Origin of the sequence: Lysobacter dokdonensis DS-58 (genome assembly GCF_000770795.1) — a bacterium.
Taxonomy (GTDB): Bacteria; Pseudomonadota; Gammaproteobacteria; order Xanthomonadales; family Xanthomonadaceae; genus Noviluteimonas; species Noviluteimonas dokdonensis.
Genome location: NZ_JRKJ01000021.1, coordinates 55,262 through 110,544, shown reverse-complemented (window position 1 = coordinate 110,544; position 55,283 = coordinate 55,262). Strand labels below are relative to the sequence as shown.

58 protein-coding genes and 2 pseudogenes (2 of these 60 running past the window's edge) are annotated in these 55,283 nt (G+C 66.5%); 20 read left to right on the top strand and 40 right to left on the bottom strand.

Translation table 11 applies throughout. The features are described from left to right. Positions 1-1,013 carry the 5' portion of a bifunctional UDP-N-acetylglucosamine diphosphorylase/glucosamine-1-phosphate N-acetyltransferase GlmU gene (gene glmU, locus LF41_RS13290; RefSeq protein WP_036170529.1) on the bottom strand. It extends 358 nt beyond the left edge of the window, so the window shows 1,013 of its 1,371 coding nt (coding positions 1-1,013); the start codon lies at positions 1,011-1,013; its stop codon lies off the left edge, out of view. A gap of 118 nt (positions 1,014-1,131) precedes the next feature. On the opposite strand from glmU, the gene LF41_RS13285 reads away from it, so the two are divergent. After that, positions 1,132-1,515, top strand: coding sequence for a GtrA family protein (locus LF41_RS13285; RefSeq protein ID WP_036170528.1), 384 nt, complete (start codon positions 1,132-1,134; stop codon positions 1,513-1,515). Here the strand turns inward: LF41_RS13285 and LF41_RS13280 are convergent, their stop codons facing one another. The 16 genes and pseudogenes from LF41_RS13280 to LF41_RS13210 form a co-directional block, all read right to left on the bottom strand. Next, on the bottom strand, positions 1,516-2,022 hold the full coding sequence (locus LF41_RS13280) for a colicin immunity domain-containing protein (protein WP_036170527.1): 507 nt from the start codon (positions 2,020-2,022) through the stop codon (positions 1,516-1,518). Between the two features lie 200 nt (positions 2,023-2,222). After that, entirely contained in the window at positions 2,223-2,657 is a 435-nt protein-coding gene (locus LF41_RS16795) for a hypothetical protein (protein WP_152600022.1), read from the bottom strand. Further along, positions 2,654-5,851: an RHS repeat-associated core domain-containing protein gene (locus tag LF41_RS13275; protein WP_052116434.1), complete on the bottom strand. Its 3,198-nt coding sequence runs from the start codon at positions 5,849-5,851 to the stop codon at positions 2,654-2,656. Before LF41_RS13275 ends, LF41_RS16795 begins: the two co-directional genes overlap by 4 nt. 2 nt (positions 5,852-5,853) lie before the next feature. After that, a complete protein-coding gene (locus LF41_RS13270; RefSeq protein WP_152600021.1) occupies positions 5,854-7,626 on the bottom strand; it encodes a hypothetical protein in 1,773 nt (590 codons plus the stop codon). 254 nt (positions 7,627-7,880) lie between these two features. After that, complete coding sequence (locus tag LF41_RS13265; protein WP_036170523.1) at positions 7,881-8,306, bottom strand: F0F1 ATP synthase subunit epsilon; 426 nt, start codon at positions 8,304-8,306, stop codon at positions 7,881-7,883. 12 nt (positions 8,307-8,318) lie between these two features. Then, positions 8,319-9,722, bottom strand: coding sequence for a F0F1 ATP synthase subunit beta (gene atpD / locus LF41_RS13260; RefSeq protein WP_036170521.1), 1,404 nt, complete (start codon positions 9,720-9,722; stop codon positions 8,319-8,321). A gap of 50 nt (positions 9,723-9,772) precedes the next feature. Beyond that, positions 9,773-10,636 carry a F0F1 ATP synthase subunit gamma gene (gene atpG, locus LF41_RS13255; protein ID WP_036170519.1) on the bottom strand — a complete coding sequence of 288 codons (864 nt, stop codon included), beginning with the start codon at positions 10,634-10,636 and terminating at the stop codon, positions 9,773-9,775. A 13-nt stretch (positions 10,637-10,649) separates the two neighbouring features. Beyond that, complete coding sequence (gene atpA / locus LF41_RS13250; RefSeq protein WP_036170518.1) at positions 10,650-12,200, bottom strand: F0F1 ATP synthase subunit alpha; 1,551 nt, start codon at positions 12,198-12,200, stop codon at positions 10,650-10,652. A gap of 48 nt (positions 12,201-12,248) precedes the next feature. After that, a complete protein-coding gene (locus LF41_RS13245; RefSeq protein ID WP_036170515.1) occupies positions 12,249-12,785 on the bottom strand; it encodes a F0F1 ATP synthase subunit delta in 537 nt (178 codons plus the stop codon). A 10-nt stretch (positions 12,786-12,795) separates the two neighbouring features. Beyond that, positions 12,796-13,266: a F0F1 ATP synthase subunit B gene (locus LF41_RS13240; protein WP_036170514.1), complete on the bottom strand. Its 471-nt coding sequence runs from the start codon at positions 13,264-13,266 to the stop codon at positions 12,796-12,798. Between the two features lie 93 nt (positions 13,267-13,359). Then, entirely contained in the window at positions 13,360-13,635 is a 276-nt protein-coding gene (gene atpE / locus LF41_RS13235) for a F0F1 ATP synthase subunit C (RefSeq protein WP_036170512.1), read from the bottom strand. A gap of 78 nt (positions 13,636-13,713) precedes the next feature. Next, a complete protein-coding gene (gene atpB / locus LF41_RS13230) occupies positions 13,714-14,541 on the bottom strand; it encodes a F0F1 ATP synthase subunit A (RefSeq protein WP_036170510.1) in 828 nt (275 codons plus the stop codon). Positions 14,542-14,551: 10 nt separating this feature from the next. Then, complete coding sequence (locus tag LF41_RS13225) at positions 14,552-14,920, bottom strand: ATP synthase subunit I (RefSeq protein ID WP_036170508.1); 369 nt, start codon at positions 14,918-14,920, stop codon at positions 14,552-14,554. Positions 14,921-15,206: 286 nt separating this feature from the next. After that, positions 15,207-17,021 (bottom strand): dihydrolipoyl dehydrogenase, encoded by a 1,815-nt coding sequence (gene lpdA / locus LF41_RS13220; protein WP_036170506.1) that lies wholly within the window; start codon positions 17,019-17,021, stop codon positions 15,207-15,209. Positions 17,022-17,033: 12 nt separating this feature from the next. Then, a pseudogene (locus LF41_RS13215) lies at positions 17,034-18,569 on the bottom strand (dihydrolipoyllysine-residue acetyltransferase); the annotation flags it as partial. 39 nt (positions 18,570-18,608) lie between these two features. Then, positions 18,609-19,364 carry a DUF2884 family protein gene (locus tag LF41_RS13210; protein WP_161786967.1) on the bottom strand — a complete coding sequence of 252 codons (756 nt, stop codon included), beginning with the start codon at positions 19,362-19,364 and terminating at the stop codon, positions 18,609-18,611. A gap of 185 nt (positions 19,365-19,549) precedes the next feature. Between LF41_RS13210 and LF41_RS13205 the strand changes: the two genes are divergently transcribed. Both LF41_RS13205 and LF41_RS13200 read left to right on the top strand, forming a co-directional pair. After that, positions 19,550-19,816 carry a hypothetical protein gene (locus tag LF41_RS13205; RefSeq protein WP_036170504.1) on the top strand — a complete coding sequence of 89 codons (267 nt, stop codon included), beginning with the start codon at positions 19,550-19,552 and terminating at the stop codon, positions 19,814-19,816. Between the two features lie 169 nt (positions 19,817-19,985). Beyond that, the gene (locus LF41_RS13200; RefSeq protein ID WP_036170503.1) at positions 19,986-20,633 is read left to right on the top strand and encodes an OmpW/AlkL family protein; all 648 of its coding nucleotides are present in this window, start codon (positions 19,986-19,988) and stop codon (positions 20,631-20,633) included. A 51-nt stretch (positions 20,634-20,684) separates the two neighbouring features. Here the strand turns inward: LF41_RS13200 and LF41_RS13195 are convergent, their stop codons facing one another. After that, the gene (locus tag LF41_RS13195) at positions 20,685-21,581 is read right to left on the bottom strand and encodes a DMT family transporter (protein ID WP_052116432.1); all 897 of its coding nucleotides are present in this window, start codon (positions 21,579-21,581) and stop codon (positions 20,685-20,687) included. A gap of 77 nt (positions 21,582-21,658) precedes the next feature. On the opposite strand from LF41_RS13195, the gene LF41_RS13190 reads away from it, so the two are divergent. Both LF41_RS13190 and LF41_RS13185 read left to right on the top strand, forming a co-directional pair. After that, entirely contained in the window at positions 21,659-22,402 is a 744-nt protein-coding gene (locus tag LF41_RS13190; protein WP_036170501.1) for a DNA-formamidopyrimidine glycosylase family protein, read from the top strand. Positions 22,403-22,411: 9 nt separating this feature from the next. After that, positions 22,412-22,954 (top strand): DUF1415 domain-containing protein, encoded by a 543-nt coding sequence (locus LF41_RS13185; protein ID WP_036170499.1) that lies wholly within the window; start codon positions 22,412-22,414, stop codon positions 22,952-22,954. On the opposite strand, the gene LF41_RS13180 is transcribed toward LF41_RS13185, so the two are convergent. Genes LF41_RS13180 through LF41_RS13165 form a run of 4 tightly spaced genes read right to left on the bottom strand, consistent with a single transcriptional unit; the run spans position 22,916 to position 25,787 of the window. Then, a complete protein-coding gene (locus LF41_RS13180) occupies positions 22,916-23,638 on the bottom strand; it encodes a pseudouridine synthase (protein ID WP_036170497.1) in 723 nt (240 codons plus the stop codon). The genes LF41_RS13185 and LF41_RS13180 overlap by 39 nt on opposite strands. Beyond that, positions 23,635-24,675, bottom strand: coding sequence for a class I SAM-dependent methyltransferase (locus tag LF41_RS13175; protein WP_036170495.1), 1,041 nt, complete (start codon positions 24,673-24,675; stop codon positions 23,635-23,637). Before LF41_RS13175 ends, LF41_RS13180 begins: the two co-directional genes overlap by 4 nt. Positions 24,676-24,684: 9 nt before the next feature. Then, positions 24,685-25,155: a hypothetical protein gene (locus LF41_RS13170; protein WP_036170494.1), complete on the bottom strand. Its 471-nt coding sequence runs from the start codon at positions 25,153-25,155 to the stop codon at positions 24,685-24,687. Further along, positions 25,152-25,787, bottom strand: coding sequence for an RNA polymerase sigma factor (locus LF41_RS13165; protein WP_084073637.1), 636 nt, complete (start codon positions 25,785-25,787; stop codon positions 25,152-25,154). Before LF41_RS13165 ends, LF41_RS13170 begins: the two co-directional genes overlap by 4 nt. Positions 25,788-25,936: 149 nt before the next feature. On the opposite strand from LF41_RS13165, the gene LF41_RS13160 reads away from it, so the two are divergent. Beyond that, positions 25,937-26,272, top strand: coding sequence for a DUF6249 domain-containing protein (locus tag LF41_RS13160; protein WP_036170897.1), 336 nt, complete (start codon positions 25,937-25,939; stop codon positions 26,270-26,272). A gap of 91 nt (positions 26,273-26,363) precedes the next feature. Continuing rightward, a complete protein-coding gene (locus LF41_RS13155; protein WP_036170492.1) occupies positions 26,364-26,624 on the top strand; it encodes a hypothetical protein in 261 nt (86 codons plus the stop codon). Between the two features lie 24 nt (positions 26,625-26,648). Here the strand turns inward: LF41_RS13155 and LF41_RS13150 are convergent, their stop codons facing one another. Next, positions 26,649-27,968, bottom strand: coding sequence for a PQQ-dependent sugar dehydrogenase (locus tag LF41_RS13150; protein ID WP_052116431.1), 1,320 nt, complete (start codon positions 27,966-27,968; stop codon positions 26,649-26,651). 129 nt (positions 27,969-28,097) lie between these two features. Here LF41_RS13150 and LF41_RS13145 point away from each other — a divergent pair, with 129 nt between their 5' ends. Beyond that, complete coding sequence (locus tag LF41_RS13145; RefSeq protein WP_036170490.1) at positions 28,098-29,321, top strand: RtcB family protein; 1,224 nt, start codon at positions 28,098-28,100, stop codon at positions 29,319-29,321. Positions 29,322-29,324: 3 nt separating this feature from the next. Here the strand turns inward: LF41_RS13145 and LF41_RS16790 are convergent, their stop codons facing one another. From LF41_RS16790 to LF41_RS13115, 7 genes are all read right to left on the bottom strand, one after another. Beyond that, positions 29,325-30,584 (bottom strand): TonB-dependent receptor, encoded by a 1,260-nt coding sequence (locus tag LF41_RS16790; protein ID WP_052116430.1) that lies wholly within the window; start codon positions 30,582-30,584, stop codon positions 29,325-29,327. Positions 30,585-30,734: 150 nt separating this feature from the next. Next, complete coding sequence (locus LF41_RS16785; RefSeq protein WP_052116429.1) at positions 30,735-31,400, bottom strand: TonB-dependent receptor plug domain-containing protein; 666 nt, start codon at positions 31,398-31,400, stop codon at positions 30,735-30,737. 38 nt (positions 31,401-31,438) lie between these two features. Further along, positions 31,439-32,644 (bottom strand): EAL domain-containing protein, encoded by a 1,206-nt coding sequence (locus LF41_RS13135; RefSeq protein ID WP_036170488.1) that lies wholly within the window; start codon positions 32,642-32,644, stop codon positions 31,439-31,441. A gap of 86 nt (positions 32,645-32,730) precedes the next feature. Further along, positions 32,731-33,033 carry a carboxypeptidase-like regulatory domain-containing protein gene (locus LF41_RS13130; protein ID WP_036170486.1) on the bottom strand — a complete coding sequence of 101 codons (303 nt, stop codon included), beginning with the start codon at positions 33,031-33,033 and terminating at the stop codon, positions 32,731-32,733. 93 nt (positions 33,034-33,126) lie between these two features. Beyond that, positions 33,127-33,417: a carboxypeptidase-like regulatory domain-containing protein gene (locus LF41_RS13125; RefSeq protein ID WP_036170484.1), complete on the bottom strand. Its 291-nt coding sequence runs from the start codon at positions 33,415-33,417 to the stop codon at positions 33,127-33,129. A 75-nt stretch (positions 33,418-33,492) separates the two neighbouring features. Then, a complete protein-coding gene (locus LF41_RS13120; protein WP_036170482.1) occupies positions 33,493-34,305 on the bottom strand; it encodes an NRDE family protein in 813 nt (270 codons plus the stop codon). Beyond that, entirely contained in the window at positions 34,305-36,194 is a 1,890-nt protein-coding gene (locus LF41_RS13115; protein ID WP_084073634.1) for an ABCB family ABC transporter ATP-binding protein/permease, read from the bottom strand. Before LF41_RS13115 ends, LF41_RS13120 begins: the two co-directional genes overlap by 1 nt. 75 nt (positions 36,195-36,269) lie before the next feature. Here LF41_RS13115 and LF41_RS13110 point away from each other — a divergent pair, with 75 nt between their 5' ends. From LF41_RS13110 to LF41_RS17145, 5 genes and pseudogenes are all read left to right on the top strand, one after another. Next, positions 36,270-36,554, top strand: a complete 285-nt coding sequence (locus LF41_RS13110; protein WP_036170480.1) for a DUF4031 domain-containing protein — start codon at positions 36,270-36,272, stop codon at positions 36,552-36,554. A gap of 36 nt (positions 36,555-36,590) precedes the next feature. Next, a complete protein-coding gene (locus LF41_RS13105) occupies positions 36,591-36,854 on the top strand; it encodes a DUF3297 family protein (RefSeq protein WP_036170478.1) in 264 nt (87 codons plus the stop codon). Between the two features lie 87 nt (positions 36,855-36,941). Next, positions 36,942-38,054 (top strand): annotated as a pseudogene (locus LF41_RS13100) (PilT/PilU family type 4a pilus ATPase); the annotation flags it as partial. A gap of 207 nt (positions 38,055-38,261) precedes the next feature. Next, entirely contained in the window at positions 38,262-38,636 is a 375-nt protein-coding gene (locus tag LF41_RS13095) for a YciI family protein (protein WP_036170469.1), read from the top strand. A 10-nt stretch (positions 38,637-38,646) separates the two neighbouring features. Further along, on the top strand, positions 38,647-38,994 hold the full coding sequence (locus tag LF41_RS17145) for a hypothetical protein (RefSeq protein WP_052116428.1): 348 nt from the start codon (positions 38,647-38,649) through the stop codon (positions 38,992-38,994). Here the strand turns inward: LF41_RS17145 and LF41_RS13085 are convergent. From LF41_RS13085 to LF41_RS13070, 4 genes are all read right to left on the bottom strand, one after another. Continuing rightward, a complete protein-coding gene (locus LF41_RS13085) occupies positions 38,984-39,745 on the bottom strand; it encodes an ABC transporter permease (RefSeq protein WP_036170468.1) in 762 nt (253 codons plus the stop codon). The two genes, LF41_RS17145 and LF41_RS13085, sit on opposite strands and share 11 nt — an antisense overlap. Further along, on the bottom strand, positions 39,742-40,677 hold the full coding sequence (locus tag LF41_RS13080) for an ABC transporter ATP-binding protein (protein WP_036170885.1): 936 nt from the start codon (positions 40,675-40,677) through the stop codon (positions 39,742-39,744). Before LF41_RS13080 ends, LF41_RS13085 begins: the two co-directional genes overlap by 4 nt. Before the next feature lie 300 nt (positions 40,678-40,977). Then, positions 40,978-42,057, bottom strand: coding sequence for a sensor domain-containing diguanylate cyclase (locus LF41_RS16275; RefSeq protein ID WP_161786966.1), 1,080 nt, complete (start codon positions 42,055-42,057; stop codon positions 40,978-40,980). Positions 42,058-42,144: 87 nt separating this feature from the next. Continuing rightward, on the bottom strand, positions 42,145-42,588 hold the full coding sequence (locus LF41_RS13070) for a PepSY domain-containing protein (protein ID WP_036170467.1): 444 nt from the start codon (positions 42,586-42,588) through the stop codon (positions 42,145-42,147). Between the two features lie 123 nt (positions 42,589-42,711). Here LF41_RS13070 and LF41_RS13065 point away from each other — a divergent pair, with 123 nt between their 5' ends. After that, positions 42,712-43,410, top strand: coding sequence for a glycosyltransferase (locus LF41_RS13065; protein ID WP_036170466.1), 699 nt, complete (start codon positions 42,712-42,714; stop codon positions 43,408-43,410). Positions 43,411-43,414: 4 nt separating this feature from the next. Here the strand turns inward: LF41_RS13065 and LF41_RS13060 are convergent, their stop codons facing one another. Further along, positions 43,415-43,882, bottom strand: a complete 468-nt coding sequence (locus LF41_RS13060; RefSeq protein WP_036170465.1) for an EF-hand domain-containing protein — start codon at positions 43,880-43,882, stop codon at positions 43,415-43,417. Positions 43,883-44,017: 135 nt separating this feature from the next. Between LF41_RS13060 and LF41_RS13055 the strand changes: the two genes are divergently transcribed. Continuing rightward, positions 44,018-44,551 carry a DUF3016 domain-containing protein gene (locus tag LF41_RS13055; protein WP_036170464.1) on the top strand — a complete coding sequence of 178 codons (534 nt, stop codon included), beginning with the start codon at positions 44,018-44,020 and terminating at the stop codon, positions 44,549-44,551. A 4-nt stretch (positions 44,552-44,555) separates the two neighbouring features. On the opposite strand, the gene LF41_RS13050 is transcribed toward LF41_RS13055, so the two are convergent. Together LF41_RS13050 and LF41_RS13045 are read right to left on the bottom strand one after the other, a co-directional pair. Next, positions 44,556-46,475, bottom strand: a complete 1,920-nt coding sequence (locus LF41_RS13050; RefSeq protein ID WP_052116426.1) for a PAS domain-containing hybrid sensor histidine kinase/response regulator — start codon at positions 46,473-46,475, stop codon at positions 44,556-44,558. 166 nt (positions 46,476-46,641) lie between these two features. Beyond that, a complete protein-coding gene (locus LF41_RS13045; protein ID WP_161786965.1) occupies positions 46,642-47,214 on the bottom strand; it encodes an EF-hand domain-containing protein in 573 nt (190 codons plus the stop codon). A gap of 183 nt (positions 47,215-47,397) precedes the next feature. Here LF41_RS13045 and LF41_RS13040 point away from each other — a divergent pair, with 183 nt between their 5' ends. From LF41_RS13040 to pdeM, 5 genes are read left to right on the top strand one after another with little or no spacing between them, the layout of a single operon-like run. Continuing rightward, complete coding sequence (locus LF41_RS13040) at positions 47,398-48,162, top strand: hypothetical protein (protein ID WP_036170460.1); 765 nt, start codon at positions 47,398-47,400, stop codon at positions 48,160-48,162. Beyond that, on the top strand, positions 48,155-49,147 hold the full coding sequence (locus LF41_RS13035) for a ligase-associated DNA damage response exonuclease (protein ID WP_036170458.1): 993 nt from the start codon (positions 48,155-48,157) through the stop codon (positions 49,145-49,147). The genes LF41_RS13040 and LF41_RS13035 overlap by 8 nt, the downstream gene beginning before the upstream one ends. After that, entirely contained in the window at positions 49,147-50,751 is a 1,605-nt protein-coding gene (locus tag LF41_RS13030) for an ATP-dependent DNA ligase (protein ID WP_036170457.1), read from the top strand. Before LF41_RS13035 ends, LF41_RS13030 begins: the two co-directional genes overlap by 1 nt. Next, positions 50,748-53,195, top strand: a complete 2,448-nt coding sequence (locus tag LF41_RS13025; protein ID WP_036170455.1) for a ligase-associated DNA damage response DEXH box helicase — start codon at positions 50,748-50,750, stop codon at positions 53,193-53,195. Before LF41_RS13030 ends, LF41_RS13025 begins: the two co-directional genes overlap by 4 nt. Beyond that, positions 53,188-53,826: a ligase-associated DNA damage response endonuclease PdeM gene (gene pdeM / locus LF41_RS13020; RefSeq protein ID WP_036170453.1), complete on the top strand. Its 639-nt coding sequence runs from the start codon at positions 53,188-53,190 to the stop codon at positions 53,824-53,826. The genes LF41_RS13025 and pdeM overlap by 8 nt, the downstream gene beginning before the upstream one ends. Before the next feature lie 2 nt (positions 53,827-53,828). On the opposite strand, the gene LF41_RS13015 is transcribed toward pdeM, so the two are convergent. The 3 genes in view from LF41_RS13015 to LF41_RS13005 are tightly spaced (at most 47 nt apart) and all read right to left on the bottom strand, a layout consistent with a single transcriptional unit that may run on beyond the window. Further along, positions 53,829-54,155, bottom strand: a complete 327-nt coding sequence (locus LF41_RS13015) for a PilZ domain-containing protein (protein ID WP_036170451.1) — start codon at positions 54,153-54,155, stop codon at positions 53,829-53,831. Between the two features lie 39 nt (positions 54,156-54,194). After that, the gene (locus LF41_RS17140; RefSeq protein ID WP_052116425.1) at positions 54,195-54,884 is read right to left on the bottom strand and encodes a PIN domain-containing protein; all 690 of its coding nucleotides are present in this window, start codon (positions 54,882-54,884) and stop codon (positions 54,195-54,197) included. A gap of 47 nt (positions 54,885-54,931) precedes the next feature. Further along, positions 54,932-55,283, bottom strand: the final stretch of a protein-coding gene (locus tag LF41_RS13005) for an aminopeptidase (protein ID WP_036170449.1). It continues 920 nt past the right edge of the window; the window shows 352 of its 1,272 coding nt (coding positions 921-1,272); the start codon falls outside the window, past its right edge — the gene reads right to left on this strand; the stop codon is at positions 54,932-54,934.

Here is a 55,283-nt window from a genome sequence, read left to right as displayed (position 1 = left end):
GCGAGCACGGTGCCCGGGCGCAGGCGCGCGAACGGGCCGATCATGACCGCGCCTTCGGTGGTCGCGCCTTCGAGATCGCAATGCGCGCGCACTTCGGTGCCCGCTGCGAGCGAGACGTCCTTCAATCGACAGAACGGCCCGATGCGGACGCCGTCGCCGAGCACGACGGTGCCTTCGAACACGACATTCACGTCGACCTCGACATCGCGCCCGACTGTCACGTCGCCGCGGATGTCCACGCGCGCCGGGTCGGCGAAACGCACGCCTTCGACACACAGCGCGCGCGCCGTGCGCAACTGGAATGCGCGTTCGAGCTGCGCGAGCTGCCACGGATCGTTGGCGCCCTCGGTTTCCAGCGGATCGGCGGCGATGACGATTTCCGCGGCGCTGAATTCGGAGGCGGCTTCGCGGAAGACGTCGGTGAGGTAATACTCACCCTGCGCGTTGTCGTTGGACACGCGCACCAGCCAGCGCTTCAACGCGGTGGATTCCACCGCGATCACGCCGGTGTTGACCAGGCGGATCTGGCGCTCATCGTCGGTCGCGTCCTTGTGTTCGACGATGGAGGCCACGCGGCCTTCGGCGTCGCGCAGGATGCGGCCGTAGCCGGTGGGATCGGGCAATTCGGCGGCCAGCACGGCCAGGCGGCCCGGCGCATCGAGCAAGCGGCGCAACGTCTGCGCCGTGATCAACGGGACGTCGCCGTACAGCACCAGCACCTGCGCGCCATCAGGCACGTTGGGCATCGCCTGCTGCACCGCGTGCGCGGTGCCGAGCTGTTGCGCCTGCTCTGCCCACTGCAGGTCGGGCTGACCGGCGAAGGCCTGCTGCACGCGCTCGCCACCGTGGCCGTAGACGACGTGGATGCCTTCGGGCGACAACGCCCGCGCCGCGTCGATCACCTGCCCGAGCATCGGCTTGCCCGCAATGCGGTGCAGGACCTTGGGCAAGGTGGAACGCATGCGCTTGCCTTCGCCGGCGGCGAGGATGACGACGTGCAGGGGTGCGGGCATCGGGGTCCGATCCGGGGAACAATGACGACGGATTCTAGCGGCGGCCGCTGCTAGGATGCGTTGCCCTTTCCTTCACGGGTCCACGGATGACGCACGACAGCCTTGCAGGGACCGCCGCATGACGCTCGGCCGCCACGCCCGCGGATACCTGATCATCGGCATCGTGCAATGGCTGGTGGACTGGGGCGTCATGGTCCTCCTGAGCCACTGGGGGATGGTGATCGAACTGGCCAACGTCCTCGGCCGCGTGGCCGGCGCAATGCTCGGCTACTGGCTCAATGGCAAGCTCACCTTCCGCGGCGACGACACGGTGGTCGGCCGCAAGCAACTCACCCGCTTCATCCTGATGTGGCTGTGCACCACCTTCGTCAGCACGTGGAGCATGGGCGCGATCGACGATCACTTGGGGTTGAAGTGGGCTTGGTTGGCGAAGCCTGCGGTGGAAGGCGTGCTTGGGGTGACCGGGTTCTTCTTGTCACGGCATTGGGTTTACAAGAAGTAATCAGGCCCGTTGCGGGGCATTTTCCAACGCGCACAGATCGCCCAGGGCTACTGCCACGTTGCGCCGAAGCTCCGCCTCGTCGATGAGAATTTCCGGCTTCTCTGCGCGGAGCTGCACATCGGTGGTGTAACAGTCCGCGTCGCAGAAAACGCGGTTCAGAATCTCGTATTCCATGGCGGAAAACTTGCTGTCATCGGCCTTGAATGTCTGCAGGTAACTGGCTTGGAACTGGTTCGCGGTAATCGCGCATCCCAGGAACGCGCGCATGAGATCAAGGTACTTCGCGACCCGCCCTCGTTGCATCAACTTCCTGTAGTGGAAGTACCTGCGCGTCGAACGGATGACGACCAGCAGCAGGATGACCGGCGCGATCAGGTAGACGAGGTCGGGCTTGGATGCGAGCGCGACCTTCACCACGACCAGATGGAGCGACAGCGCGAATAGCGCTGCCCAAGTCACCGCGGTGAGGAGGTGATTGGTGAGTTTCAGTCGTTCTTGGAGGTTCATCGGGTCAGGCTACTTGGCGAAGCCGAGAAAGCCAAACCCCGGGGCTATTCCTCCCGGGCATCGAACCAGCAAGCGCCCGATCGAAGTGGATGGCGCCCACCACGGCGTCCAGCTCGTTCGCCAATCGTTCGAAGCACCAGCCGATAACCTTTACGTCTCAACAGATGGAACGCACGCCGTAGCTGGATGGCAACACGCTTCTATTTACTAGAACACGGAGCGAAGGCAAACCACATCTCACGCTCCATCGTCAGGGAAGCACACCACTGCATTTCCTGGTTGGCGATATAGTGATGCTGAGGAATGCCAGCTACGGCTTCGGCAAGGCGACCGGCGTCCGCGAAGTCGAAGATGATTGCAACATCAGTCAAGCCATCTCCAGCATACGTCGCTTTACCAGCCAATTTAAAGCGACTCCCAAGCTCAACTAGAAACTCAGCAAATTCTTCTCCTTCGTTGTCAGTACGAAGTTGGCGGTACTCGCTTTCAAGTAGTTGCCAATCAACTTTTGACCCTGTAATCGGGAATCGCGACTCGATTGCCGCAAAGAAGGTAGAGGAATCTGGAATTACTTGAATCCTTTCGCCGAGACCCAGCTTCCGCAAACTCAGCAACAGATCATCCTGAGGCGTCATTGATGCTCCTTGATGAACTGCCTAACCAATTTGTTGACTTGTTCTGGAGTTCCTTTGAAAGTAAAGGTCTGCTTTTCCTTACCGGACCATACATTTATGTGAGCGCCGTGCCGGCCATCGTACTCCACACGAAATCCAGACTTTCCATCAGCTGTCGTCATGCCCACTGGCTTTCCCTTATTCTCACCGAATTTGCCCAGCGTCGCTTTCTCTGCCTTGAATCCTTTATCTCCTAGCCAACCGATCGCGGCGTTCCGCGCCTGATTGAAGTCCTTAAAATCTGTAGTGGCTCGAACCGCATCCATTGCCTTGTCGCCTGCGCGAACGGCCTTTGAAGCGCCTGCGGGGACAAACGGTATGAGGATTGCAGCAGCATCGAACCCGGCATCAATCAACCCTTCCTTGACAAGCTCGCGATCTCCCTTGTACACACCGTAACCGACTTTTCCTAGGTCATAGACCACGCTGGCGACGTCCCAGACGGTATCGATCACTCGGCCATCTGGATCCTTGAATTTGTATGGGTTGCCTGCAGCATAGTTGTATCGGTTGAAGTTCCAAGCCGTTGCCGTATCTACGGCCATTGGGTCTACGCTCAAGAACGCGACAACGTCGGAGTCGTAGTACCGCTGCTGCATGTAGGTCATGCCAGTCAGCGAATCCTCCACATGACCGGTGAATCCTGGTCCCCCATGCATCGCCCGATTCGCCACGCGCCCATACGGCTCGTACTCGCTCTGCTCGATGATGTTGCGCGCAAGCCCGGTCACCACCATGGGCGTTCCCAACGCATCGGTGTGATGGAACTTCAACGTCGGCGGACCGCCCGAGAGCGGTTGCTCGCGCGTCATGACGAAGCTACCGGCGAGGTAAACGTACGCGTTGTTCGTTAGAGCGCGCTCGTCGCGCTGGAACGCGATTTGGCCGGCCTTGCTGTAGAGCGAGAGGATCTTGCCGGTGCCCGGCATGCTTGTCGCTTGCACCCGAAGACCGTGCGCGTCGTAGAGGTATGTCTCCTTGCCGTTCACTTCCCGCAGACGGTTGTCCTGGCTGAACGTGTAGCCTTGGCCGCCCTTGCTGGTCAGGTTGCCCTGCACATCGAAGGTCAACGCGTTGTACGCCGTGGTGCCGGAACTGCAATTGGAAGTGATCTCTCGCAGGAACTGCAGACGGTTGGTTGCTGCTTCGTAGCAATACCGCCACTTACGTTCGGCCATGCTGCCATTCGCCGGCGCGCTCAGCGCCTGGATATTGTCCAGCACGTCGTACGTGTAATTGATCGTTCCGTTGAACATCGGCGAGGTAACCGAGGTCAGTCGGTCCAGCCCGTCGTACGTCATGGTGCGATTGCCGCGTGCGCCGCTGCGTCCGTCGCTGATTCCTGCGACGTTGCCGTTGTAGTCGTAGGTGTAGCTGTCGTCCAGGAACGCCGTGGTGCCATAGCTGTCCTTGCTGCGGTCGGGCATGCCGCGGGCGTTCTGAAGGAGCTTGTGGACGATGCCGTTGCCGTACGTGAACTGGTCGAGCGCGCCGTTGGGGTAGTACGTCGCGTTGGAGACGTACGTGCCCGAAGTCCCGGTGATGCCGGTCGTCTGGCCAAGGGCGTTGACGGCGAACGTGAGCCCCGAGGTATCCGGGTTGACCTGCGTGACCTGAAAACCGTTTGCGTTGTATCCGTAGCCGAGGGACCAGGTGTATTGGCCGGGCTGGTACACGGTTTCGCCGGTGCCGGCGATCATGCGGCGGGTGTTGTACGCATAAGCACGGTACACGCCTTGCGTGCGGCCTGCGCCGTTGTAGTTCCAGACACCATTTGGAAGGCCGTCGGCGGTGTAGTTCCAAACCTGCTCGCCGACATCGTCGCCGAACTCCAGCACCGTCAGGCGATTGCGGTTGTCGTACGTGCGGGTGGACTTGCGCTCGATCCCGCCGACGACGGTGCTGCCGCCGCATGGGGTGCCTTCCGGAAGACCAGCGGCGGACCAGGCGAGGTTGCCGGCGTCGTCGTAATCCATCAATGTCACGCCGGTTTCCGGCTCTGCGGTTCGGCAAAGCGATTGATCGGTGGCGTACGTGAAGCTGCGCGCGACTGCAATCGTCCCACTCGCGTTGCCGCGGGTAATGGCTTCAGGCTTGCCGAACCTGTCGCGAACGATGGACGTGACGACGCCCTCCGGCGAAAAGATGCCGGAAGGCAAATCCGTCGATGGCTCGTCGTATGTGTAATACGACGTGGTCGTCTGGGTGGTTTTCGGCGAGGTCACCCGGTACTGGAAGTTGGACAGATACTCGTGCTGCGTGATCGCCAAGCCGAGCTCGGTGTCCTGCTCGACACGCGTCGGCCGGCCGAGCGCGTCATACGTCGTTCGCGTTCCGGCGGTAACGGTTGCGTAGTTGGACACCAGCGCCGACGGATAGGACTGGAATGCAACGCCGCCTTGCGGCGCATAACGCGTGACCGACATGCTGCGCGTCGCGAGCTTGCTCGCTGCGCTCGTGTCGTCATATCGGTCCGTGACCACCGGACGCCACAGCGCGTCGAAGCGCGTGACCTGAACCCCCTTGTCCGTGGCGACCTGCTCGACCCAATGGCCGATCGGCAAGCCTGCCTCGGCCGTGCCCGATGGCTGGAACGAGCGGACCAGCGGGTTCCAGCGCGAGGTGTCGCACGTCTGTGCAGTGTCCGACGGATACGTGATGCCGGCCAGGCGCCCCACGGGGTCAAACGTGTAGCAGGTGCGATTGCGAAGTTCGTCCTCGACATACTTGATCAGGCCGAGGTCATCGACGAGCGCGGAGCGGTAGTTGCCATCCGCGAACGTGATCTTCTGCGGAATGCCGCGCTTCCATTCCTCGAACTTGATCGTGGTATTGAAGGTCGGCGTGTCGCGGCCGTCCGAGATCGCCGCGAGATTCCCCAGCGCGTCGTACGCAAAGGTCTGCTGCAGCTTTTCAAAGGCGAACGTCTGCACCGGCAACGCCGTCCCCGCATCGAACAGCGTTCGCGATTCGATCAGTTGCGTGTCGACGTTTTTCGATTGCTTCTGTTGCCCGATCACCCAGACAGCGGCGTTGTCTTCGTAGGTGATCTCGTCGGTGCGGCTGTAGGTCTGCGCATTGACCTGCGCCGTGGCCAGCGCAAGCGCCGCGGCGATGTGGAGTCGCTTCATCGTGGATTCCTTCTCGGCGGCCATGGTCAGGGCGCCGGTGCGCTGGACTTGGTGATCTTCGTCGGGCGCCGGTACGCATCGAAGCAAGGCAATGTGCCGGAGCCCTGCCCGTTCGCACCGCAGGTGTCGGGCACTTCCCAGACGAATGCGCGGCCTTGCAACAGCGTGGTGCGCTTGCGTGCCGGCGTCAGGCCGTCCACCTTGTACCAATTGCCGCCGCCGAAGGTGCCGCCGTCGGGGAACGCCGTCGGCCGCAGCCCGTAGGGCGTGTAGTACTCGGTCAGGTCGGTCTTGGTGGCCACGCCGTTGACCAGGTTGTAGTCCACGCGCAGCAGTTGCCCTTCGAGCGTGTCGAAGCGCGTGCTGTAGGTGTAGCGCGTGACGGCATTGGCGGGGTCGGTGACGTCGACATATGCCGTGGTCGGGCACGACGTGGGTGTCGGGCAATAGCGGTCGAGGCTCGCGCGCGGGATCTCGTAGTCGTAGCGCCAGGTCTGGTTCGTAAGACCTGGACCGGACAGCGTCTTATCGACCAATGCCATGCTGACGAAGTACGGGTTCCCGGTTTCGTTCACTTCGCCCGGGTCGTTCGGGCAGTAGCTCGGCACCGAGGACTGCGCGTGCAGGCGACGTGCGAAGTTGAAGGTGCCGATGAGCCCGCTGGGGTGGCGAATGGTTGCCGTCGCGTCGACTTGCCCCGTCGGCGATGAGCCGGTGCCGGAACCATCACCGCCCGGCGCGGGGTTGGCGTTGAAGCACCCGAGCACGTTGTAGGGAAGCAACGGCGCGCCCATGCTGGCGCTCAGGTTGAAGGCCCAGTACGAGGCATCGGGCAACGTCAGTTGCGTGAGCCGGTTGTTCGCGTACGTGTAGGTCCACGTGCGCTCCACCGGCGTGCCGGGCATGACCTTGATCGCCTGAATGAGGTTGGTCGCGGGCGCCCATTCGATAACCACGTGCCGGCCATCACTGGCGTGGATGCGCGTGAGTTGGTCGCCCGTCCACGAGTAGGTCAGCGAGTTGCCGAAGCGGTCCTGCACCTGTGTTGCGTACAGGCGGCCGACGCGACGCGTGAGTACGTAGGTGCCGGCCTTGTCGCCGCCATCCATGTACGCCATGCCCTGATAGGTGGAATATGCCAGCTTGTCCAGCCAGTAGCGTGTCCCATCCGGCGCGAGCGCGACGAATGCCTCGTCGCCGCTGGCACCGCCCTGGATGGTGTCCAGGCAACCGACCTGCCATTGCGTGTAGGTAACCGCCGGGTAATTGCCGGTCGCCGGTTTGCGGAGGTTGGATGGGGCGCGCTTCAGCAATTCCTGCTTGCCGCCGTCGGGCGTGGTCAACTGATACCCGCGCCACCATTTGTCGAGGTCGACGCCGCCATAGCGCGGATACACGCCTTGTTCCGGCGAATACATCGGCCCGAACTGCGTGCAACGGGCGTTGCTGGGCGTGGTCTCGCCCACCTGCCACCCTTCGCGGCCCGGCGTAAGCGTTTCGATGTTGGGGATGACCAGCACCCAATCGCCGAAGCCATTGGGCACCTGCTCCTGCGTTTCCGCCGGATCACCGCGTCGGAATTGCCGCACGATCTCGATCGTCGGGCCGGTGCCTTCGAGGCGGATGTCCACATTGGAGAACGACGCCTCGCCGGTGTAGAGATTGATCGACTCACCCAGCGGCGTTGCCCCGAGCGGTTCGATCGTCTGATACACCTTCAGGCGCTTCTGGTACTCGTTGGCGTCGATGTTCGCGCAGAGCGCAGGCAACGCAATTGCCGCGGCCATACCCATGGCCACGCACGCAGTTCCGATAGATCGCACATCCCACTCCTTTCCCCGCCATGGCCGCGAGCGCAGGCCATGGGCACTTCAGTTGTCTTCGATCAAGCCTCGCACGCGAGGCCAGAATGAAGCGAGTGGGATTCACAAAAACAGCAATTTCGCCTGCATTTCGTGGCGTTTTGCCTCCGATGCGAGCAGCGGTCACGTGGACACGCAAACAAAAACGCCGGCTTTCGCCGGCGTTTTCGATTCTGCTTTTCGCGAGGACCTCAGTGCTTGAGGTTCTTGCGCAGGCGTTCCAGCGCTTGCAGCTGGGCGACGGTTTCGGCCAGCTTGGCCTGGGCTTCGGCGACTTCCATCGCTTCACCGCGGCCGGCGAGGATGCGCTCGGCTTCTTCCTTCGCGGCGCGCACGGCGGCTTCGTCGATGTCTTCCGCGCGGACTGCGGTATCGGCGAGGACGGTGACGACCTGCGGCTGCACCTCGAGGATGCCGCCGGAGATGGCGAAGTCGAGCTTTTCGCCGCCCGGCAGGGTCACGACGACCTTGCCCGGCTTGAGGCGCGTGATCAGCGGAGCGTGCTTCGGCGCGATGCCGAGCTCGCCCAGCTCACCGGTGGCGACGATCAATTCGGCTTCGCCGCGGAAGATCTCGGCTTCGGCGCTGACGATGTCGCAGCGGATGGTGGATGCCATGCCAGGTGCTCCTTAGGCGGCGATCTTCTTGGCCTTTTCGATGGCTTCGTCGATGGAGCCGACCATGTAGAACGCCTGCTCGGGCAGGTGGTCGAGTTCACCGTCGACGATCATCTTGAAGCCGCGGATCGTGTCCTTCAGCGATACGTACTTGCCCGGCGAACCGGTGAAGACTTCGGCCACGTGGAAGGGCTGCGAGAAGAAGCGCTCGATCTTGCGGGCGCGCGACACGGCCTGCTTGTCTTCTTCCGACAGCTCGTCCATGCCGAGGATCGCGATGATGTCCTTGAGCTCCTTGTACTTCTGGAGCGTGGCCTGCACGCGACGCGCGGTGTCGTAGTGGTCGTTGCCGATCGTGTTCGGGTCGAGCTGGCGCGACGTGGAGTCGAGCGGATCGACGGCCGGGTAGATGCCAAGCGAGGCGATCTGGCGCGAGAGCACGACGGTCGCGTCAAGGTGCGCGAACGTGGTGGCCGGCGACGGGTCGGTCAGGTCGTCCGCGGGGACGTACACGGCCTGGATCGAGGTGATCGAACCGGTCTTCGTCGAGGTGATGCGTTCCTGCAGCACGCCCATTTCCTCGGCGAGCGTGGGCTGGTAGCCCACCGCCGACGGCATGCGGCCGAGCAGCGCCGACACTTCCGTACCGGCCAGCGTGTAGCGGTAGATGTTGTCGACGAACAGGAGCACGTCGCGGCCTTCGTCGCGGAAGTACTCGGCCATCGTCAGGCCGGTGAGCGCGACGCGCAGGCGGTTGCCCGGCGGCTCGTTCATCTGGCCGTACACCATGGCGACCTTCGACTTCTCCGGCTCCTGCACGTTCACGACGCCGGATTCCTGCATCTCGTGATAGAAGTCGTTGCCTTCGCGGGTGCGCTCACCCACGCCGGCGAACACCGACAGGCCCGAGTGCTCGGTCGCGATGTTGTTGATCAGTTCCATCATGTTGACCGTCTTGCCGACGCCGGCGCCGCCGAACAGGCCGACCTTGCCGCCCTTGGCGAACGGGCACATCAGGTCGATGACCTTGATGCCGGTTTCCAGCAGCTCGTTGCCGGCCGACTGTTCTTCGTACGACGGGGCCGTGCGGTGGATTTCCCACTGCGTGTCGGCCTTGACCGGACCGGCTTCGTCGATCGGCGTGCCGAGCACGTCCATGATGCGACCCAGCGTGCCCTTGCCCACCGGCACGGAGATGGCGCGGCCGGTGTTGTCGGCGATCAGGTTGCGCTTCAAGCCGTCGGTGGAACCGAGGGCGATGGTGCGCACGATGCCGTCGCCGAGCTGCTGCTGGACTTCCAGCGTGATCTCGGTGTTCTGCACCTTCAGCGCGTCGTACACCTTCGGCACGTTCTCGCGCGGGAATTCGACGTCGACGACCGCGCCGATGATCTGAACGATCTTGCCCTGGTTCATTGCCATAGCCTCAGTAGTAACTCTTGATTGCTTCTAGTTGGTGGGCGCGGTCAGACCGCGGCCGCACCGCCCACGATTTCGGAGATTTCTTGCGTGATCGCCGCCTGGCGCGCCTTGTTGTAGACGAGGTTCAGCGTGCCGATCAGCTTGGTGGCGTTGTCGGACGCGGACTTCATCGCGACCATGCGCGCGGCATGTTCGGAAGCCACGTTCTCGAGCACCGCCTGGTACACCAGCGATTCGATGTAACGCGTCAGCACGTGCTCCAGCACGGCCTGCGCGTCGGGTTCGTACAGGTAGTCCCAGTCGTGCTTGGCGACCTGCGTGTCCGACGCCGGCAGCGGCAGCAACTGGTCGAACGTCGCCTTCTGCGTCATCGTGTTGACGAAGTCGTTGTAGGCGAGGAAGACCTTGTCGACCGAACCGTTCTGGTAGTGGTCCAGCATCACCTTGATGACGCCGACCAGCTGTTCGACGTGCGGCGTGTCGCCCAGGTGCGTGACCGAGGCGAGCATGCCCACCTTGATGCGGCGGAAGAACACCGACGCCTTCTGGCCGATGGTGACGACGTCGACTTCAACACCCTGCTGCTGCCACTGGCGGAACTCGGCCAGCATCTTGCGGAACAGGTTGTTGTTGAGGCCGCCGGCCAGGCCGCGATCGGACGAGACGACGATGTAACCGACACGCTTGATGTCGGTGCGCTGCACCAGGTACGGATGGCGGTATTCGGAGTTCGCCTGGGCGAGATGGCCGATCACCTGCTTCATCGCGCGCGCATACGGGCGCGAGGCCTTCATGCGGTCCTGCGCCTTGCGGATCTTGGACGCCGAGACCATTTCGAGCGCGCGCGTCACCTTGCGGGTGTTCTGCACGCTCTTGATCTTGGTTTTGATTTCGCGGCCGCCAGCCATCGTCAGTCTCCGATTACCACGTGCCCGTCGAGCGGAACTCTTCGATGCCCTTCTTGAAGGAACCTTCGAGCTCGTCGTTCCAGTCGCCGGTCTCGTTGATCTTCGAGATGACGTTGCCCATCGTGTTGGCGAAGTGGGCCTGGAGGGCGGCTTCGAACGCGCCGATCTTGCTGACCGGCACGTCGTCCATGTAGCCCTTGTCGACCGCGTAGATCGACAGCGACTGCTCGGCGACCGACATCGGCGCGTACTGCTTCTGCTTCATCAGTTCGGTCACGCGCTGGCCGCGCTCGAGCTGCTTGCGCGTGGCGTCGTCCAGGTCCGAGGCGAACTGCGCGAAGGCAGCCAGCTCACGGTACTGGGCGAGCGCGATGCGGATGCCGCCCGAGAGCTTCTTCATGATCTTGGTCTGCGCAGCGCCACCGACGCGCGAGACCGAGATGCCGGCGTTCACGGCCGGGCGGATGCCGGCGTTGAACAGGTCGGTCTCGAGGAAGATCTGGCCGTCGGTGATCGAGATCACGTTGGTCGGCACGAACGCCGAGACGTCGCCGGCCTGCGTTTCGATGATCGGCAGCGCGGTGAGCGAGCCGGTCTTGCCCTTGACGGCGCCGTTGGTGAACTTCTCGACGTATTCCTCGGACACGCGCGCGGCGCGTTCCAGCAGGCGGGAGTGGAGATAGAACACGTCGCCCGGATACGCTTCGCGGCCCGGCGGGCGGCGCAGCAGCAGCGAGATCTGGCGGTAGGCCACGGCCTGCTTGGACAGATCGTCGTACACGATCAGCGCGTCTTCGCCGCGGTCGCGGAAGTACTCGCCCATGGTGCAGCCCGAGTAGGCGGCGATGTACTGCATCGCGGCCGATTCGGACGCCGAGGCGGCGACGACCGTGGTGTACGCCATCGCGCCGAACTCTTCGAGCTTGCGCACGATGTTGGCGATGGTGGAGTTCTTCTGGCCGATCGCGACGTAGATGCACTTAACGCCGGAATTCTTCTGGTTGATGATCGCGTCGATCGCCACCGCGGTCTTGCCGGTCTGGCGGTCGCCGATGATCAGCTCGCGCTGGCCGCGGCCGATCGGGATCATCGAGTCGATCGACTTGTAACCGGTCTGCACCGGCTGCGAGACCGACTTGCGCCAGATCACGCCCGGGGCGATGGTTTCCACCGGCGCGGAGGTCTTGGCGTCGATCGGGCCCTTGCCGTCGATCGGCTCGCCCAGCGCGTTGACGACGCGGCCGAGCATTTCCGGGCCGGTCGGCACTTCGAGGATGCGGCCGGTGGTCTTGGCGGTGTCGCCTTCGCGCAGGTGCTCGTAGTCGCCGAGCACCACGGCGCCGACGGAGTCGCGCTCCAGGTTCAGCGCCAGCGCGTACGTCGCGTTGGGCAGCTCGATCATTTCGCCCTGCATCGCGTCGGCCAGGCCGTGGATGCGCACGATGCCGTCCGACACCGAGGTCACGGTGCCTTCGTTGCGCGCTTCGGCAGCGAGCTTGACCTTCTCGATGCGGGTCTTGATCAGTTCGCTGATTTCGGACGGGTTGAGCTGCGTGGTAGCCATGGTGTTTTTCCCGATGTGCCGGCGTTGCCGCCGACGTTTAGCAATGAATTAGTTGGACAGCGCGGCCTGGAGGCGACCGAGCTTGCCGCGCAGCGAGCCGTCGATGACCACGTCGCCGGCGTCGATCACCGCGCCGCCGATCAGGGCTTCGTCCACCGCGGTCTCGACTTCCACTTCGCGGCCGAAGCGCTTCTTCAGCGCGGCCTTGATGGTGTCGAGCTCGGCGGCCGGCAGCGGCGTCGCGGAGGTCACGCGCGCCTTGACGACGCGTTCGGCTTCGAAGCGCAGCTCGTCGAACAGGCCCGCGATTTCCGGCAGCGCGCCCAGGCGACGGTTGTCGGCGAGCAGGCCCAGGAAACGCGCGAAGGTTTCGCTGTCAACGTTCGCCTGCGGCGGCGTGAGCAGCGCGACGGCATCGGCCGACGTCAACGCGGGGTTGCCCAGCAGTGCGGACACGCGCGGGTCGGCAGAGACGTGCGCGGCAAAGCCGAGCGCGTCGGACCAACCGGCGAGCGCGCCAGCGTCCCGCGCCAGCGAGAACGCAGCGCGGGCGTAGGGACGGGCGAGGGTCAGGGCCTGGCTCATCGATGCGTCCTCAGAGCTGCGCGGCCAGATCGTCGATCAGCGCCTTGTGGGCGTTGGCGTCGATCTCGCGCTTGAGCAGCTTTTCGGCGCCGGTCACGGCGAGGGCGGACACCTGCTTGCGCAAGTCTTCCTTCGCACGGTTGGCGGCGGCGACGATTTCGGCTTCGGCCAGCGCCTTCTGGCGGTTGGCTTCGGCGATCGCGTCGTTCTTGGCCTGGTCGATCATCTGGTTGGCGCGGGTATGGGCCTGCTCGATGATCTCGTTGGCCTTGATGCGCGCGGCCTTGAGTTCTTCGTTGACCTTGTCCTGCGCCTGCGCGAGGTTCTTCTGGCTCTGGTCGGCGGCGGCGAGGCCTTCAGCGATCTTCTGCTGGCGCTCTTCGATCGCCTTCATCAGCGGCGGCCAGATGAACTTCACGGTGAACCAGATGAGGATCGCGAACGACAACATCTGGCCAAGCAAGGTGATATTCGGATTCATGTCATGCCCTGCGAATCGAAAGCGCCGCGGCCGGATGCCGCGACGCCAGTTCCAACTGCACGCGCGCCGACAGGGCGCGCATGCACGTGCTGCTTAGGCGGCGGCCTGCTGGAGGGCGGCGAGCAGCGGGTTGGCGAACGCGAACATCATCGCCACGCCGACGCCGATCAGGAACGCCGCGTCGATCAGGCCGGCGAGCAGGAACATGCGGCCCTGGAGCATCGGGACGAGTTCCGGCTGGCGGGCGGCGGATTCGAGGAACTTCGAACCCATGATGCCGATGCCGAGGGCGGCGCCGAGCGCACCCAGGCCGACGATGATGCCGATGGCGACGGCGGTGAGGCCCTGGACGTTGGCGATGAATTCCATGGTGGATCTCCGGATGACTTAACTAGTTGGTTTGAAGGGTGAAGCGAAAGCGGGGTGGTACGTACCGCGAAAAAACTCTTAGTGGTGCTCGTGCGCCATCGCGAGGTACACGACGGTCAGCACCATGAAGATGAAGGCCTGCAGCAGGATGATCAGGATGTGGAAGATCGCCCACACCGAGTTGAAGATCACGCCGGGAATGAAGGTGATCCACGAGGCGAACAGGCCCGCGATCAGCATGAAGACGAGCTCGCCGGCGTACATGTTGCCGAACAGTCGCATGCCCAGGCTCACCGGCTTGGACAGGTATTCGACGACATTGAGGAAGAGGTTGGGAACCGCGAGCAGGATCTTCGCGAACGTGCCGTGCGCGTGGAACGGCGCGGTGAACAGTTCCTTGGTGAAGCCCCAGCCGCCCTTCGCCTTGATCGAGTAGAAGATGATCAGGAAGAACACGGTGATCGACATCGCGAACGTCGTGTTGACGTCGGCGGTAGGCACCCAGCGCAGATAGGTGTGGTGCGCGGTCTCGTGGCCGGCGACGGCCGTGACCGCCGCGCTCGGCAGGTCGATCGGCAGCAGGTCCATGGCGTTCATGAAGACGACCCACACGAAGATCGTCAGCGCGAGCGGCGCGATGAAGCGGCGGTCGCCGTGGAAGGTGTCCTTGACCTGGCTGTCGACGAACTCGACGACCATTTCGACGAAGGCCTGCGGCTTGGACGGCACGCCGGCGGTGGCCTTGCGGGCCTGGGACCACAGCAGGAAGCAGCCGAGCAGGCCGACGATGAGGCCGACCAGCCACGAGTCCATGTGGAGTTCGTGGCCCGCCACGTTGACCTTCCAATGGGTCAGGTGGTGGACGATGTATTCGGTCAGGCCACCGCTGCTCTTTTCAGGACTCACGCCGCTTCCTCTATGCCCAAAGTTTCGTCGCGACCAACATTGCGATCGCGGCCATCGCCGCGCCGCCGAGCACCGCCATTGCCGGCAGGTGCCACACCGCGATCGCAAGGAACACCCCGACGATCACGACCAACCACTTGCCCGCCAGGCCGAGCAGCAGGCGCCCCAGCGCCATGCCCGCACCCTGCACGCCGCCGCCGAAGGCCGCCCATGCGGCCACGAGGCCACCGAGCGTCATCGACCCACCCCCCACCAGCGCACCGAGCGCGGCATCACGGCCGGACATCAGGCAAGCCAGGGCTGTCAGCAACGCCACGGCCAGCTGGAGGGCGGCCGTGCGCTGCGCCAGCCGCCGGCCGGCGGCGACGGTGTTCAGCACGCGCGTATTCCGGGGGAGGTGACGGAGGCTGCGGACCAAAAGGGCTCCGCGAAGCCGCGAAAGTATAGAACGCCCCCGGACGGGCGGCAACCGCCGGAAGCACCGGAAATCAGGCATTTAGCGGGCTGAACGGGTGTCCGCACGACGTTCGCTGAAATCGCGGAACCTTTTCGCCGACACCCGTGTCAGTGATCACCGAGGCTGTCGCTACTTCCTCGTCGGTCCTCGCGGCAGCTCACCGAAGCCCCGGCGCCTCGTCTCGTCGGGGCTTCGCCTTTTGTGGCGCCTACTTCTTCTTCGGCGCGTAGATGTCCGTCGCGGTTCCCTCGAACACTTCGGCCGCGAAGCCCACCGATTCGCTCAACGTCGGATGCGGATGGATCGTCGCGCCGATGTCTTCGGCTTCCGCGCCCATCTCGATGGCCAATGCGATCTCGCTGATGAGATCGCCCGCGTGCACGCCGACGATGCCGCCGCCGATCACGCGATGCGTCGCGTTGTCGAAGATCAACTTGGTGAAGCCTTCCGTGCGGTCGATGCCGATCGCGCGGCCACTCGCGGCCCACGGGAACTTGCCGACGCCGACGTTCAATCCCTTCGCCGCCGCTTCGCTTTCGGTCACGCCGACCCACGCGATCTCCGGATCGGTGTACGCCACCGACGGAATCACGCGCGCGACCCACTCGCGCTTCATGCCGCTGGCGACTTCCGCCGCGAGGCGACCCTCGTGCGCGGCTTTGTGCGCGAGCATCGGATTACCGATCAGATCGCCGATGGCGAAGATGTGCGGCACGTTGGTGCGCATCTGCCGATCGACGGGAATGTAGCCACGATCGGTGACCTGCACGCCGGCCTTGCCTGCATCGAGCTTGCCGCCGTTGGCGCTGCGGCCCACGGCAACGAGCACGCGGTCGAATGTCTTGCGTTCGGGAATGCTCTCGCCTTCGAACGACACATCGACACCGGCCTTCTTCGCTTCGCTCGCAACGACCTTCGTCTTCAGGTGCACCTTGACGCCCTGCTTCTTCAAGCGCGCGGCGAGCGGCTTGACGAGATCGGCATCCGCACCGGGCATCAATTGGTCGAGCAATTCGACGACGGTGACGTCCGTGCCCAGTGCGCGATATACCGTCGCCATTTCCAGGCCGATGATGCCGCCGCCGACGACGAGCATCGTCTTCGGGATGTCCGCGAGCTCCAGCGCATCGGTGGAATCCATGATGCGCTTGTCCTTCCAGTCGAAGCTCGGCAGCTTCACCGGCTGCGAGCCGGCCGCGATGATGCAGTACTGGAAGCGCAGCAGCTGCGTGCCCTGCTCGCCCGCGATCTCCAACTCGTTCGGCGAGACGAACTTCGCGGTGCCCTGCACCTGGCGCACCTTGCGCTGCTTCGCCATGCCGGCCAGGCCTTTCGTCAACTGGCCGACCACCTTGTCCTTGTACGCGCGCAACGCATCGAGTTCGATCTTCGGCTCGCCGAAGGTGATGCCGAAGGATTTCGCGTGCGCCGCTTCATCGACGACGGCCGCCGCATGCAGCAGCGCCTTCGACGGTATGCAGCCGACGTTGAGGCAGACACCGCCGAGCGCGGGGTAGCGCTCGACGACGACCGCATCCATTCCGAGATCGGCCGCGCGGAACACGGCGTTGTAACCGCCGGGGCCCGAACCGATGACGACGATCTGGCACTCGATGTCGGCCTTGCGACCCGTCGCGGCCGCAGGCGCCGGACCGGTCGACGGTGCGGACGGGGACGGTGTCACGGGCGTCGCATGCGCGGCGGCGGGTGCGGCCGGTTGCGCGGGCTTGGGCGCTTCGGCCTTCGGCGCTTCCGCCTTCGCAGGGGCAGGCGCATCGCCCGCGCCTTCGGCCTCGACGACCGCGACCACGCTGCCTTCCGACAACTTGTCGCCCACCTTCACCTTCAACTCGACGATCTTGCCGGCGACCGATGACGGAACCTCCATGGTCGCCTTGTCCGATTCCAGCGTGACCAGGCCCTGGTCCTGCTTCACGGTGTCGCCGACGGCAACGAGCAACTCGATCACGGGGACATCGTCGTAACCGCCGATGTCGGGGACTTTCACTTCGGTGCGTGCCATGCGCGAATCTCCTTACAGGGTCGCGCGGCGCATGTCGCCGAGCAGTTGCGCCAGGAACGCGGTGAAGCGCGCGGCGGCGGCGCCGTCGATCACGCGGTGGTCGTAGCTCAGCGAGAGCGGCAACACCAGGCGCGGCTGGAATTGCTTGCCGTCCCACACCGGCTTCATCGACGACTTCGACACGCCGAGGATCGCGACTTCCGGCGCGTTGACGATCGGCGTGAACGCCGTACCGCCGATGCCGCCGAGCGAGCTGATCGAGAAGCAGCCGCCGCTCATGTCGGCCGGACCGAGCTTGCCGTCGCGCGCCTTCGCCGCGAGTTCGCTGGTTTCCTTCGCGATCTGCAGCACGCCCTTCTTGTCGACGTCGCGCACGACGGGAACGACCAGGCCGTTCGGCGTATCGGCCGCGAAGCCGATGTTGAAATACTTCTTGAGCGTGAGGTTCTCGCCGCTGGCATCCAGCGAGGCGTTGAAATTCGGGAACTTCTGCAGCGCGACCACGCTGGCTTTCATCAGGAAGGCGAGCATCGTGAGCTTGAGGCCGGCCTTCTCGTTCTCCTTGTTGAGCGAGACACGCAAGGCTTCGAGGTCGGTGATGTCGGCATCGTCGTGCTGCGTGACGTGCGGGATCATCGCCCAGTTGCGCGCGAGGTTGGCGCCGGAGATCTTCTGGATGCGCGTGAGCGGCCTAGTTTCGATTTCACCGAACTTGGAGAAGTCGACGTTCGGCCACGGCAGCAGGTGCAGGCCGCCACCGGCGGCAACGACGCCCGTGGACGGTGCCCCGCCACCGGACAGCGCGCGCTTCACGAAATTCTGCACGTCTTCCTTTTCGATGCGCCCCTTGCGGCCGTTGCCTTGCACGTGCGCCAGATCGACGCCGAGTTCGCGCGCGAACAGGCGGACGGCGGGGCTCGCGTACGGCACTTTCTCCGGCAGCAACCCGTCGGCGTCGAAAGACACCGGCGGCGAACGCGGCGGCAACGCTTCGGCATCGATGCCCGGCTTGCTGTCGAGCGGCGTGCCCGTCGACGCGGCCTGCGACGACGGCGCGGCGGCGATGCTCTGCTGCGCGATGCGGTCGGGTTGCGTGGACGGTGCGACGGGTTCGACCTTCTCGCCGGTTTCCGACGTGGGCTTGGTCGGCGGCGGCGTGGGCGGGTTCGCCGGTGCCGGCGCGCTCGCGGCCTTCGCGCCTTCCGTCTTCGGCGCGTCCGCGGCATTGCTGGCTTCGATCAGCGCAACGACGCTGCCTTCGGACAACTTGTCGCCGACCTTCACCTTCAACTCGCGCACCACGCCAGCGAACGGCGCGGGCACTTCCATCGTCGCCTTGTCCGATTCCAGCGTGACCAAGCCCTGGTCGGCCTTGACCGTGTCGCCGACGGCGACCAGCAATTCGATGACGGGGACGTCGTCGTAACCACCGATGTCGGGGACTTTCGCTTCCTGGGTTCCGGCCATGGGGGACGACTTCCGTGGAGATTGGTCGTCCATTGTGCGAAAAAAAACGCCCGCGGGGGAGGCGCGGGCGGCGGGGGACGCGTCGGTGCTCTTCCGGCGCGACTCAGGGGTGCGGGGAGGTCAGCGGTAGTCGTCGCGGACCTTCACCTTCGCGTCGATCAGGTCCAGGCGCCGGCCATCGGGCAGCCGATAGACGAGCGCGTTGTCGATGGCGTCGAGCGCCTCCATGCGGCGGCAGAGGTTTTCCGCGCGCATTTCCAGCTGTTTCGCGCGGGGCTCGACGCGGCGTTCGATTTCCTTGTCGAGGTTGTTCATGCGCTCGATGCGCGCCTCGTCGCCGCTGAACGCGGCCGAGATCGCGCCGCCGACGATGTCGCCGATGACCAGCGGCAGGACTTCGGAGATGGCGTTTTCGATGCTGCGGCCGAGTTCGTTGCCGTTGAAACGATTCGCCGTGACGGCGCGTTCCAGGCGCTTGTCGACGTCGGCGCGCGAACGGGCAAGCGCGGCGCGGGTCTCCTCGGGACGTGAACTCAGGCCCGTGGCCACTTCGCCCAGCGCGGTGAATGCGATGTCGGCGGCGTCGCGGCCGATCTGCGCGGCAAGCGGCAAGGTGGCGCGGATGTGCTGTTCGTAATCGGCGATGCGCTTGCTGTCGTCCTTGCTCAAGCTCACCCACTTGTCGTCGACGAACATGCGTCCGTTGCGCATGACGATCGCCTTCGGCGTGCCCGTCTGGCGCGTCAGGACCACCGACTTGTCGGTGACGTTGAGGTCGTAGTCGCTGTCGACGTCGCACTCGATGTTCTTCGCCGTCGCGGCGCCGCAGGCCAGTGCCAGGGCGACCACCAGGCCGCCGTTCAACGCAAGCTTCATGCCACGCATCGCTCACCTCTCCTCGTCTATGGGCCGATCATGCAACGGGCGTGCCGGAAACGGCACGTGCCGGTGGGAGCCATGACTGACGTCACGGTGGCGCATGGGACTGCAACCATCCACGCACAGGGCGCATCTTCCATACCGTGGCAACCATTCCCCCCTGCCACCGTGCGAGGTCCGTCATGTATTCCGTTCAACATGTCCTGTGGCGCGGCGCGATGGCGATCAGCCTGCTGGTCGTCGGCGGTATCGGCGCCGGCATGTCCCCGCAGCCGCTGCCGGCCGTGGAAGATCAGATCGCGTGCGAAGACGCGGCGTTCGTCTTCGATGGCGTCCACGGCGAAATGAAGTCCGGCTTCGCCTTCGTCGTCGACCAGCCGGTGCAGCACCTGCAGGTCTTCGAAACCGTCGTCATCAAGGGCATCCCGCCGCAGCCCGAAGAAGCGTGAAATCGATGTCGCGTGCCTGAACGCGCGCGTCATCGACTTGCCGATGCGGTGAAATTCCGCAATGCATCGCGCGGCGCGCGGACGCCGCACCCGTTGTCGTTCATGCGGGCCACGCAAGCATGGCCTCGCCCCATCTCCCCGGGGCACAGAACACAACGAGGAGAGGCACATGCGAAACACTTATCGAGCCCTTGCCATCGCCGCCGCGCTCGCGGCCACCCCGATGGCCTTCGCGCAGGACAGCACCACGACGTCGAATGACGCGACGCCGAAGCGCTTCAGCGTCGTCGGCGGCTACGCGCACATGGTGCCGAAATCGAATCCGGGCACGATCGCGGGCCAGTCGGCCGATCTCGACGGCAACGGCGCCGCGACGTTGAGCGGCACGTGGCACGTCGACGATCACTGGGGCGTCGAGCTGTGGGGCACGCCCGACAAGTTCAAGACGGACGTGGACCTCGCCAACGGCGGTCGCGGTGCGTACAAGCAGCAGCCCATCGCGGTGAGCGGCCAGTATCACTTCGGCCAGGCCTCGCAGCCGATCCGCCCGTTCGTGGGCCTGGGCTATTACGAGTCGAACATCGACGGTGAACGCTTCGATGCGACCGCCGCGGGCGGCAACCATGTCGGCCTCGATACGCCGAAGGGCGCGATCGCGACGGTCGGCGCGGACTTCAACATCACCGACCGCGTGTTCGCGCGCGCGGATGCGCGTTACCTGAAGGGCGATGCGGAGGCGAATGTCGCCGGCGTGCCCGCCGGTGAGGTGGACCTGGACCCGTGGATCGTCGGCGTGGGTGTCGGCGCACGTTTCTGAGCGAGCAGTGCGTAGGCGAACAAAAGGGGCCGGGAAACCGGCCCCTTTCTCTTAAGGGTGTTCGGCTTCGGCGTGGACCTTCTCGCGCCGCAGCAGATACAGCCCGCTGCCGATGATGATCGCCGCGCCGAACCACGTGATCGAATCCGGCAGCACGCCCCAGAAGGCGAGATCGAGGCACACGCCCCACACCAGCGCGGTGTATTCCAGCGGCGCGATCAGCGAGGCTTCGCCCCACTTGAACGCAAGGGTGATCGCGTACTGGCCGAACGCACCGGCGACGCCCAGGGCCGCGATCAGCGGCCAATGTTCGCGCTGCACGGGGACCCAGTCGGGATACGCGAGCGCGCCCGCACCGAGCGCCATCATCGCCATCAGCCAGACCATCATCGATTGCACCGAGTCGGTTTTCGCCAGCAAGCGCACGGTGATCGCCGACACCGCATAGGCCAGCGCCGACAACAGCACCGCCATCCCCGCCAGGCTCAGTACGCCGGCGGTCGTCGGCCGCAACACGACGAGCACGCCGACCAGGCCGACGCCGATCGCGATCCAACGCCGCGGGCCCACGCGCTCTTTCAGGAACGGCACAGACAACGCGGTGATCAGCAAGGGAGCGACGAAAAAGATCGAATAGGTCGTCGACAACGGCAACGACTTCAGCGCGTAGACGAACGCGGCCATCATCGCGATGCCCAGCACGCCGCGCAGGATGTGCAACGACCAGCGGACGCGGAACAACGGGCGCAGGCCGACCGTCGCCAGCGCCCACGCGAGTACGAGCGGCAGGGACGACAGGCCGCGGATGGTCGCCACCTGGAACGGCGGGTAATGCGCCGACAGCATTTTCAGCGCCGTATCCATCAGCGCGAACAGGGCGACGGCGAGGAGCATCAGGCCGATCGCGCGCAACTGGCGGCGACGATCGTGGTGGGCGGGGGAGTCCATCGCGCAAGCTTGGGGCAACGCGATGGCCGGCGCCACCCTGCACGCCGCGCCGACGCGCCGCCCGTCAGCCTGCGGGCGTGCCCGAAGGTCCGTCCATCGTCATCCTGCGCGAAGAAGCCGCGTCGTTCGCCGGGCGCAAGGTCCTGCGCGTGGAAGGCAACGCGCGGCTGATCGACGTCGATCGCATGCGCAACCAGCCCGTGCGCGCCGTGTGCAGTTGGGGCAAGCATTTCCTCATCGCGTTCCCGACTTTCGCGCTGCGCGTGCATTTCATGCTGTTCGGCAGCTACCGCATCGACGAGCGCAAGCCCAATGCCAACGTACGTCTCTCGCTCGGGTTCGCGAAGGGCCGCGAACTGAATTTCTACGCCTGCTCGCTGAAGTACATCGAAGGCCCGCTTGACGAGACGTACGACTGGAGCGCGGACGTGATGGCTGATGCGTGGAATCCGCGCGCGGCGCGGAAGAAGCTGTCCGCGCAGCCCGACGCGCTGGTGGCCGACGCGCTGCTCGACCAATCGGTGTTCTCCGGCGTGGGCAACATCATCAAGAACGAGGTGCTGCACCGCATCCGCGTGCACCCCGAAAGCACCGTCGGCGCCCTGCCCTCGCGCAAGCTCGGCGAGATGATCAAGCAGGCGCGCGAGTACAGCTTCGACTTCCTCGAATGGAAAAAGGCCTACGTGCTGCGCAAGCACTGGCAGGTGCACGCGAAGAAAACCTGCCCGCGCGACAGCACGCCGTTGTCGTACCGCAAGCACCTCGGCCGCGCAGGGCGGCGCGCCTTCTGGTGCGCCACGTGCCAGACGCTTTACGAGTAACCTTGCGCGATGGACTCGAACGAAGACCCCATCGCCGTCTCCCAACGCTGGCTCGAACGCGCCGTCATCGGCCTCAACCTGTGCCCGTTCGCCAAGGCGGTGCACACGAAAGGCCAGGTGCGCTGGGTGCTGAGCGATGCCTCCGCGCCGGAGGCGCTGTTGGCCGAGCTGGGCGAGGAACTCGCAATGCTGCGTGATACCGACGCGGCGGAAATCGACACCACGCTCATCGTCCATCCGCAGGTGCTGCAGGATTTCATCGACTACAACGACTTCCTCGGCGATGCCGACGCGCTCGTCGAAGCGTTGGACCTCGACGGCGTGTTGCAGGTGGCGAGCTTCCACCCCGACTACCAGTTCGCCGACAGCCATCCCGACGATGTCGAGAATTACACCAACCGCTCGCCGTATCCGACCTTGCACCTGCTGCGCGAGGACAGCGTGTCGCGCGCGGTGGAGGCCTTCCCGGATCCGGACGTGATCGTGGAGCGCAACGTGGAAACGCTGCGCAAGTTAGGACGCGATGGTTGGATCGCCCTGCTGAAGGAGTAACGGCAGCTCGCTCGCGTCGACGATGCGCCACGCGCCCGATTCGAGATCGCCCAGCGTCAGGCCGCCCACCGCGCTGCGATGCAGTGCATCGACGTGGTTGCCGGCCGCCGCGAACATCCGCCGCACCTGGTGGTAGCGGCCTTCGGTCAGGACCAGGCTCGCGTGGCGTGCATCCTGCACTTCGAGCGTCGCCGGCTTGAGCGGCGTGTCTTCCGATTCGAGCATCAGCGTGCCGCTGGCGAACAACGCCGCCTCGTCGCCACGCAGATCCTGCGCGAGCGTGGCCTCGTAACGCTTCGGCAGGTGCGTCTTCGGCGACACGATGCGATGCAGCAGCGCGCCGTCGTCGGTCATCAGCAACAGGCCGCTGGTATCGCGATCCAGCCGGCCGACGGTCGACAACAACGGAGCGCGCAGGCGGAACCGCGACGGCAGCAAGTCGTAGACGATGCGGCCTTTGTCTTTCGTCGAACACGTGTACCCGACCGGCTTGTTGAGCATCAACAGCAGGCCGGCAGGCGGATCGAGCGGTTCGCTGTCGACGCGGATCGCTTCGTGCGCCACTTGGTCGTCGGCGTACAGCACCTCGCCGTCGGCGTCGGTGATGCGCCCTTCGCGGAACATCCACTGCACTTCCTTGCGGCTGCCGTAGCCCAGGTTGGCGATGTGTTTGACCAGCTTCATGCGCGCACCGCCTCGACGACCTTGAACCCGCTCGCATCGGCGAGCATGCGCACCTGCGCGAAGTGGCCACCGAGCACGGCTTCGTACGGCAGATGGCGGTTGGCGACCATCACCAACCGGCCGCGCGCGCGCAACGCTTGCGCTGCGACTTCGATGAAGCGGCGGCCGAGATCCGGGCGGTCGGCGCGCGATTGGGCATGGAACGGCGGATTCATGACGATGAAGTCGTAGTGTGCCGACACGCCTTGGGTGACGTCGTGCCAATGGAAACCGACGTTGGCCTGCGCGGCGAGGTTCCGCCGCGCCAGTTCCAGCGCGCGTCGCTCGGCGTCGTAGAGGTCGATCGAACGCACGCCCTTGCAGCGCGCGAGCACGTCCATGGCGAGCACGCCGATGCCGGCGCCGAGATCGGCGCCCTCGCCCGCCAGGTCCGTCGGCAGGTGCCGGAGCAGCAAGGCGGAGGCGACATCGATGCGATCCCACGCGAACACGCCGGGCCGGCTGTGCAGCGTCCCATCAGCGACCAGGCGCGGCGCATCGAGCGCACGCCACTGCTCCAGCAAAGCCGAGTCGAGCACGCGCGCGCCGGTCCAGAACACGCGGCAATGTTGCTTGGACAACACGTTGACCGGCCCGGTCAGGCGCGCGAGCTCCGCCTGCCCGGTCTTCGCGCCTTCGTCGTTGTGCATGCAGGCGACGACGGTGCCATTCGCGCCGGCCTGCGCCACCGCGCGCGCGAACAACGCGCGCGCTTCGTCGCGTTGCCGCGGCGGCAGCACGAGCACCAGTGGAAACGTGCCGTCGACGTCTTCGCCGTGCACGTCGATGCCCGAGCGCTGCAACGCATCGAACGCAGGCTTGTAACTCTGTTCCGCGATCAGCCCGGGGAGCGGGCGCGCATGCAGCGGCCAGCCTTCGCGCGCGCGCAGGAACAACGCGCCGCCTTCGCGCGGCCATTGCAGCGCGCCGGTGGCGAAGGGATGGAACAGGATGTCGAGCGCGGCGTCGGCGTCGCGCGGACCAGGGGAAGTCGGCATGCCGCCAGTTTACGCGGCGCGCGCCGGCTGCTCCTTGCGGCGCCGCAGTTGGTCGGTCAGCCACGTGGTGCCGACACAGGCGGCGAGCGCGAGCGCCCAGTTCACCGCGCCGGCCGAATCCAGCCGCAGGAACGACGCGATCGGCGCGATCCACGTCGGGCCCCACATCGCCACGACCACCGCGCTGCCGAGGCCGAGGACCGCGAGCGTGGCGCGCAGCAACGTCCGTTCCAGCATGCCGGCGCGCGCGGATTGCACGAGCGCCGGTTCCGGCGCGCAGGCGTTGGCTTCCGCCAGGCGCGCGACGCTCGCCGCGAAATCGGCGGGCAACTGATCCGCCACGGGGGCGCGCAACGCATCGGCGACCTTGCGGTAGCGCATCGCGAGCGGATCGGTCGACGGGAGCCCTGCGCGGGCATCGCGCATCGCACGTTCCTGCGCGGTCCATTCCTGCGAATCGATGTGGTCGTTGGTGTTCATGCGGCGACTCCCATGCGGCCTTCCAGCACCTGGCGAAGGCGCTGGCGGCTGCGGAACAGGTGACTCTTGATGGTGCCTTCGGCGAGGCCAGTCATTTCGGCGATTTCGCCGATCGGCAGCTCTTCCAGGTGATACAGCGTGAGCAGCGTGCGCTGCAACGGCGGCAGTGTCTCGATGGCCTCGTGCAGGCAGCGTGCGGATTCGTCGTCGACCAGGGCGCCTTCCAGGTCGAAGGCATCGCCGACGTTCTCCAACAGTGCCTGGTGTTCGTGCGGGTCGGCAGCATCCTGCAAGGGGATGCGCTTGCGTTCCAGGTGGCGCTTGGCCACCGAGTAGGCGACCTGCCCGATCCAGCCCTGCAGCGAACTGTCGCCGCGGTACTGGTGGAGATAGCGATGCACGCGCAGGAACGTGTCCTGGCACAGCTCGCGGGTGTCGTCGGGCTGGCGGACCATGCGCTGGATCACGTGGAAGCACAGGCCCTGGTATTGCCGGACCAGGCGCTCGAACGCGCCCGGGCGCTGGGCGAGCACGTCCGCCACCAATGCGCGGTCGGCCTCTCGGTCGGGCGCATCGGTGGGTGGGGGCGCGTCGGCGGGCGCGGGGTGTTCCAGGGGCAGGCCTCCATCCATGCCGGTTCCAGATACGCCCGACAGGCCATCGGTTGCAACCCGGCATGGGCGACGAACGGTCGCCGCCGCTGCAACCGGTCCCGCGCCGCCGGTATCTCCTGCTCCGTCACCCCAACAACGCACCTGCCCAGACCACCCCGGAGCACCCCATGAACTTCGAAATCCTCATCCCGATCACCCTGTTCGTGAGCATCGCCTACGTCATCAAGGTCATCGTGGATGCCCGCACCCGCCGCGCGCTGATCGGCACCAACGGTTCGGAAGAACTCGTCCGTTCCATCATGGTCGGCGAGGAATTGCGCCAGAAGCACAGCTCGCTGCGCTGGGGCGTCACGTTGCTGGCCGTCGGTGCCGGCTTCGCCCTCATCGAAGCCTACGGTTGGGACCACGTCACGCCGGGCGTGATCGCGGTGCTCGCACTGGCCACCGGCGCCGGCAACCTGGCGTACTACTTCCTCACGCGTCGGATGAGCCCGGCCACCTGAGCGGGATTAGCGCCGGCCTAACGCCGGTTTGATGGAATGTCCACGGCCGCTGGCCCAGCATGGGGTTCACACACCTCTGCGGGGCCAGCGCATGCGAGCACTCTTCGTCGGTGGCACGGTCGACAACGCCGAACTCGACATGGACGGCAACACGCCGCCGAAGCATTACCCCGAAAACACCGGCGCGGGCCAATCGCGCTACAACCTGCACCACGTGGGACAGCGCAACGGCGGCGAGATCGCCTACGCGGTGTACGCGGCGCCGGACCTCGCATCGTCGGAAGTGCAGCGCATCGCGTCGGAACGCGACTACGCCCGGCGGTTCGAGGCCAAGCCGCAAGAGATCGCCTGATTTCCTGGAGACATGTGCGTGGCGCTACGGCGCCACGCGCCACACGGTGTTCCCGACATCGTCGGCCACCAGCAACGCCCCGTCCTTCGCCATCGCCACGCCCACCGGGCGGCCGCGCGCATTGCCTTGCGCATCGAGGAATCCGGTCAGCACGTCCTGTTGTTCGCCGGCGGGTTTGCCGTTGGCGAAGGGCACGAAGATCACCTTGTAGCCGCTGAACGGATCGCGGTTCCAGGATCCGTGCAGACCGACGAAGGCACCGGTGCGCCACGCAGCCGGCATCCTGTTCCCGGAAGAGAACGTCAGCCCCAGCGAAGCGACGTGCGGGCCGAGCGCATAGTCCGGCGCAATCGCCTTCGCGACCATGTCCGGGCGTTCGGGTTTGACGCGCGTGTCGACGTGCGCGCCGTAGTAGCTCCACGGCCAACCGTAGAACGCGCCTTCCTTCACCGAGGTCAGGTAATCGGGCACCAGGTCGTTGCCGAGCTCGTCGCGCTCGTTGGCCACCGCGTACAACACCTTCGTCGTCGGTTCCCACGCGATCCCGACCGGATTGCGCAAGCCGCTGGCGAACACGCGCGAGGCACCGGTCTTCGCGTCGATCTCCAGGATCGCCGCGCGATTGGCTTCGACTTCGATGCCGTTCTCGGCCACGTTGCTGTTCGAACCGACACCGACGTAGAACTTCGATCCATCGGGTGATGCAAGCAGGCTCTTCGTCCAGTGGTGGTTGCGCGGTGCGCCGGGCAGCGCGGCGAGCTGTTGCGGCGCGGCGGAAATCCGCGTCTCGCCTTTCTTGTACGGCACCCACACCAGCGCATCGGCGTTGGCGACGTACAGTCTGTCGCCGACCAGCGCCATGCCGAAGGGCGAGAACAGGTTCGACAACAACGTCGACTTTGTTTCGGCTACGCCATCGCCGTCGGTGTCGCGCAACAGCGAGATGCGGTTGGGGCTGGGCACCGCGGCGCCGGCTTTTTCGAAGGCCGATTTCATCAGCGCGCCGCGGATCGGATTGGCGGGTTCGTCGGGCGTCGGCGGGCGGTTGGTCTCGGCCACGAGCACATCGCCGTTCGGCAGCACGTACAACCAGCGCGGATGCACCAACCCCGTTGCGAACGCCCGCACGTTCATCCCGTTCGCGGCCGTCGGCATTTCGCCGGCTTTCCAACCGGTCGCGGGCGCGATCTTCACCGTCGGCAACAGGGCCTTGTCGGGCGCGGTCAGCGCGGGTGCGGGGCCGCTGGTGTCTTCCGGCGCGATGTTGGATTTCTGCGCGCAGGACGTGGCGATCGCGGCGCTGACGCAGGCGGCGAGCAATGAGAAAGCGAGTCGAACGCGCATGGGGTGCCTCCGTGGCGAATGCGGCGCACGCCATCGCGCCTGCGGGCGAAAGCCTGCGATGCGCGGCGTGATCGCAACGCAACGACGCGCTTGCACGCATGCGCCGGGCGCGCTAAACAGGAACGGATCATGAACACTGAAAGCTCGACGTTCGAACTTCTCCACGCTGAAGGGGAGACACCCATCAAGGGTTGGGTGCGCGGCGTGCCGCTGGAATCGCAGGCGCACGCGCAACTGCGCAACATCGCCGCGCTCCCGTTCGTGGGTCCGTGGGTCGCCGTCATGCCCGACGTGCACCTGGGCAAGGGGGCGACGGTGGGCTCGGTCGTGCCCACGCGCGGCGCGATCATCCCGGCGGCGGTCGGCGTCGATATCGGCTGCGGCATGGCCGCGGTGCGCACGACGCTGCGCGCGAACGACCTGCCCGATTCGCTCGCAGGTCTGCGCGATGCCATCGAGCGCGCCGTGCCGGTCGGCAACGGCCCGCACGGCGAACATCGCCACGTGCCCGACGGCATCGCGACGCGGCTCGCGGACGCCGGGCTCGAACAGCGCCTGTCCGGCATCCGTTCGAAGCATCCGAAGATCCGCCCGGACAAGGTCGATCGCCAGGCAGGCACGCTCGGCGGCGGCAACCACTTCATCGAGCTGTGCCTCGACGAAGACGACCGCGTGTGGGTGATGCTGCATTCGGGCTCGCGCGGGACTGGCAATCTCATCGGCACGTATTTCATCGAGCGCGCGCGTCGCGAGCTCGAAAAGCGCGTGCTCGGCTTCCACGTGCCCGACAAGGACCTCGCGTTCTTCCTCGAAGGCGAGCAACTGTTCGACGACTACGTCGAAGCGGTGTCGTGGGCGCAGGATTACGCGCGCACCAACCGCGAGGCGATGCTCGCCCGCGTGCTGCACGCCCTCCGCCAGAAGCTGCCGAAGTTCCAGCTGGAAAAGGAAGCGGTGAACTGCCACCACAACTACGTCGACCGCGAAGACCACCACGGCGAGTCGCTGCTGGTCACGCGCAAGGGTGCGGTGAGCGCGCGCGCCGGGGAGCTCGGCATCATCCCGGGCAGCATGGGCACGCGCAGCTACATCGTGCGCGGGCTGGGCAATGCGGACAGCTTCCACAGTTGCAGCCATGGCGCCGGCCGCGTGATGAGCCGCACGCAGGCGCGCAACAGCATCACGCTCAAGCAGCATCGCGAGGCGACGGCGCATGTCGAATGCCGCAAGGACGCCGGCGTGATCGACGAATCGCCGGCCGCGTACAAGCCGATCGAAGCGGTCATGGCCGCGCAGCAGGACCTGGTCGAGATCGTGCACACGCTGCGCCAGGTCGTGTGCGTCAAGGGGTGAGCGTCAGCGCCAGTGGAACTCGATGCCGACGGTCGCGCCGCGGCCCGGTGCCGGTTCGTAATAGCGGCGGTTGGCTTCATTCACGATCACCGATCCTGCGTAAATGCGGTCGCCGAGATTGTCGAGCGCGAGGAACACGCGCCCGCTGTCGAATCCGTAGCCGGCGCTGGCGTTGAAGACCGCGTAGGAAGGCGCCGCTTCGTCGCCGAAGTTGTTGACCGGCACGGCATCGACGTACACGCCTTCCACGCGCGCATGCCAACCGCTTGCGAGATCGCCCCACCGCACCGCGGCTTGCGCCTGCGTGCGCGGGATGCCCGGGATGTGCGTGCCGGCGGCGACGGGCACCGTCGGCACGGTACACGGCGCGGCGGTGCATGCGAGGAATCCGTCGACGAACTTGGCATCGAGCCACGTCACTGCGAATTCCGCGGTCCACGCGTCGGCGAACGCCAGCGCGCCGGAGAGTTCGATCCCCGTGCGCTGCGCACGGCCGGCGTTCTGGTACGTCGTGCGCCCGCCCGCGCTCGTTCCCACGGTGAGCTCGTCGTCCGTGCGCGCCTGGAAGAGTGCGAGTTCCGTGCGCAGGCGACCGCTCGAGACTTTCATGCCCGCCTCCGCACTACGCGTCTCCGCGGCGTCCAGCGTGAAGTTCAGGCCGCTGCCGCCGTCGCTGCGGTACTGCAATTCGTTGAAGGTCGGGGTCTCGAAGCCCTCGCCGTACGCGGCGTAGAACTGCACGGCGGCGTTCGCGCGCCAGCGCACGCCGAGGACCGGCGAGGTCGCCGTATACGTCACGCGACCGCTGTCGTCGGGGTTGCCGGGCCGGATGTAGTGGTCCTCGGAGCGGAAGCGGACGCGGCTGTGGCGCACGCCCGCCGTGAGTTGCCACGCATCGTTCGGCGTCCACGTGGCTTGCGCGAAAGGGTCGAGCGCATCGACGCGATCGGCCTGGTCTGCGCGCAGGGCGCCGCGCACGCCGAGGGTCGTCCCGACGAAGTTTTCGTAGCCGCGTCGATCCTGCCGCATCGCGTCGTACGACACGCCAGCCGTCCACGACCATGCATCGCCCATCGTGCCGGTCCAGCGCGCATCGACGCCCGAGTATGGCGAGCTGAGGTCCACGACACCGCCATTGCTCAACGGATTGCGCTGCGTGGCGACCGGAATCGCAAGGAATTGTTCGACCTCGCGCTTGCCTGCGTACAGCGTCGCGCGGAACGGCCCGTGTTCGACCACCGCGCCCAGCTGCCGCTGCGACACCGACTTGCGCGTATCGAAGGTAATCGCCTGCGGCGCGGCCTGCGTCGGATCGGCTTCGAATTGCGCGCGATCCAGGCCGAGCGGATCCTGCGTGTTCGGCGAATCGAGCGTGTCGACGACAAGCGTGGCGCTCGTCGCCCCAGAGTCGTATCAAAACTTCCCGTGCAACAGATTGCGTTCCGCCGCCGAGTGTTCGCGAAAGCCATCGGTGCGGAAGTGTTGCGCGCCCAGCAATCCCCCCATGCGATCCCGCCCGCCCTGGACCGCCAGCGACAAACGCCGCGATGCATCGGGCCCGACGTTGGCGCCCGCATCGATCGACCACGGCGCCATCGGATCGTCGGTGAACACCTGGATCACGCCGCCGGCTGCATTGCCGTACAGCACGGAGAACGGCCCACGCAGCACCTCGATGCGGTCGGCGAAGGCGAGCGGCAGATGCGAGACCTGCCCCTGCCCGTCCGGCATCGTCGCCGGCACGCCGTCGACCACGAGCCGCACGCCGCGAATGCCGAAGCTCGCGCGCGTGCCGAATCCGCGGACCGAGATCTGCTCGTCCTGCGCGTAGTTGCGGCGGTCGCGCGCGAGCACGCCGGGCACGGTCGTCAGTCGTTCGGACAGTGACGCGCCGAGCGCATCGGTGCGTCCGTCGTCGCGGTCGATCACGCTCACCGACGCCGGCACGTCGCGTGCGGCGGCGGGCGCGTGCGTGGCGGTGACCTGCACGCGATCGAGTTCGACGGGAGCCGGCGCGCTTTGCGCCCAGGCGAGCGCGGGGGCGAGACCCGCGATGGCGAGGAAGGATTTCACGGGCATGCCGCGATGGTCGGCATGCCCGCGTGACGCCCGGGTGGTCAGGCCGGTTCGGGCGTTTTCGGCGCGATGCCGCGCGCCGCTTCGCCGGACAACACCTGCGCCGTGGGCGCCGCCTGCCCGATCAGGTAGCCCTGCGCGTAACGCACGCCCATCATGCGCAAGCGTTCGAGTTGCTCGTGCGTCTCGACGCCTTCCATCACCACGCTCGCGCCGATGGCGTGCGCCATCGCGATGATCGCCTCGACGATCTTCATCGCGCGCTCCGAATCGAACATGTGCCGCGCGAAGGCCTGGTCGACCTTGACGAACTCGAAGTCGAGTTTGTGCAGGTGCGTGAGGTTGGAGTAGCCGGTGCCGAAATCGTCGAGCGCGAACGGAATGCCGTGCGCGCGGCAATGTTGCATCACGGCCGCGACCGGCGCGTAGTCGAGCATGCGACTTTCGGTGACTTCGAGCTTCAGCGTGCCGGGCGGCAGTTGCGCGCGTTCGACGCGTTGCACGATCTGGCGCGCCATGCCGGGCTCGACGAGTTGGCGCGCGGAGAGGTTCACCGCGATGCTCGGCAACGGCGACACGCCCGCGTCGCGCAATGCGACGAGCACTTCGATCACGCGGTCGAGCACGTACTCGCCGACGGGCACGATCAACGAAGTCTCTTCTGCGAGCTTGATGAATTCGGCCGGCGACACCGGGCCGCGATCGGGCAACTGCCAACGGACCAATGCTTCATACCCGCGCACGAGGCCTTCGGGAATGTCGAAGATCGGCTGGTAGCGCACCTCGAGCGTCTTCGTATCGAGCGCATCGCGCAGGCGCGCTTCCAGGCGGATCTTGTCGAGGCCCGCGCGCTCCTCGTTGGATTCGGTGGCCAGATCTTCGGCGGGCAACTGCACGTCCTGCGGCATCGCCGCCAGGATGCTGCGCGTGCGGCGCAGCAGGCTCAGGACCAGCGTGCGCACGATCGGGTCGCCGCCGTCGAGGCGTTCGAGGAACTGGTCGTGGTCGATCGCCAGCAGCGTCGTGTCACCGCGTGCGGTGGCGGTGGCGCTTCGCGGCTGGCCGTCGAGCATTCCGAGTTCGCCGATCAATTCGCCGGGGCCCAGCGTGCCGTGCTGCGTGTTGCGGCGGCCATGTTCGGAGTGGAGTTCGATCGCGCCCTTCTCGATCAGCCAGGCGCAGTCGGATGGGTCGCCCTGGCGATACAGGACTTCGCCCGCGAACAGTTCGCGGATCACGGTGCTCATGCCTCTTCCCCCTGTGGAAGACATGATGGATGTCCGTGGGGAAACGGCGTTCGCGCCGCGAACCGGCCGTTTCCCGCAACGACCGTTTACTTCACGTAGGTGTTGGTGCCCAGCGCGACGCGCGCTTTCTTTGGCGGATCGACCGTGCCGTCGGCGTGCGTGATGGTGATCGTGTAGACACCGACGGGAATGCGCTCGAACCGGTACTTGCCGTCTTCGGCGAGCGTCTGGTCCTGCTTGACGCCGGTGTCGGCGTTCTCGATGTGCACGACGTCGCCCGCCTTCGCGCGGCCCCACAGGCCGCCGCCGGAGTACTGCGCGTAGGCGCACGAAATGGAAAGGCACAACGCCGCGATGGCGGCGAGTACGCGATGCGGGAGCCTGATCATGACACGTCTCCGAACCGTTCGGTGGAGCAAGTGTATGCCCGAAAAAAGCGAAGGGCGCCCCCGTGGGAGCGCCCTTCGCGACGAACGGAGGCCTTACTTGACGCGCGCGGTGGAGCCGGCGCGGACCGCGGCACCCTTGGCCTTTTCGGCCGTGCCGTCGGCGTGCTTGACGACGACCGTGTACTCGCCCAGCGGGACCTGGCGGATCATCCACTTGCCGCTTTCCTGCACCGCGACTTCGCGGTGCCAGCCGGTGCCGTTGCCGGTCACTTCGACGGTGTCGCCGGGCTGGGCGTTGCCCATCAGGTTGCCGGAAGCCTGCTGCGCGTGGGCGGACAAGGCGAGGAGGGAGAACGCCGCGACGGCGAAAAAGGAACGCTTCATGATGTTCGTGCTCGAAAAGTGGGGTTTGCGAGCGCGAATTCTAAGGAGACGTTCCCGCCGCGAATGTGCCGGAGGTCATCGCAATGTTGCACCGTTCACACACGGTGTTGCAGCGAACGGCAGTTGCGCGAAGGTGGCGCCCTGTGGTTGCGCGTCGGGGCCGAAACGGCGCTCGGCAAATGTGATGCCGCCATCGTCGATCAGCACCACGGTGCTGCAGCGCGTGCCGTAACGCGCGCCGCGCACGAACGGCGGCGAGAGCACGCGTTCCATGTCCAGGCCCACGCCGGTGTCGGGCAATCGCGCATCGGGCGCGGGCGCGGTGTCGGCGAGCGCGTCGAACAACGGCGAGAGCGAGGCCGCGTCCACCTCCGGGGGCGCGTGCGCGAGCCACTGTTCCAGCGCGCGCGTCGCGCGTCCGCTCTTCGGCCATGGCGCGTCGAACGCGCCGTTCGACATCGCGTGGATGCCATCGCCGACCGCGTGCGTTTCGAAACGCGGATGGTTGGTGGCGAAGTGGAGCGCATCGCCGTCCCAGCACAGCAGGTTGAAGCGGCCGTAGTCGCCGGCGGTATCCGAAAGGGAGGCGGTGTATTCATTCGCCGCGATCGCGCCCGTGGCGAATCCGCGCACGAGCGCGCCGCGCGAGCGCGGCGCCGACTCCGGATTCAGTCCCGCGCGCACGTTGGTCACCGCCGTGAAGCGGCGTTGCGCCGATGCGAGCAGCCAGCTGCCGCCCGCTTCGAGGTCGCGACCGCCGAAGACCTGCGGGAATTCCGGATCAGGCCCGGCAGGCGCCGCGGGACGCCCATGGAACTCGTCGCGATTGGCGATCACCGCGAGCGTCCATCGCGGATGCGCGCGAAAGCCGACGGCGATCAGGCACATCAGCCGGCCGCCTCGAGTTCGCGCTGCCGCTCCTGCTGCTGCAGCTTCCACATCTGCGCGTAGTGGCCCTGCATCGCGATCAGCGCGCCGTGCGTGCCGCGCTCGATGATGCGGCCGGCATCCATCACGAGGATTTCGTCGGCGCCCATCACCGTCGAGAGGCGATGCGCGATGGTCAGCGTCGTGCGCCCCAATGCGATGCGATCGAGTTCGCCCTGGATGGCCTGTTCCGAGCGCGAATCGAGCGCCGAGGTCGCTTCGTCGAAGATCAGGATGGCCGGGTTCTTCAGCAGCGCGCGTGCGATGGCGACGCGCTGCTTCTCGCCGCCCGAGAGCTTGAGGCCGCGCTCGCCGACTTCGGTTTCGTACCCATCGGGCAGGCCCACGATGAGGTCGTGGATGTGCGCGGCACGCGCGGCATGTTCCACTTCCTCGCGCGTGGCGCCGGGCCGGCCGTATTCGATGTTGTAGTAGATCGTGTCGTTGAACAGCACCGTGTCCTGCGGGACGATGGCGATGGTCGCGCGCACCGATTGCTGCGTGTAATCGCGCACGTCGTGTGCCGCGCCGTGCGCGTCGGTGATCGTGATGCGGCCGTCGTCCACGTCGTAGAATCGATACAGCAATCGCGCGAGCGTGGACTTGCCCGAGCCCGAATGGCCGACGACGGCCACCGTCGCGCCCGGCCGGATCGTGAAATCGACGTCGCGCAGGATCTGCCGGCGCACGTCGTAGGCGAAGCGAACGCGTTCGAACCGCACTTCCGGCTGCGTGGCGTGCAAGGCCACGGAGCCCGGGCGGTCCTGCACGTCCTGGCGTTCGTCCAGCAGGCCGAACAGGCGTTCGAGGTTCGTCATCGCCTGCTTCACTTCGCGATACATCATGCCCAGCATGTTGAGCGGCGCGGACAGTTGCAGCAGGTAGGCGTTGACGAGCACCAGGTCGCCGACCGTCATGTGCCCGGCAACCACGCCCGCCGCCGCGCGCCACATCATCGCCGACACGCCCAGCGCCACGATCGCCGTCTGCCCGAGGTTGAGCACGGCGAGCGTCTTGCGGCTCATCACCGACGCGTTCTCCAGGTGCTGGAGATTCTCGTCGTAGCGGCGTGCCTCGTGTTCCTCGTTGCCGAAGTACTTGACGGTCTCGTAATTGAGCAGCGAATCGACCGCGCGCTCGTTGGCCTTCGTGTCGGCTTCCACGGCCGCGCGGTAGTACCGCGTGCGCCATTCGGTGATCGACACGGTGAACAGCACGTAGGCCACGAGCGTGATGCCTGTGATGACGACGAAGCCCCAGTCGTAGGCGTATGCGAGGACCGCGGCCACCATGATGATCTCGAGCGCGGTCGGGATGATCGTGTAGATCGTCCAGTCGAGCAGGTCGGAGATCGCCGTCCCGCCGCGTTCGACATCGCGCGCCACGCCGCCGGTGCGCCGGGCGAGGTGGAAGCGCAGCGACAGCGCATGCAGGTGGCGGAACACCTGCAAGGTCACGCGGCGCGACACGCGCGCCATCACGCGCGCGAAGACGACCTGCCGCAATTCGGTGAACAGCGTGACCGACACGCGCGATGCGCCGTACGCCAGCAACAGCGCCACCGGCAGCACCAGCAAGGTCGGCGCGACGTTCAGCGCATCGACGATCTTCTTCAGCACCACCGGCACGACGAGGTTGGCGAGCTTGCCGCATACCACCAGCAACAGCGCGAAAGCGATGCGCCCGGAGAACGGCTTGAGGAACGGCACCAGCGAGCGCAGCACCTGCCAGTCGGCGCGCGCACCGGTCGGCCGCGCGAGGGGCGCGCTGCCGGCCAGGGCGTCGGGGGTGGCGGCGATGTCGTCGGACACCTGCAGCTGGGGTTGCGCTTGCTCGTCGGGGGTCTGCATGGGCCTTCACATGGTGGCGCGATGGACAGGATGCAACGCCAGCGGCGATCCTGCGCCCATGGCCGGTGCTTTCACATGAGCGTGTACGTGGACGACGCGGTGACGCTCTGGCGCGGCCGGCGCTGGGCGCACCTGATGGCAGACACGCTGGACGAACTCCATGCGATGGCCGCGGCGATCGGCATGCCGCGGCGCGCGTTCCAGGACAAGACCAGCGGCGCCCACTATGACGTCGACGCCGACCTGCGCGAAGCCGCGCTGCGCCTGGGCGCCATCCCGATTTCCCGACACGCCGACCGCGCCCTCGTCCGCCGGGTCATCGCCCGCGCCCGCGCACAGGGCCGCCGCGAGGCACCGTAGAATGCGCGCTCCACCGATCCACGCACCGAGCGCCCAATGACCGACACGCCTCCCGACCGCCTCTCCAACGATCCGAGCAGCAAGTTCTACGACGAACAGGCGCTCGAGCGCGGCATCGGCATCAAGTTCAACGGCACCGAGCGCACGAACGTCGAGGAATACTGCATCAGCGAAGGCTGGGTGCGCGTGCCGGTGGGCAAGTCGCTCGATCGCCGCGGCATGCCGATGACGATGAAGGTGAAGGGCACGGTCGAAGCGTGGTTCCGCATGCCGTCGGAAGAAACCGGCAGCGACGCGTAACTGAACACGCACAGGTGACCGCCCGCAACCGGGTGACCGTGACGGTCATCCGGGATCGAAAGGGGCTCGTGTCCGTAAAATTCGCGGATGCTCAATGAATCGCAAGCCCGCGAGTACATGCACAAGTTGCTCGCGGCGATGGCCAAGGCTGGCGGCTCGGACTTGTTCATCTCGCACGACTTCCCGCCCAGCATGAAGGCGCACGGCGCAATGACGCCGCTGACGCAGCAGAAGCTCACGGGTGATGTCACCGCCGTGCTCGCCAACGCGCTGATGAACGACAAGCAGCGGGCGGAGTTCGCGCAGGAGATGGAATGCAACTTCGCGATCGCCGTCCCCGGCGTGTCGCGGTTCCGCGTGAACGTGTTCGTGCAGCAGGGCCATGTCGGCCTGGTGTGCCGCACGATCGCCGCGGAGATCCCCAACTTCGAAAAGCTCCGCCTGCCCGAGGTCCTCAAGGACGTCGTGATGGAAAAACGCGGGCTGGTGCTGGTGGTCGGCGGCACGGGTTCGGGGAAGTCGACGTCGCTCGCGGCGATGATCGACCACCGCAACCGCACGCAGGCCGGCCACATCATCACCGTCGAGGATCCGGTCGAGTACGCGCACGCCTCGCAGAAGTCGCTGGTCACGCACCGCGAAGTCGGCGTCGATACGCATTCGTGGCACCACGCGCTGAAGAACACGCTGCGCCAGGCACCGGACGTCATCCTCGTCGGCGAAATCCGCGACGCCGAAACGATGGAACACGCCATCGCCTTCGCCGAAACCGGGCACCTGTGCCTGTCCACGCTGCACGCCAACAGCGCGTCGCAGACGATGGAACGCATCATCAACTTCTTCCCGGAAGAACGCCGCACGCAACTCTTGATGGACCTGTCGGCCAACCTGCGCGCGATCGTCTCGCAGCGCCTGGTGCGCACCGAGGACGGCAAGGGGCGCGTGGCCGCGATCGAGATCCTGCTCAACACGCCGACCATCGCCGAGAAGATCTTCAAGGGCGAGTTCAACGAGCTCAAGGGCATCATGAACAAGTCCCGCGAGCTCGGGATGCGCACGTTCGACTGGGCGCTGTTCGAGTTGTACAACGAAGGCCACATCGCCTACGAAGAAGCGATCCGCAACGCCGACTCGGCCAACGAGCTGCGCCTGAACATCAAGCTCAAGAGCCGTCGCGGGGAGCCGGCGATGGCGGCGGGTGGCTCGCTGGAGCTGCGGCACGAACCGAGCGCGCAGGACGTGGAGATCACGCGCCGCGAGGAGCTGCGCAAGCAGCAGGACAAGCGCGACCAGATCGAGCTCGAGCGCCTGCAGGCCCTCAAGCGCCAGTCTCAGGAAGCGCAGGCCGCGAACGGCTGAGCCCGATGCGCTAGCATTCCGCGCAGTCGCCCTGCGCGGAGTCGCCGCATGCAATACCTGCTGCTCGTCTACACCGACCCGGATCTGCTCGGCGCCCTGCCCGACGGACAGTTCGACACGATGATGAAGGGCTGCCTGGAAAAGGCCGACGACCTGCAGCGCGCGGGGACGTTGAAGTCCTTCGCGCAACTGGAAGACGCGCAAACCGCACGCTCGGTACGCATCCGCAATGGCAAGACGCGCGTGAGCGACGGCCCGTTCGCCGAGACAAAGGAACTGCTGGGCGGTTTCAACCTGATCGAAGCGGACAGCATCGAGGACGCGATCGCGATGGCCGCGGACCTCCCGTGGGCCGCGACAGGCTGCATCGAAGTGCGCCCGCTGCGCGACATCGGCCTGGTGCGCAAGCGCGTCGGCGCGTGATCGCAAGGCGATGCCGAACAACCACAAACTCCGCCGCTTCCGCAAAGCCGCCGCGCGCCGGCAGCAACACCGCTGCCACTACTGCGACGCACCGATGTGGACCCGCAACCCGTGGCAGTTCGCGCAACGCCACGGGTTGACGCTCGAAGACTGCGCGCATTTCCAGTGCACCGCGGAGCATGTCGTCGCGCGACGCGACGGCGGTGGTGAAGTGCGCAACATCGTCGCCGCCTGCCGGTACTGCAACATCGCGCGGCATCAGATGGAAGGGCCGTTTGCGGCCGACGACTATCGCGAGCGCGTACGCAACGACCCTGCATGGCGGACAACGACGCTCATGCGCACCGTCACGCCTTGATCTTGTAGCCCGTCTTGAAGATCCACCAAACGCCGACAAGGCACGCGACCAGGAATCCGACGATCGCGCCCGCGCTCAGCCACACGTTGACGTCCGCGATGCCGTAGAAGCTCCACCGCATTCCGCTCACCAGGTACACCACCGGATTGAACAGCGTCAGCGTGCGCCACGGCTCGGGGAGCATGTCGATCGAGTAGAACGCGCCGCCGAGGAATGTCAGCGGCGTGACGATCAGCAGCGGGATCACCTGCAGGCGCTGGAAGCTGTCGGCCCAGATGCCGATGATGAAACCGAACAGGCTGAAGGTGACCGCCGTCAGGAGCAGGAAGCACAGCATCCAGAACGGATGCGCGATCTCGTAGGGAACGAACGCGCGCGCCGTCACGAGGATCAGCAGGCCGAGCATCAGCGACTTGGTCGCCGCCGCGCCGACGTAGCCGACCACCGCTTCGAAGTACGACACCGGCGCCGACAACAACTCGAAGATCGTCCCCGACCACTTCGGCAGGTAGATGCCGAACGAGGCGTTGGAGATGCTCTCGTTGAGCAGCGACAGCATGATCAGGCCGGGAATGATGAAGGCCCCGTAGCTCACGCCGCCGAGGTCGCCCATGCGCGAGCCGATGGCCGCGCCGAAGACGATGAAGTACAGCGACGTCGACAGCACCGGCGAGAGGATGCTCTCGAGCATCGTGCGGAAGGTGCGCGCCATCTCGAATCGGTAGATCGCCTTGATCGCATGGGTGTTCATGCCGGCGCCCTCACCAGGGAGACGAAGATGTCCTCCAGCGAGCTCTCGCTGGAATGCAGGTCCTTGAAGTCGATCCCTTGCTCGTGCAACCGGCGCAGCAACGGCGCGATGCCGGTGTCCTCCGATTGCGTGTCGAACGTGTAGACCAGCGAATGTCCGCCTTCCGACAGCGTCAGCGGCAAATCCGCTAGCCCGGAGGGAATGTCGGCCAGCGGCGCTTGCAGCGAGATCGCGAGTTGCTTGCTCCCGAGCTGGCGCATCAAGGTCTTCTTGTCCTCGACGAGGATCAGCTCGCCCTTGCGGATGACGCCGATGCGGTCGGCCATCTCCTCCGCCTCTTCGATGTAATGCGTCGTCAGGATGATCGTCGTGCCGTTCTCGCGCAGGCGGCGCACCATCTGCCACATGTCGTGGCGCAACTCGACGTCGACGCCGGCGGTCGGTTCGTCGAGGAACAGGATCTGCGGCTCGTGCGCCAGGGCCTTGGCGATCAGCACGCGGCGCTTCATGCCGCCGGAGAGCGTCATGATCTTGTCGTTGCGCTTGTCCCACAGCGACAGATCGCGCAGAACTCGTTCCAGGTGCGCGGCATCCGGCGGCTTGCCGAACAGCCCGCGGCTGAAGCGCAGCGTCGACCACACCGTTTCGAACGTGTCGGTCGACAACTCCTGCGGCACCAGCCCGATCTTGCTGCGCGCGCCGCGATAGTCCGCGACGATGTCGTGCCCGTCGGCGACCACGGTGCCGGAACTGGCGTTGACGATGCCGCAGATGATGCTGATCAGCGTCGTCTTGCCCGCGCCGTTCGGGCCGAGCAGCGCGAAGATCTCGCCGCGATGGATGTCGAGGTCGACGTGCTTGAGCGCTTCGAAGCCCGAGGCGTAGGTCTTGCTGACGTTGCGGATGGAAACGACGGGTTCGCGAACAGCCATGCGCGACGCCTCGGTTCGATGGCGGGGGAGGAGACCATCGTAGCCGGGCGCCGCGACGCCTGCGTCGATCGACCGTTCGATCAACCCAGTTCGCCCAGACCGCGTGTCGCGACGCGGGGGCGCAGGAACAAGGCGCGGAACACGCGGGTGATGGAGACGACGATGCTGCGCTTACGACGACGCATGAGGCTTCACCAGGGGGCGTGGGGGACGCTCAGGCTACGGGCCGGATGCGACGGCGATAAGACGGCAATACGCGGAATCAGTGTCCCTGATGTGGGGCAATCGCCGGGGCAATGCTCATTCGACCTGCGCGGCGACCACGCGATTGCGGCCCTGCGCCTTGGCCGCATACAGCGCGCGGTCCGCCGCCGCGATGAGCCGGTCGGGTGAACGGCCCGACGTCGGCGTGACCGACGCCACGCCCACGCTCACGGTCACGTAGGGGGCGATGGCCGAGTTGTCGTGCCGCATCGCGGCCGCTTCGACGTCGCGCCGCAGCGCTTCGCCCAGCGCCACGGCCGCTTCCAGCGAGCGATCCGGCAGCAGCAGCACGAGCTCTTCGCCGCCGAAGCGCGCGACGAGATCGTCGGCGCCGTCGGCGAATCGTGCGCACAGGCGCGCGAGTTCGCGCAGGCATTCATCGCCGTAGAGATGCCCGTGGGCATCGTTCAAGGGTTTGAAGGCATCGGCATCGATGAGCACGATCGCCAGTTCGCGATGCTCCACCGATTGCCATTCCCACTCGGCCGCCAGGCGCTGGTCGAAGCAGCGGCGATTCGCGATGCCGGTGAGCCCGTCGATCATCGACAGCGCTTCGAGCTTGCGGTTGGCCGATTCGAGTTCGGCGACGACGCGCGCCAGGTGGATCGCGCCGGCGATCTGGTCGGCGATCGCGTCGAACACGTCGCGCGCCTCGGGATAGAAGAAGTCGGGCTGCGTGCTCTCGATGTTGAGCACGCCGTGCAGTCGCGCGCGATGGCGGATGGGCACGAGATATTCCGAGCGCACCTTCGTGTTGCCCGGCACGTAATCCGGATCGGTGTCGACGTCGGTGATCAGTTGCGCTTCGCCCGTCCGCGCGCAACGCCCTGCGGCGCCGACGCTCACGGGCCAGCCATGCGCCAACTCGGCCGGGTAAAGGTCGAGGTCGCCGGCCCAGACTTCCTGCACGAAATGGGCGCCTTCGTCGTCGAGCAGGATGATGCTCGCGATGGCCACCGGCAGGTTGCGCACCAGGCACTCGACGATGCGCCGCAGCACTTCCTCCAGGTCTTCACCCTGCAGCGCTTCGCGCGAGACTTCGGCGAGCAGCGCCGTCAAACGCGCATGCCAAACGGGCGCGACGGTCTCCCGTGCGCCCGCAGGCTGGTCAGCCAATTCGACGATGTCTCCCGGCCCGTGCATGTCGCCCCCGAGGCGCCCCGGGGTCCGAGTCTAGCGCGGTGCCGGGGGCAGCGCCGGATTTCAGTCCTTTTCCTTGCCGATGACCTGCCCGGTCTTCGGGTCGATCTTGACCTCGACGTCCTTGCCGTTCGGGTCGTCGGCCTCGGCGTTCCAGATGCCGTCTTCGAAATCGACGTCATGGACGTTGGTGTACCCGGCGGCCGCGAGCTGGGCCTTCACGGAGGCCTCGTTGAGGTTGGCGACCTGTTCGTCCGGATAGATCGCGCCGGACTTCGCGTCGATGCGGACGTCGACGCGGTTGCCGTCCGCGCTCTTCGCGTCGGCCTTCCACACGCCGTCCTCGAACTTCACGTCGTTGACGTTGGTGTAGCCGGCGGCTTCGAGCTTCGCGTGCACCTGCGCATCGGTCATCGCGGCCTGCACCGGTTGCGTGGCCGGCTGCTGCGCGAAAGCCACGCCGCTGGCCAGCGCCAGGGAAAGGAGGAACAGGGTCTTGCGCTTCATGGGCTTCTCCGTGTGTTCGGAACGGCCGCCAGTCTCTGCAGGTGCTCGCGAATCGCAGATGAAAGTCACCGCATGCGATCACGCGCCGTTGCGGGAGTTGCACATCGCGTGAAGAATGGAGGGATGTGGTCGTTCATCGTTCCCGCGCACGACGAGGCGCCGTTGATCGCCGCGACGCTGGCCGCGATCCATGCGTCGGCGCGCGAATGCGGCGTCGCGTACGAACTGATCGTCGTGGATGACGATTCGAGCGATGGCACCGCGGAAATCGCGCGTTCGAATGGTGCGCGGGTCGAGTCGGTCGCGTTCCGGCATATCGCCGCGACGCGCAACGCCGGCGCGGCGGTGGCGAACGGGATGCGCCTGTGCTTCGTCGATGCCGACACGCTGATCGATGCCCGCGCGCTCGCCGCGGCGGTCGCGGCGCTGGACGCGGGCGTGGTCGGCGGCGGGTGTGCGGTCGTCCTCGACGGCCGCGTGCCGTTCGGCATCCGCGCGTTCACGGCGGCGCTGATGCATGTGTTCCGGTGGATGCGGGTGACGCCGGGGTGCTTCGTGTTCTGCACGCGCGAAGCATTCGATGCGACGGGTGGTTTCGACACCAATTACTACGCGGGCGAAGACGTCGCCTTCAGCCGCGCGCTCGCCACCGTGGGCCGCGTGCGCATCCTGCGCGAAGCGGTGCGCACGTCCGACCGGAAGCTGCGCACCTTCGGCGTGCTCGACCACCTGCGCCTGATGTTGCGCTTCGCGTTGCGCGGGCGGCGCATCCTGCGCTCACGCGACCACCTGGCGCTCTGGTACGACAAGCGCCGGCACTGAGCGATCAACCGCCGCCGGATTTCAGTTCGCCGAGGTCGAGCGCGTCGTCGTTGCTGGTATCGAGGCGGTCGAATGCCTGTTCGGCGCCGCGCACGAGTTCTTCTTCGGTGAGTTCGCCATCGGTGTTGAGATCCGCCGAACGGATGCGATCGGCCGGCGACACCATCCCGTCTTGCTGCGGTGCGCTGGCGCTGGCGAGTTCGTCGGGGCTCACGCGATTGTTGCGGTCGGCATCGAGGTCGCGGAACGCCCGGCGCATCGCGTCTTCGTATTCGTCTTCGCTCAGGGCGCCATCGCCATTGCGGTCCATCGCGGCCATGCGCTGCTCGCCGTTCTGCGGCAGGCGCACCGAGGCGGGCACGGGATTGTTGGTGCGCGGCGTCGCGTCGGGCGCGGTGTTGGGCACCTGCGCGAAGGCGCACGGCGTGGCGCAGGCGAACAGGACGATGCCGAGCAGGGACGAGCGGTTCATGGGCGCTCCGGGCGAGGGGTGGGCAGGCGGCTGGAGGCTGCGGCGGCATGCATTAAGCGGCCGTCAAGACCGGATTGAACCGGCGGGTTCGCAGTCGCACACTCACGAATGCACCCCCCGCCCCCGAGCGCCGCCATGCGTCCCCGCCCCGTCCTGATCGCCCTCGTCCTCGCGCTGTCGGCCTGCGCCACCGACGGCCCGCGCACCGTGACCGATACCGCGCGCCCGCACGCCGTGGGCGAAGGCAGCGCCGTCTCCGTGAGCTGGGGCGACCCCGCGCAGTTCGCCGAGCTGCGCTACAGCCAGAACCGGCGCCTGGCCGCGCAGGGCGACTGGGTCGTGGAACTGGCCGACTACATGCAGGAGAGGCTGGCGAAGGCCGTGCCCGCGGGCGAACGCGTGGACGTCGAGATTCTCGACATCCAGCGCGCCGGGGAATACGAATGGCTGCGCAGCCAGACCGACGATGTGCGCGTGTTGCGTGACGTGTATCCACCGCGCATGACCCTGCAGTTCTCGCGCAAGGATGCGGACGGCAACGTCATCAGCGAAGGCGAGCGCAAGATTTCGGACCTGGCGTACCTGCAATCGCCGCCGCCGTTCTCGAGCAGCGATTCGCTGCGTTACGAGAAGCGGATGATCGACAGCTGGATTCGCAGGGAGTTCTAGTCGCTCATTCTTCGCCGGCGGCCAAGCGGTCGAGCGCCGCCGTCAGCCCGTCGATGCCGAGCGGTTTGGTCAGGTGCTCGCGGAAGCCCGCGGCGAGTGTTTTCTCGCGGTCCTGTTCCTGGCCGTAGCCCGTCAACGCGACCAGCGCGATCGCATCGCCGAACTCGGAGCGGATGGCTTTCGCCAGCGCGCGGCCGTCCATGTCGGGCAGGCCGATGTCGAGGAAGGCGAAATCCGGCCGCGATGCGCGCACCGCATCGAGCGCACTCGCCGCGTCGTAGGCGGTGCGTGCCCGGTAGCCGAGGCCATCGAGCAACGCGGCCATCGTATCGGCCGCGTCACGGTTGTCGTCGACGACCAGCACGCTGTGCGTGTGCGATTGCAACGTCGCGTGTTCGGCGTCCAGCGCCGCGGCCGGTGCTTCGACCAGCGGCACGCGCACCACGAATTCCGAGCCCTTGCCCACGCCCGCGCTGTACGCGGCAACATCGCCGCCATGCAATGCCACGATCTGCTGCACGAGACTCAGGCCCAGGCCGAGCCCGCCCTGCGAGTGCGCGAGATCCTGTTCGCCCTGCACGAACAGATTGAAGATGTCCTGCAGGCGCCACGGTGGAATACCGGGGCCGTTGTCGCTGACGGCGATCTCGGCGAACGCGCGGTTGCGCCGCAGCGCGACCTTGATCTGGCCGCCGGGCTCGGTGAACTTCACCGCGTTGCTCAACAGATTGCCGACGACCTGTTGCAAGCGCGCCGGATCGCCCGACACCCACGTCTGTCCACCCGGCCGTTCGAGGGTCACCGTGTGGCCGCGGCTGCGCGCCTCGGGTTCGCTCGCTTCGATCGCCGCTGCCAGCACGGCGCCGATTTCGACGGGTTTGCGTTCGAGATGGATCTTGCCCGCGGTGATTCTGCCCACGTCGAGCAGGTCGTCGACCAGGCGCGTCATCTGCCCGAGCTGGCGCGTGATCACGTCGCGGCACATGCGCAGGCGATCGGATTCGATGCGCTCCAGCTGCATGATCGACACCGCGTTGGAGATCGGTGCGAGCGGGTTGCGCAACTCGTGGCCCAGCATCGCCAGGAACGTGGTGACGCGACGGCCTTCGTCTTCCAGCGCAGACACGCGGCGGCGGTCGGTGAGATCGCGCGTGACCTTCGCGTAGCCGAGATGCTGGCCGGTCTCGTCGTGCAAGGGCGTGATCACCACGCTCGCCCAGAAGCGCGTGCCGTCCTTGCGCACACGCCAGCCTTCGTCTTCGCAGCGGCCGTCCTCGAGCGCGATCTCGAGTTCGCGTTCCGGCCAACCCGCGGCGACCACTTCGGGCGGATAGAAAATGGAGAAATGCTTGCCGATCACCTCGGAGGCCGTGTAGCCCTTGGTCCGCTGCGCGCCGGCGTTCCAGCTGGCGATGTGGCCGTCGGGATCGAGCATGAAGATCGCGTAGTCCACCACGCTCTCGACGAGCAGGCGCACGCGCTCTTCGCTGCGGCGCAGGAGTTCTTCGTGGCGGCGGCGCGCCGTGAGGTCGCGCGTGATCTTGGAGAAACCGAGCAGCTGGCCGTTGTCGTCCAGTACGCGCGTGATGATCACGTTCGCCCAGAACTGGGTGCCGTCCTTGCGCACGCGCCAGCCTTCGTCCTCGAAGCGGCCCGTTTCGCCGGCGACCCGCAGCTCGTGCTGCGGCCAGCCCGAGTCGACCTGCTCCTGGGGATAGAACGTCGAGAAGTGCCGTCCGATGATCTCGTCGGCCTTGTAGCCCTTGATGCGCTCGGCGCCCGCGTTCCACGTGCGCACGATGCCGTCTGCATCGAGCAGGAAGATCGCGTAGTCCGGCACCTCGGCGACGAGGCGCCGAAACAGCGCGCTGTCTTCTTCCCACGACGCCGCGGGCACGACGCCCTTCGCCGGTTTGTTGAACATATCCAATTGCGATGACCCCCCGTCCGGCCTCGGCCGGTGAACTGCATCGCGCGATTGGTGCAGGCGCGCGACGACCCATTGGACCATCGCGCAGGTTAATGCGTCTTCACGCGGTGTTCGCGCCACGGCCGCCGACCAGCGGCGCGGCGCGAACCGAGCGTGCGCTTCAGCCGCCGTTGTCGTCCGCAGGCGGGGTCGAGGCCTTCGCGGCGTCGTCGTGGCCCGAATGCTCCGAGTGATCCGAAGCATCGGCCTGGGTGCCGGTCGGCTTCTTGGACCAGTCGTCCTTGGCCGGCTTGTCCTTGCTCATCATCTTGTCGTGCCCGGCGTTCATTTCGGCGCGGGACAACATGCCGTTGCCGTCCGCATCCATCTTGCCGAACATTTCCTGTGCGCCGGTGCTGTGTTCGGCCGCCGAGAGCTTGCCGTCGCCGTCCTTGTCCATCTTGGCGATCTTCTCGCTGGACTTCATGTCCATGCCGCGCTTCTCGCCCTTGTCGGCGCTCTTCATCGATGCGTGCATCGAATCCATTTCCGCCGCGGTGACGAAGCCGTCCTTGTCGGCATCCATTTCGGTGAACATCTTCGTGACACCGGCCTCGTGTTCGGCCGCGCTGATCTGGCCGTCGCCGTTGGTGTCCATCATCTTGAACTTGTCCCCGTCGCCGTGGGCCGAGGCGCCGAAGGCAATGCCTGCGAGCGCGGCGACGAGGCACATATGCAATGTCTTGCGGGTCATCGATCGAATCCTCCTCTCATGGGTGCGCCGAGCGTGCGCGGGCCTCGGTGAGTGGCGCATCAATGCGCGATGGCCAACTCAGCAGCGAAAAACGGGACGATTCACGGATGTGCAAGCGGGCGTTCGACGCCGCGATCACGGCGGCCTGTTAGCGTCGCGCCATCGGTGGAACGGAGACCTCCCATGCGCCTGCTCGTGCTGTTGTTCGCGATCGCGATGCCCGTCGTCGGATGGCTCACCGAACACGGCTCTTTCGGCCCGCCGTCGGGCGCGGTGTCCGCGCATTTCCCCAATCTGCTGCTGCCCTCCGGTTACGCATTCGCGATCTGGGGCGTGATCTTCCTGTTCGACGTGCTCTACGGGATCTGGCAGGCGACGGGCGAGCGGCGCAACGATGCGACGCTCACGCACATCGCCCCGTGGACCGCCGCGGGCTTCGCGTTGACGACCGCGTGGATGCCGCTGTTCTCGATGGGCCTGTACTGGCTCAACCTGCTGGTGATCTTCGGTGCGCTCGCGTGCCTGCTGCGCGCGGCCTTCGTCCTCACCGACGACAAGCAACGCCTGCCGCAACAATGGCTGTGGGCGTGGACGCCAATCTCGCTGCACGCCGGGTGGTTGTCGCTGGCGGCGTTCGTCAACATCGCGCAGGTCGTCGTTGCGTATCGGTTGATGTCGACCGATGACATGCTGCCGTGGAGCCTGGCGATCTTCCTGTTGCTGGCGGTCCTGCTCCTGTGGGCGAACCATCGCATGCGCGGCAACCCGGACTACGCGGGCGCCGCGACGTGGGGCCTGCTCGCGGTGTACGTGATGCAGTCGAACTGGGGCGTGCGCGGTGCGGTGGCGGCATCGTGGTGCGCGCTCGTGCTGGCGGTGGCGCTGGTCGGGCAGACGGTGTGGCTGCGCTTCAAGCATCGCGGCGGTTGGGTGACCGACCCTGCCTGACCTGGTCGTCCTGCGTCCCGAAGGGCTGTATTGCCCGGCGGGCGGATTCCACATCGATCCGTGGCGTCCCGTCCCACGTGCGGTGATCACGCACGGCCATGGGGATCATGCACGCGGCGGCATGGGCGAATACCACGCCACGCGCGCCGGCCTGCCGATCCTGCGCTGGCGCCTGGGCCAGGACGAACGCATCTTCGATTACAACTACGGCGAGTCGTTCGTGCTGGGCGATGCGCGCGTATCGCTCCACCCGGCGGGGCATGTGCTGGGCTCGGCGCAGGTGCGCATCGAAATCGATGGTCAAACGTGGGTCGCGTCCGGCGACTACAAGCGGCAGCCCGATCCGACGTGCGCGCCCTTCGAAGTGGTGCCGTGCGATGTGTTCATCACCGAGGCGACGTTCGGGTTGCCGGTGTATCGCTGGCCGGAGACCTCGGAGGTCGCGCGCGAGATCGTCGAGTGGCGCGAAGAGTGCGCAGCGCGTGGCGAGTCGGCGGTGTTGTTCTGCTATGCGTTGGGCAAGGCGCAGCGCGTGCTCGCGGAAATGATGGCGCACACGGATCGGCCGGTGTGGTTGCACGGCGCGATCGCCGCGGGCGTGCAGGTCTACCGCGAGTGCGGGATTCCCTTGCTCGAAACGAAGCTCGTGTCCGACGAACAGCGCGGCGCGGATTTCGCCGGCGAACTCGTGATCGCGCCGCCGTCGGCCGCCGGCAGCGCGTGGATGCGACGGTTCAAGCGCGTGCAGACGGGTTTCGCCTCCGGCTGGATGCGGATCCGCGGCAATCGGCGGCGGCGCAACCATGATCGCGGGTTCGTCGTGTCCGACCACGCCGACTGGCCCGACTTGCTGCGCACGATCCGCGAAACCGGCGCGCGCCGCGTCATCGCCACGCACGGCAACACCGACGCCCTGGTGCGCGCGCTCAACGAAGCAGGCATCGACACCGGCACGTTCTCCACGCAGTTCGGCGAGGACGACTGATGCGTCGCTTCGCCGCCCTGTATCGTCGACTCGACCGCAGCACGGCGACGTCCGACAAGCGCGCCGCGCTCATCGACTATTTCCGCGATGCGCCGCCCGACGATGCGGCGTGGGCACTGTGGTTGTTGTCGGGCGGCAAGATCGGCGGCGCACGCGCGAAGATCGCGGGCACGAACGAGTTGCGCGACTGGATCGCGGAGGCGAGCGGAAATCCCGCGTGGCTGGTGGAGGAGAGTTACCACCACGTCGGCGACCTGGCGGAAATGCTGACGCTGTTGCTCGACGATCCGCCGGTCGAGGCGCGCGACGAGACGTCACTGCGCGCGTGGATCGAGGATCGGTTGCTCGCCGTCGCAGGCCGCGAGGACGCGGTGCGGCGCGACGTCATCGTCGGCGCGTGGCGGTCTCTCGCGTACGACGAGCGTCTCGCCTTCAACAAGCTGCTCACCGGCGCGCTGCGGGTCGGCGTGTCACAACGCCTCGTGCAGCAGGCGCTCGCGGAGATGAGCGGCGTGGACATCGCCCGCATCGCGCAGCGGATGCTCGGCGCATGGTCGCCCTCGCCCGCCTTCCTGCGCGACTTGCTGACCGAAGGCGAGCTGCCCGGAGATCGCGCGCAGCCGTATCCGTTCTTCCTGGCCTCGCCGCTGGAGGCCGCCGTCGAGTCGCTCGGCCCGATCGACGACTGGCTCCTCGAATGGAAGTGGGACGGCATCCGCGTGCAACTGATCCGGCGGGACAGCGACATCGCGCTGTGGTCGCGCGGCGAGGAACGCCTGGATGGGCGTTTCCCGGAAATCGAACAGGCGCTCGCATCGCTTCCCGGCGATGCCGTGATCGATGGCGAGTTGCTCGGCTGGCGCGAAGGCGATGCGCCGCTACCGTTCACCGCGTTGCAGACACGCATCCAACGGCGCAAACCGGGCGCGAAGATCCTCTCCGATACGCCCGCGCGCGTGCTGGCGTACGACCTGCTGGAGCGCGATGGCATCGATCTGCGCGAGCGCCCGTTGCAGGAACGTCGCGCATTGCTCGGTGAACTGCTCGCTTCCCATGCGGATCCGCGCCTGGTGATTTCGCCCGAAGTCATCGCGCCCGATTGGGAGACGGCGGCCGCTTTGCGCATCGGCGCACGCGAACGCGGCGTCGAGGGCCTGATGCTGAAACGCCGCTCCTCGCCCTATCAGGTCGGCCGGCGACGCGGCGATTGGTGGAAGTGGAAGATCGATCCGCTCACCATCGACGCGGTGTTGCTCTACGCGCAATCCGGTCACGGGCGGCGCAGCGCGTTGTACACCGACTACACGTTCGGTCTGTGGGACGGCGATGCATTGGTGCCGGTCGCCAAGGCCTACTCCGGGCTCGACGACAAGGAGATCCTGAAGCTCGATCGCTGGATCCGTGCGAACACCCTCGAACGCTTCGGACCCGTGCGCTCGGTGACGCCGCTGCATGTGTTCGAGCTCGGCTTCGAAGCGGTGAATCGCTCCACGCGCCACAAGTCGGGCATCGCCGTGCGCTTCCCGCGCATCCTGCGCTGGCGCACCGACAAGCCGGCGGCCGAGGCCGACCGCCTCGACACCTTGCGGGCGCTCGCGCGATGAAGGCGTTGCAAGGGTGGTTCGAAGCACAAGGCTGGAAACCGTTGCCGTTCCAGCGCGAGGTCTGGAAGCGATGGAAGGCCGGCGAATCCGGGCTGCTGCATACACCGACGGGCAGCGGAAAGACGCTGGCGGCATTCGGCGGACCGCTGATCGACGCGCTCGCCGAAGCACCGAAGGTCAAGCGCAAGAAGAATGCCACGCGGAGGTTGCGACTGCTGTGGATCACCCCGCTGCGCGCATTGGCCGCCGACACGCTGCGTGCGTTGCGCGAACCGGTGGAGGCGCTCGACCTGGATTGGCGCGTGGGGCTGCGCACTGGCGATGCGAGTGCACGCGATCGGCGCCTGGCGCGTGCGGGACAACTCGATGCACTCGTGACGACGCCGGAATCGCTGTCGCTGCTGCTCTCGTACCCCGAGACGGCCGCGCAGTTCGTGGGCCTGCGCACCATCGTCGTCGACGAATGGCACGAGCTGCTCGGCAACAAGCGGGGCGTGTTGTTGCAACTGGCGCTGGCGCGCGTGCGCGCGTTGGCGCCGGAGCTGCGCACCTGGGGATTGTCGGCGACGTTGGGCAACCTCGATCAGGCCCGCGACGTGTTGCTCCCGCACGCGCCCGATGCGGCCGTCGTCTCGGGATTGCCGCCGCGCACGCTCACGCTCGATACGTTGTTGCCCGAAGCGGGCGAACGCTTTCCATGGGCCGGGCATCTCGGCCTTGTGCAATTGGCGCGCGTCGTCGAGCGGCTGCTGTCGACCGGCACGAGCCTGCTGTTCACCAACACGCGCTCGCAGGCGGAACTGTGGCATCGCGCGTTGTCAGCGGTGTGGCCCGAGGACCAGGGCACGTTGCTGCTGCACCACGGGTCCATCGATGCGAAGTTGCGCCAGGCCGCGGAGATCGGGTTGCGCGACGGCAGCGTGCGCTGCGTCGTGGCGACCTCGAGCCTCGATCTCGGCGTCGACTTCCCTGCCGTCGACCAGGTGCTGCAGGTCGGCAGCCCGAAAGGCATGGCGCGCTTGCTGCAACGCGCAGGGCGCGCGCGCCATCGGCCCGGTGAAGCGGCGCACGTCGTGTGCGTGCCGACGCATGCACTGGAGTTGCTCGAGTACGCCGCCGTGCGCAAGGCATTGGCGCACGGGCGTGTCGAACCGCGCCTGCCGCCGCGCATGTCATTGGACGTGCTCGCACAGCATTGCGTGACGCTCGCGCTCGGGGGTGGGTTCGATGCCGATGCGCTATTCGACGAAGTGCGTGGGACGCATGCGTTCGCGGACCTCGACCATGCCACATGGCTGTCGGTGCTCGACTTCATCGTGCAGGGCGGCTCGGCGTTGTCGCACTACCCCGACTATCGGCGCACGGTCATCGGCGACGACGGGCGTTACATCGTCGACGATCGCAAGGTCGCGTTCCGCCATCGGCTGTCGATCGGCACGATCACCAGCGACGGCACGGTGGCGGTGAAGTTCCTGCGCGGCGGCGCGCTGGGATCGGTGGAAGAGGCGTTCGTCTCGCGCCTGAAGCCCGGCGACCGCTTCCAGTTCGCGGGCCGCACGCTGGAGCTGATCCGCCTGCACGAGATGACCGCGCAGGTGAAGCTCGCCAAGCGCAACGACGGCATGGTGCCGAAGTGGCAGGGCGGGCGGATGCCCTTGTCGGGCGAACTCGGGCGCGAAGTGGAGCGCGTCCTCGCGGGCGTGGCGTCGGGAGAGTCCGATTCGCCGGAAGTGCGCGCGTTGCAACCGTTGCTGATGCTGCAGCATGCGCTGTCCGCCCTGCCCGGCCCGGAACATCTGCTCTGCGAATGGGTGAAGACGCGCGATGGTCGGCACTTGTTCGTGTATCCGTTCGCGGGGCGGGCGGTGAACGAAGGGTTCGCCGCGTTGGTTGCCTTGCGCTGGGGCCGGCGCGTGCCGAACTCGTTTTCGTTCGCGGCCAACGATTACGGATTCGTGCTATCGGCGCAGGCGGACGTGGATGTCGAACCCGGGCTGATCGCGGAGATGCTGCGGCCGGAAGCGTTGCTCGACGACCTCACCGACAGCTTCAACCTCACCGAGCTCGCGCGCCGGCAGTTCCGCGAGATCGCGCGCGTCGCGGGATTGCTGCCGCCCTCGTTGCCCGGGCGGACACCCCGCTCGTTGCGCCAGTTGCAGGCCTCGAGCGGCTTGCTGTTCGACGTGCTGACGCGGCACGATCCCGGCCATCTGTTGCTGACGCAGGCGCAGCGTGAAGTGTTCGCGCAACAGCTCGACGTCGCGCAGCTCGCGCACGCGCTCGACGATTGCGCGCGGCGCACGATCGCCCTGCACCGCCCCAAGTCGCTGACGCCACTGTCGTTCCCCTTGTGGGCCGAGAGCCAGCGCGGACACCTGAGCACCGAGGACTGGCGGGCGCGCGTCGAACGCGTAGCCGCGCAACTGGAACGTCGCCATGGCTGATGCGATGGACGTCGTCATCGCGGGCGAACCGATGCGATTGCTCGCCGATCGCGCGCTCTACTGGCCCGCGCGCAATCGCTTGCTGCTCGCGGACCTGCACCTGGGCAAGGCCGACATCTTCCGCCGCCTCGGCATACCGCTGCCGAGCGGCGGCACGCGCCTGGACCTGGCGCGCATCGCCGCGTTGGCCGAGACGACCGGCGCAGACACCGCGTGGGTGCTCGGCGATTTCCTGCATGGCGGCATCGAGTCGCCGCAATGGCGGGAAGGTTGGGAGGCGTTCCGCGCTGCGCATCCGCAACTGCGCATCGGCGTGCTCGCGGGCAACCACGACCGTGCACTCGTGCGCGCGAATCTCGAGATTGATCTGTTGGGCGATTCCGTCGACGACGGACCGTTCTCGCTACGTCATGCGCCCGATCCGCGCGCGCCCGCGCACGTGTTGTGCGGGCACTTGCACCCGACGGTGCGGATCGAGGGATTTCCGGGGCGGTGGCCGGCGTTCTGGTTGCAGGAACGCACGTGCGTGTTGCCGGCGTTTTCGGCATTCACGGGCGGCAGGACGCCGGAGTCGAATGCGGGCGACGGGTTGGTCGCGTGCCTCCACGAGTCGTTGTTGCGCCTCGCGTAGCCCTATTGCCGCGGGCCCAACGAGGCGAACAAATCGCGGATATCCGCTTCCTGCGCGGGATCGAATTCCACGCCGATGTCATCGAGGCCCACGCGCGTGACGTGCCCGCGCAGCGTGATCGATTCCTCGGCATCCCCGTTCTCGAAGTAGAGGCGCAACGCCGCGCCATTCTGCGGCGACCAATGCTGCGGCAAGGTCACGCGCGCGCCGCCGAGGGACAGATCGAGCAGGTGCGAGTCGAGCTTGTGCCCGTTCGGCCGCACGAGGATGGCCCGCACCATTTGCTGGCGGGGATAGCGGCGGCGGTCGTCGTGTTGTTCGTCCTGCATGGCCGGCGCAATCTAGCGCCGGCGGCGTGAAAGTTTCGATCAGGCCGGGTAAACGAGCTTCGTGCCCGCCACCGTCAGCACGCCGTGCGATTGCAGCGCCTGCAGCATCGCGTCGATCTGCGCTTCGGCGAAGGGCGGGTTGAAGCTCCCGAGCGATGAACGGAACGTCCTCACCGTGCGCGGCTTGGCGTGCTTCATGCCTTTGAGGCGCTCGACGACTTCCTCGAACCGCGGCGGCATCGCGATCTTCTTCGCGGCCGCCTTCTTCGCAGGTTTCGCTACCTGCTTCGCCGGTTGCTTTGCCGGCGCCTTGGCCACGACCTTCGCCGCCTTCGCGACGGGCGCGGCCTTCGTCGTCGGCAACTTCACCGCCGCGCCCGGGATCGTCGCGACGCGCTTGCAGGCGATGCGCAGTTTCTCCAGGTGCTTGACCAGCGGATCGAAGCCGGTGTCCTTCGACACGATCACGAAGCGCGCGCCCGGTTGCTCGGCCGCGAGCTTGCCGATGTAGAACGCGATGTGGAAATCCAGCGCGTCCTTGCCGTTGCCGACGATCTGGATGTATTCGGCATTCGAGCCGAACGCCTGCACGGCCTGCACGAGACCGAGCTCGAGCCGCGTCTGGTGCTGTCCGAGGAAGACGAGGATGCGCCACTCGCCCGGCTGCAACGCGCCGAGGTTGTCGGGTTGCACGTTCTCGAAATCGACGAGCAGGTATTGGTTGGCCATGGCGACTTCCGCGGGGGCGATTCCGCGGAAGTCTAGGCCATGCCGCGTCAGAGCTTCAGCGACCCGCCTTCGATGATCGGCTTGCCGTCGAGTGTGACCGTGCTGCCCGACAGCGACACCGTCTGCCCGTAAGGCACCGTGTTGTTCCCGCCGGCCCAGGTGTTGCCGCCGGTGCCGACGGTGATCGTGCCGGCCGGCACCCAGTTGCCGACGGTGGAATTGGCCGGCAGCGTGATGTTCGGATTGATGCCCAGGTCGACGTAGCTGAAGTCGTCCTTGCGCGCGTCGTCGATGGCGTCGTACTCGGCCTTCATCGGCGCGAAGCCCGGCCCCGCACCCGACATGCCGGTCATCTTGCCGTCCTTGAACGTCATCGTCAGGTTGTCGATCTGCTGGCCA

Coding starts and splice junctions, on each gene's coding strand:
- LF41_RS13195 (WP_052116432.1), bottom strand. CDS start 21,581: ATGGACTCCCCCGCCCACCACGATCGTCGCCGCCAGTTGCGCGCGATC.
- LF41_RS13050 (WP_052116426.1), bottom strand. CDS start 46,475: ATGTTCAACAAACCGGCGAAGGGCGTCGTGCCCGCGGCGTCGTGGGAA.
- LF41_RS13125 (WP_036170484.1), bottom strand. CDS start 33,417: ATGAAGCGTTCCTTTTTCGCCGTCGCGGCGTTCTCCCTCCTCGCCTTG.
- LF41_RS16785 (WP_052116429.1), bottom strand. CDS start 31,400: ATGCCCGTGAAATCCTTCCTCGCCATCGCGGGTCTCGCCCCCGCGCTC.
- LF41_RS13045 (WP_161786965.1), bottom strand. CDS start 47,214: ATGACCCGCAAGACATTGCATATGTGCCTCGTCGCCGCGCTCGCAGGC.
- LF41_RS13115 (WP_084073634.1), bottom strand. CDS start 36,194: ATGCAGACCCCCGACGAGCAAGCGCAACCCCAGCTGCAGGTGTCCGAC.
- LF41_RS13130 (WP_036170486.1), bottom strand. CDS start 33,033: ATGATCAGGCTCCCGCATCGCGTACTCGCCGCCATCGCGGCGTTGTGC.
- LF41_RS13085 (WP_036170468.1), bottom strand. CDS start 39,745: ATGAACACCCATGCGATCAAGGCGATCTACCGATTCGAGATGGCGCGC.
- LF41_RS13055 (WP_036170464.1), top strand. CDS start 44,018: ATGCGTCCCCGCCCCGTCCTGATCGCCCTCGTCCTCGCGCTGTCGGCC.
- LF41_RS13170 (WP_036170494.1), bottom strand. CDS start 25,155: ATGAACACCAACGACCACATCGATTCGCAGGAATGGACCGCGCAGGAA.
- LF41_RS13210 (WP_161786967.1), bottom strand. CDS start 19,364: ATGAAGCTTGCGTTGAACGGCGGCCTGGTGGTCGCCCTGGCACTGGCC.
- LF41_RS13155 (WP_036170492.1), top strand. CDS start 26,364: ATGCGAGCACTCTTCGTCGGTGGCACGGTCGACAACGCCGAACTCGAC.
- LF41_RS13120 (WP_036170482.1), bottom strand. CDS start 34,305: ATGTGCCTGATCGCCGTCGGCTTTCGCGCGCATCCGCGATGGACGCTC.
- atpD (WP_036170521.1), bottom strand. CDS start 9,722: ATGAACCAGGGCAAGATCGTTCAGATCATCGGCGCGGTCGTCGACGTC.
- LF41_RS13245 (WP_036170515.1), bottom strand. CDS start 12,785: ATGAGCCAGGCCCTGACCCTCGCCCGTCCCTACGCCCGCGCTGCGTTC.
- LF41_RS13240 (WP_036170514.1), bottom strand. CDS start 13,266: ATGAATCCGAATATCACCTTGCTTGGCCAGATGTTGTCGTTCGCGATC.
- LF41_RS13145 (WP_036170490.1), top strand. CDS start 28,098: ATGAACACTGAAAGCTCGACGTTCGAACTTCTCCACGCTGAAGGGGAG.
- LF41_RS13175 (WP_036170495.1), bottom strand. CDS start 24,675: ATGCCGACTTCCCCTGGTCCGCGCGACGCCGACGCCGCGCTCGACATC.
- LF41_RS17140 (WP_052116425.1), bottom strand. CDS start 54,884: ATGGCCAACCAATACCTGCTCGTCGATTTCGAGAACGTGCAACCCGAC.
- LF41_RS13025 (WP_036170455.1), top strand. CDS start 50,748: ATGAAGGCGTTGCAAGGGTGGTTCGAAGCACAAGGCTGGAAACCGTTG.
- LF41_RS13135 (WP_036170488.1), bottom strand. CDS start 32,644: ATGAGCACCGTGATCCGCGAACTGTTCGCGGGCGAAGTCCTGTATCGC.
- LF41_RS13040 (WP_036170460.1), top strand. CDS start 47,398: ATGCGCCTGCTCGTGCTGTTGTTCGCGATCGCGATGCCCGTCGTCGGA.
- LF41_RS17145 (WP_052116428.1), top strand. CDS start 38,647: ATGCCGAACAACCACAAACTCCGCCGCTTCCGCAAAGCCGCCGCGCGC.
- LF41_RS13060 (WP_036170465.1), bottom strand. CDS start 43,882: ATGAACCGCTCGTCCCTGCTCGGCATCGTCCTGTTCGCCTGCGCCACG.
- LF41_RS13030 (WP_036170457.1), top strand. CDS start 49,147: ATGCGTCGCTTCGCCGCCCTGTATCGTCGACTCGACCGCAGCACGGCG.
- LF41_RS13070 (WP_036170467.1), bottom strand. CDS start 42,588: ATGAAGCGCAAGACCCTGTTCCTCCTTTCCCTGGCGCTGGCCAGCGGC.
- LF41_RS13280 (WP_036170527.1), bottom strand. CDS start 2,022: ATGAACCTCCAAGAACGACTGAAACTCACCAATCACCTCCTCACCGCG.
- LF41_RS13065 (WP_036170466.1), top strand. CDS start 42,712: ATGTGGTCGTTCATCGTTCCCGCGCACGACGAGGCGCCGTTGATCGCC.
- LF41_RS13285 (WP_036170528.1), top strand. CDS start 1,132: ATGACGCTCGGCCGCCACGCCCGCGGATACCTGATCATCGGCATCGTG.
- LF41_RS13180 (WP_036170497.1), bottom strand. CDS start 23,638: ATGAAGCTGGTCAAACACATCGCCAACCTGGGCTACGGCAGCCGCAAG.
- LF41_RS16795 (WP_152600022.1), bottom strand. CDS start 2,657: ATGACGCCTCAGGATGATCTGTTGCTGAGTTTGCGGAAGCTGGGTCTC.
- LF41_RS13160 (WP_036170897.1), top strand. CDS start 25,937: ATGAACTTCGAAATCCTCATCCCGATCACCCTGTTCGTGAGCATCGCC.
- LF41_RS13185 (WP_036170499.1), top strand. CDS start 22,412: ATGGACTCGAACGAAGACCCCATCGCCGTCTCCCAACGCTGGCTCGAA.
- atpG (WP_036170519.1), bottom strand. CDS start 10,636: ATGGCTGGCGGCCGCGAAATCAAAACCAAGATCAAGAGCGTGCAGAAC.
- lpdA (WP_036170506.1), bottom strand. CDS start 17,021: ATGGCACGCACCGAAGTGAAAGTCCCCGACATCGGCGGTTACGACGAT.
- LF41_RS13205 (WP_036170504.1), top strand. CDS start 19,550: ATGTATTCCGTTCAACATGTCCTGTGGCGCGGCGCGATGGCGATCAGC.
- LF41_RS13105 (WP_036170478.1), top strand. CDS start 36,591: ATGACCGACACGCCTCCCGACCGCCTCTCCAACGATCCGAGCAGCAAG.
- LF41_RS13080 (WP_036170885.1), bottom strand. CDS start 40,677: ATGGCTGTTCGCGAACCCGTCGTTTCCATCCGCAACGTCAGCAAGACC.
- LF41_RS13110 (WP_036170480.1), top strand. CDS start 36,270: ATGAGCGTGTACGTGGACGACGCGGTGACGCTCTGGCGCGGCCGGCGC.
- LF41_RS13095 (WP_036170469.1), top strand. CDS start 38,262: ATGCAATACCTGCTGCTCGTCTACACCGACCCGGATCTGCTCGGCGCC.
- atpA (WP_036170518.1), bottom strand. CDS start 12,200: ATGGCTACCACGCAGCTCAACCCGTCCGAAATCAGCGAACTGATCAAG.
- LF41_RS13150 (WP_052116431.1), bottom strand. CDS start 27,968: ATGCGCGTTCGACTCGCTTTCTCATTGCTCGCCGCCTGCGTCAGCGCC.
- pdeM (WP_036170453.1), top strand. CDS start 53,188: ATGGCTGATGCGATGGACGTCGTCATCGCGGGCGAACCGATGCGATTG.
- LF41_RS13015 (WP_036170451.1), bottom strand. CDS start 54,155: ATGCAGGACGAACAACACGACGACCGCCGCCGCTATCCCCGCCAGCAA.
- atpE (WP_036170512.1), bottom strand. CDS start 13,635: ATGGAATTCATCGCCAACGTCCAGGGCCTCACCGCCGTCGCCATCGGC.
- LF41_RS13165 (WP_084073637.1), bottom strand. CDS start 25,787: ATGGATGGAGGCCTGCCCCTGGAACACCCCGCGCCCGCCGACGCGCCC.
- LF41_RS13200 (WP_036170503.1), top strand. CDS start 19,986: ATGCGAAACACTTATCGAGCCCTTGCCATCGCCGCCGCGCTCGCGGCC.
- LF41_RS13275 (WP_052116434.1), bottom strand. CDS start 5,851: ATGGCCGCCGAGAAGGAATCCACGATGAAGCGACTCCACATCGCCGCG.
- LF41_RS13265 (WP_036170523.1), bottom strand. CDS start 8,306: ATGGCATCCACCATCCGCTGCGACATCGTCAGCGCCGAAGCCGAGATC.